This is a genomic window from Bacteroidota bacterium (genome assembly GCA_036522515.1).
Taxonomy (GTDB): Bacteria; Bacteroidota; Ignavibacteria; order UBA10030; family SZUA-254; genus VBOC01.
The window spans coordinates 1-57,671 of the sequence record DATDFQ010000054.1 but is presented as its reverse complement, the minus strand read 5'-3'; the positions used below and the strand labels follow the sequence as shown (position 1 = coordinate 57,671).

The window sequence follows — 57,671 nt, the reverse complement described above, 5'->3', positions numbered from 1 at the left end:
CCAGAATTCCACGACGCTCGGGTCGGTGGATGCGAGCGAGGTATCGGCGAGCGTCCTTACCTCGAGGCGCACCTTCAGGCTTCGCGTCTTCAGGTCGGCCTCGAGCGCGAAGATCCTGAAGTTCCGCAAGGTCTCCCCCACGGCGAGCGTGTCGTCATCAAGCTCCATGCCGCCGGGGGTATTCCGGAGGGTATCAAGGTCGATCCTCCGCTGGAATTTCTTGCCCGCCTCCTCCAGCACCCACATTTGTTTCCGCGTCACCTCCCGCGCCACCGTTTCGAGACGCGTCTGGAACTCCTGGCGCTGTGTCGTATCCCTGAGCCGCGTGATTTCCCGTTGCAGATGAAGGAACAGGGGCTTGAGGTTGAGGGATTCGTGAAAGTTCTCGGTCAGAAGCTCAAGGTTGAGGACCTGCGACTCGAGGGAGCCCGCCGACGTGCCGGCGGAAAGGAACGATCCGATGATGGAGTTGAACATGTCCTTCCGCAGCGCGCTTTCCGATTCCTCCCGCTTGCTCATCAGTTCGGAGTAGAGGCGCGAATTGGAATCGAGCGCCTGCCGGGACTCGATCACTCTCGAACCGTAGAACCCGAGCCCTGCCACCGCCAGGGCGGTCAGAAGGCCCCCGACCGGTTCGAGGATGACCTTCGCCTTTTCCCATCCGTCTTTTTTGCCGGGCTGGTCGTTCTCTCCGGATTCCGCCATCGTTATTTCCTCTTCAGCGTATAGACCGTGTCCTTCTTCTCGATGGTGAAGTCATAGCGGGTCGATTTCGGATACGAGAAGATCTGGATCGAGGGAGCTTTCTCTGCGAAGTGGACCGTCAGCGAACACTTCCCTTTTTCGGCGACGTACAACCGGTACGACCCGTACGCGTCGGTCTCCCCGCTATATGTTTTCGCCGAGGAGGTGATATCGACCTTCACTCCCTTGGGCAGGACTTTTCCGTCCGCCTTGATCGTACCGAACACCTCGCCCGCGAGAGCGGAGGAAACAGGGAGGAGAATCAAGAGGAGACAGAGAGCGGCCGCCGGCGCACCTTGGAACGAATATTTACTTTTCCGGATATTGATCATGCAGAGATTCCTTTTGGTGTTAAACCAAGTTATCCGAACCGTGAGAGAAAGTCAAGTCACCGCATTCCTGGGTTGTGTCTCGTTTTGTCATCCTGAGCGAAGCGAAGGATCTTGCCGGTCGGAAAGTCGAGATCCTTCGGTCGCTACGCTCCCTCAGGATGACATATTGGGGGAAATCGATACACAACCCATTCTTGTTTTCCTCCTGCGATCTTCTTAACTTGCCCTCCGTCGGGAGCGCTGCAACTGTAGCAACCACACGGCTGGAAGATTTGTTCCCCTGGGAGCGGGAATCCCCGCTTCGGCGGGTTTACTCAGAACCACCACTCAACGATGACAGACCAGGACAGGCTCGATCAGCTCTGCAGTAACACCCTGCGCACGCTCGCGATGGACGCGGTCCAGAAAGCCAATTCGGGACACCCCGGCATGCCGATGGGGATGGCGACTTCCGGATACGTTCTCTGGACACAATTCCTCCGCCACAATCCCTCAAATCCGGACTGGGAAAACCGCGACCGCTTCGTCCTCTCGGCGGGACACGGGTGCATGCTTCTCTATGGCCTCCTGCATCTCACCGGATACGATTTGAGCCTTGAAGACATCAAACAATTCCGGCAGCTCGGCAGCAAAACTCCGGGGCACCCCGAGTCGCATCTTGTCCCGGCGATCGAAACGACCACCGGACCGCTCGGCCAGGGGTTTGCCGTTGGAGTCGGCCTCGCGATCGGGGAGAAGTTCTTCGCGGCCCGGTACAACCGCCCCGGTTTCGACATCGTCGATTACCGCGTCTACGCGATCGTGAGCGACGGCGACCTGATGGAGGGAGTCGCCTCCGAGGCGGCCTCGCTCGCCGGCCATCTGCGACTGGGAAATCTGATCTATCTCTACGACGATAACCACATCTCGATCGAAGGAAACACCGATATCACTTTCACCGAAGACACGGCCCGGCGGTTCGAGGCCTACGGATGGCACGTGCAGGTGCTGCCCGACGGCAACGACGCGGGTGCGATCGCCGGAGCGATCCGGAAGGCCCGGGAAGTGACCGATCGCCCCTCCCTGATCAAGATCAGGACGCACATCGCCTACGGGAGCCCCAACAAGCAGGACAACGCCGAGGCGCATGGCGCGCCGCTCGGCGAGGACGAGGTGAGGCTCACGAAGAAAAACCTCGGATGGGATCCGGACAAACAATTCTATGTTCCGGAGGAGGCTCTGAACCGGTTCCGCGAGGCTATTCCGAACGGGAAGAAATCCGAGTCGGAATGGAACGAGATGTTCGACCGTTACAGCAAGGCATTCCCGGACCTTGCCCGGGAGTGGAAGCAGGGGAAGAGCCGGATGTACGGTGACGCGTGGAAGGAAGCCATCCCGTTGTTTTCGCCGGCGGACGGCGACATTGCGACACGCCAGGCCTCCGGAAAAGTGCTGAACGCGATCGCGCCGCACCTTCCGGCGCTGATCGGCGGGTCGGCGGATCTTGCTCCCTCCACCAACACTCTGACGAAGGGGGGCGGCGACTTCGAGCCGGCCAGCGAGACCGGGCGCAACTTTCATTTCGGGGTGAGGGAACATGCCATGGGCTCCGTCCTGAACGGTCTCGCACACACGAGAGGCATTATCCCCTATGGTGCGACCTTTCTGATATTCTCAGATTACATGCGTCCCGCCATCCGACTTGCGGCGTTGATGGGGATCAGGCCGATTTACGTCTTTACGCACGACAGCATCGGACTCGGCGAGGACGGCCCGACTCATCAGCCGATCGAGCAACTCGCCTCTCTCCGCTCCGTCATTAATCTCAAAGTGATCCGGCCGGCGGATCCGAATGAAACCGCCCAGGCCTGGAAAATAGCCATCGAACAGATGGACGGACCGGTGGCAATCGTCCTGACGCGGCAAAAAGTCCCGACCATCGACCAGGGCAAATACGCCCCCGCCCACAACCTCTCGCGCGGCGGGTACGTTCTTTCGGAAGCCCCCAACGGGGCTCCGGAAGCGATCCTGATCGGCACCGGCTCTGAGGTTCAACTCGCGCTCAAGGCCCAGGAACTTCTCGGGAAATCGGGAATCCAGGCACGCGTCGTCAGCATGCCCTGCACGGAGTTGTTCGACATGCAACCGGACGAATACAAGGAGTCTGTGCTTCCAACTTCGATCACCGCGCGCGTCGCGGTCGAGGCGGGAGTGAAGTTCGGCTGGGAGCGGTACATCGGCGCGCTCGGAGAATTTGTAGGGATGTCGGGCTACGGCGCTTCCGGGCCGGGCGCCGACGTCATGAAACACTTCGGGTTCACGGCGGAGCACGTTGTGGAACGGACAAAAGCCTCGCTCTCCCGGCAAGCTCCGATATCGCTCGTGCCGCAGAGAGAGAACTGATCCAACCCCCACTGGAGACCGCGTACAACTGAGATGGCCGCAGAAGCGCAACAATCGAATGAGTTCAAGCGGCTCGCGGCGGAACGCGCGGTCGAATTTGTCGCAAGCGGCATGGTCGTCGGACTGGGCCACGGCACGACGTCGGCGTTCGCCATCGCGCGTCTGGGCGAGCTCCTCCGGACGGGGAGCTTAAGCCGCATCACGGGGATCCCCTGCTCGAAACAAACGGAGGCCGGGGCCCGGCAGGCCGGTATTCCGGTCGGGACGCTCGACGACCACCCCTCCATCGACATCGTGATCGACGGCGCCGACGAAGTGGATCCGAAGCTGAACATGATCAAAGGCGGAGGCGGCGCCCTTCTCCGGGAGAAGGTCGTCGCCGAGGCGAGCAAGCGGCGGGTCTATATCGTCGATGAAACGAAACTTGTACCGGCTCTCGGCACCCTCCGGGCGGTCCCCGTAGAGGCGATCCCTTACGCGTCAAAATCTCTCTTCCCTTACCTCCAATCTCTCAAGACTCAGCCGGGCTTGCGCATGGCGAACGACGGCTCCCTCTTCCTGACCGATCAGGGAAACGTGATCATCGATTGCAAGACAGGCCCGCTTTCCCAGCCCGAGGATCTTGCGGCCGCCCTCCGCTCCCGCGCCGGAATCGTCGAGCACGGATTGTTCCTTCACCTCGCCACAGACGTGATCGTGGCGGGACCGAAGGGCATCAGGCACCTGAAGCCATGAGCACTTCCATCGTCATCTTCGGCGCGTCCGGAGACCTCACTTCACGAAAACTCATCCCGTCGCTGTATGGCAATTTCCGGAAGAAACGGTTGCCGGAGAAGACGACCATCACCGGTTTTTCCCGCACCCAATGGTCTGATGACGCCTTTCGCGCTGAGATGAAGGCGGCGCTGCAAAAGTTCGCTCCGGAGAGCTATGAAGAGGCTTCCTGGCGCGAATTTGCGAAGAGCATTTTCTATTGTGCGGGCGATATTGAAGACCCGCCGGCGTTCAAAGCTCTGGCGGCGAAGATCAATCTGACGGGAGACCCCTCCCAGAATTGCCTCTTTTATCTCGCGACGGCGCCGCGCTTCTTCCCCATCGCGATCGCTGCCCTCGGCAACGCGGGCCTGTTGCGGGAGACGGACGGGTCGGGGAGCCGTAGGATCATCGTTGAAAAGCCGTTCGGCCGCGACCTCGAGTCCGCTCTCGAGTTGAACAGGCAGCTTCACGCCGTCGCCCGGGAGAAGCAGATCTACCGGATCGACCATTACCTCGGAAAAGAGACCGTCCAGAACCTCCTCGTCTTCCGGTTCGGCAACGCTGTGTTCGAGCCGATCTGGAACAGGAATTACGTCGATCATGTCCAGATCACCGTGGCCGAGACCGTCGGCGTGGAGCACCGTGCGGCATACTATGACACTGCCGGCGTCCTCCGGGACATGTTCCAGAATCATCTGATGCAACTGCTCACGCTCGTCGGAATGGAGCCCCCCGCCATCGTCGAGGCCGATGCGCTGCGCGACGAGAAGGTAAAAGTCCTGCGGGCGATCAGGGAAATCTCCGAAGAATCGATCGCGCGCTATTCGGTGAGAGGACAGTACGAAGGATACACGTCCGAGGAAGGAGTGAACCCCTCCTCCACGACGCCGACTTTCGCCGTGCTCCAGCTCTTCATCGATAATTGGCGATGGCAGGGCGTTCCGTTCTACCTCCGGTCCGGCAAGATGCTGAAGGATAAACTGTCCGAGATCGTGATCAAGTTCCGCCGGCCTCCGCTTCAGATGTTCGACGTCCAATCGGGAATCACAGAGCTCTCGACGAACCATTTGAGCATTTGCATACAACCCGACGAAGGGTTTCACTTCCGGTTCCTCACAAAGGTGCCGGACGGCGGGATGGAAACCCGGCAGGCCGATATGAATTTTCACTTCCGGGAATCGTTCGGGGGACCGGCGATCCCCGAGGCCTACGAGCGCCTGCTGCTCGACGCCCTGAACGGCGACGCGTCGTTGTTCGCACGGAAAGACGAGATCGAGCTCGCATGGAAGATCACCGACTGCGTCCAGGCGGGCTGGGACACCTCGTATGCCCCTCCCCTCTCTATATATAAGCGCGGGTCGTGGGGTCCCGCGAGCTCGGACGATATGCTCTGGAGGGACGGCCGGTGGTGGACACAGCACTGCTCGTCGCATTCAGAGGCGCACCCGGCGGGGCCTTCGTAGGAGCCCGGGGATGGCGGTTTCTCCCATACTCCGGATCTTGAGCGGCCCTGCAGAACTGGCCGGGGCAGCGTGCGGGCGGATCGAAGAAATCATCGATCACTCGCTCGGCGAGAGGGGGGTCTGCTCGGTGGCGCTCTCCGGCGGAGAAACACCACGGGCGGTTTACCGCCTCCTTGCGGCAGACAAATACAAGGTGTCGATCAATTGGACGCGCGTCCACGTTTTTTTTGGCGACGAGCGGCTGGTCCCGCCCGACGATCCGGAAAGCAATTTTGGAATGGCGCAGAGCGCAATGCTCTCCCGCCTCCCCATCCCCCCCGGAAACATCAACCGCGTTCGGGGAGAGCTGCCCGCGGGCCAGGCGGTGGAAGAATATCGGCGGCGCGTGAAGGAGTTCTTCGGAGACGGACCGGTCCTGTTTGATCTTGTGCTGCTCGGCCTGGGGAAGGACGGGCACACCGCATCGCTTTTCCCCGGCTCGGACGCTCTCTCGGAATCGGAGGCGAGCGTTACAGCCGTTCTCGCCCCGGGTGTGAAAACCCAGCGCGCAACTCTGACACTGCCCGTCATCAATAACGCCCGGCACATCCTGTTCCTTGTTACGGGCCGGAGCAAAGCGACGATCGTCAGGGACGTCCTGGCGGCGGAACATCCCGCCCCCGCATTGCCCGCAACGATGGTACGTCCCGTCAACGGGGATGTTGAGTGGGTGATAGACTCCGATGCGGCGTCGCAGCTCACGGAGGATGTGCGAAGTCTCTTCAGATCACCAGAGCAGAGGACCGGCGGATGAAAAACGATTTTGGCATGCTCGGATTGGGCGTGATGGGGCAGAACTTTGCGCTCAACCTGGAGCGGAACGGTTTTTCGGTGTCGGTCTATGAGCGGGTTGCCGACGTGACCAGGACATATATGCAGGGTATGGCGGCGGGAAAGCGGATTACGCCCACCTACGCTGTGAAGGAATTTGTGGAATCTCTCTCCCTCCCGAGGCGCATTATGATGCTGGTGAAGGCGGGAGAGCCCGTCGACATCACCATCCAGCAACTCCTTCCGTTCCTCGAACAGGGCGATATTCTCATTGACGGCGGCAACTCCTTCTATCGCGACACCGAACGGCGGGCGAAGGACCTTGAGGCGAAGGGGCTCAATTATATCGGCATGGGAGTTTCCGGCGGGGAGGAGGGGGCGCTGCACGGACCGAGCCTGATGCCGGGGGGAACGCAGCGGGCGTATGCCACCCTCGAGCCGATCCTAAAGAAAGTCGCAGCCAGAGCGGTGGAGGACGGCGACCCGTGCGTCACGTACATCGGCCGTGGAGGGGCCGGGCATTACGTCAAGATGGTGCATAACGGGATTGAATACGGCGACATGCAGCTGATCGCCGAATCGTACGACCTTCTGAACCGGGCCCTGGGACTCAAGGCGAAGGAGTTCAGCCAACTTTTTTCCGAATGGAATCAGGGCAAGCTCGCCTCCTTCCTCATCGAATCGACAGCCCACGTTTTTCAGGTGATCGACCCCGACACCGGTACACCCCTCGTCGATATGATCCTCGACAAGGCGGGCCAAAAGGGTACGGGAAAATGGACGCTTCAGGATGCGGCCGACCTCGGCGCGGCGGTCCCGACCATCGCAGCGGCGGTCGACGCGAGAATTCTCTCCGGCCAGAAAGAGGAACGGGTCCGGGCCGCGGGCGTTCTGAAGGGCCCCTCTCCCGTCCGGAAAGCCAACGGGCAACGGAAACTGGTCGATGCGGTGCGCGACGCGCTGTACGCCTCGAAGATCTGTTCCTATGCGCAGGGGCTCTCCTTACTTCGTGCGGCTTCGCGGGAATACGGGTACGATCTCAATCTCTCCGCGATCGCAAGAATCTGGCGGGCAGGTTGCATCATCAGGGCGACCCTTCTCAACGACATCATGAACGCGTTCGCGGCCGATCCTGCGCTTCCAAATCTTCTTCTCGACGCTAAATTCGGGGGCGCGGTAGCAGAGGCACAGGACGGATGGCGATCCGCATTAATGACTGCGATCGAGCTCGGAGTCCCGATGCCTGCGATGAGCGCTTCGCTCGCGTACTACGATTCGTACCGGAGCGAACGGCTCCCGGCGAATCTCATCCAGGCCCAGCGCGACTTCTTCGGAGCCCACACGTTTGAGAGGATCGATAAGCCCGGTTCCTTCCACGCCGCATGGATCGTGAAGTGAGAAGGCGAGGATCGGTCAACAGGTTTCTGACGTTGTTTCTGCTGCTCCTGAGCGGTTCTTGTGTGCTGAAAGCGCAGACGGCGCCGGGCGGGATCGTCATCACCGTCACAGAGGGAGGGCCGGGCCGGGGAGGTTCGTCGAAGAACTATCTCAACGGATACCGGAAGAACGTCAGCGGCCAGACCATCACCTACCACTCTTCCCATCCCGATGCGGAGCTTGCCCTGATCGTGCGGGCGAACGCCGAGGTAGGATCGGCGTCGTGGGAAACGGATACGCTGGTCGATTCCGATCAGGATGATTTCTATAATTTCGTTTGGCTCGCAGGGTTGGACCGCGCAGGCTGGGGAGAGAACAAGATCGAGCATAAATTCAAGCTCTCGATCAACGGAGAACCCTGGTTCGCGTTCCGGAATTTCAAGGACTCGACCGCCCCGCACTGGCATGTCGCCGGAAAGTCCGGCTCGGAGCTCTCCTTCGAATCGCGGATGACCGACAAGTTCGGCGACCTCTTCGGGTACATGTTCCTCAGAATTCCCAAAAACCTCTTTCCCGCCGGCTCGCCGATCACCCTTCAGGTAAGCAGCGAGGATGACGCAAACCTCGAATGGTACATGGCATTCCAGTACCGGTTCAACTTCACCCCGAGGCTTCGGGTCGAACCCGCGCTGATGCGGACCGGAAACCGGACGACGCAATTCATCCGGCTAAGCCTCGATAACCTCGACGCCGGCAGGGGACTCGAGATCGACGCCCCCGGCGAAGAGCCCATCAAGAAACCGCTGAACGTCGGCGCCAACATTTTCGTGATTCCGGTACCTCCCGTCGCGGCGGAGACGACCGTTTCGGTCCGTTTCACAATCGGCGGCAGGCTGGTGGAGCAGGCAAAGGTACCCGTCCACCCGGTGATCAAGCGGGACATCTATCTGCTCTCCTACTCCCACAACGATATCGGTTACACCGACCTCCAGCCCGCTGTCGAACGCAAACAGTGGAATAATATAGAGGAGGGGCTGCGGCTGATCCGGCAAACACGCGATTATCCCTCCGGCGCCCGCTACAAATGGAACCTTGAGGGGCTCTTCCCGGTAGAAGGTTATATGCGGCAGGCATCGGAACAGAAACGCGAGGAGTTCCTCGCTGCCGTACGCGGCGGGAGCATAGGATTGAACGCTCTCTACGCGAACATGCTCACGGGGTTGGCCAACAGCGTCGAGATGAGCCACTTCACAGCGTACGCGCGCCGGTTCTCGAAAGAGTATGGCATCCCGATCACCACCGCATTGGAGTCGGATGTTCCGGGATTCAGCTGGGGGATGGTCTCCGCGCTTGCGCAGAGCGGGGTGAAATATTTCGCGAGCGCGCCGAACCCGTTCGACCGGATCGGCCATACGCTCGAGGCGTGGGGCGACAAGCCTTTTTACTGGACCTCGCAATCGGGTGAAGAGAGGATCCTCTTCTGGGTCGCCGGCGCGAGCTATGCGAGCTTCCATGAGGGGCAACTCACGAATCTCGGGGACGAGAAGATCCTGAAGCTCATGCGCAAGCTCGATGAAACCGGCTACCCCTACGATATCGTTCAGCTTCCCTACACGCTCGGGGACAACGGGCCTCCCGATTCACTCCTTCCGGCGTTCGTCAAGGCGTGGAACGAGCGATACGCCTCACCGAGGCTGATTATTTCAACTCATGAGGAGATGTTCAAGGAATTTGAACGGCGGCACGGATCGGGCCTTGCAGTTGTGCGCGGAGACTTCACGCCTTACTGGGAAGACGGCGCCGCATCGACGGCCTATGAGACTGCTCTGAGCCGACATGCCGTCGACCGACTGATCCAGGGAGAAGCGATGTGGTCGATGCTCGCCCCCGAAGGGTATCCCTCCCGCGAGTACGATTCGGCCTGGAGGGACGTGGTGCTCTATGACGAGCATACATGGGGAGCCTCGAACAGCATTTCCGAGCCGGACGATTCGGGCGTGACGGGCCAATGGAGGATCAAACAGCGCTTTGCGCTCGACGCGGACAGCCTTTCCCGGAGCCTCACCGACGGACTGATCAACGTGACCGGCGGAGCCGTGAGTCCGGAGCGGAAAAGCAATCCCCGTCAGAATTCGATCGACGTCTATAATACAAGCTCGAGGGCGCGAACTGATCTGGTGATACTCAAGCCCGGTGAAAGCAGCGGCGGGAACCTGGTGCTCGACGAACAGGGGCGGCATCTTCCCTCCCAGCGGCTTTCGACCGGCGAGCTCGCCCTCCTCGCGAGATACATTCCTCCGATGTCGGGTAAGCGGTTCATTGTGAAAAGAGGGAGGGAATCGGGCCGCGGAACGGTAAAGATCTCCGCGGATTCATTGAGTAACGAGCTGCTTTCTCTTCGCGTCAATCCAAAAACGGGAGCCATTGTCTCCCTCCGCTGGAAGAAATCAGGCCCGGAATTCGTCGATCTGAGCAAGGGAAACGGATTGAACGAGTATCTCTACGTCGCGGGGACAAACCCGGATAGCGCCCGGCGCCTCAGCAACGTCCGTGTCAGGGTGAAAGAGTCCGGCCCGCTCCTCGGATCCTACCTTGTGGAAGCGGACGCCCCCGGATGCGCGAGTTATGAGGCGGAGATCCGCCTCGTTTCCGGGAGTTCGCGGATCGAGATCATCGATAGGATCGACAAGCGGGCTGTCCGGGAGAAGGAAGGAGTCCACATCGCATTCCCCTTCAACTTCCCCGGCGCGCGCATCCGGTATGACGTCGCCAATGCGTTCGTGGAGCCTGAGGAGAATCAATTGCGTGGGTCGTGCAAGAATTTTTTCTCCGTTCAGGGATGCGCCGACATCTCCGGCGGTGAATACGGGCTCACCTGGGTGACGCCGGATGCTCCCCTGGTCGAACTCGGATCGATCACGGCGGAATCGCCGTGGCTCAGGACGATCAAGCCAGCGCCGCGCATCTATTCCTATGTCATGAACAATTACTGGCACACCAACTACAAGGCGGATCAATCGGGCCCGGTAGAGTTTCGCTATTTCATCTACCTGCACGGCGGGTTCAAACCCGCCGCCGCTGCCCGGGCCGTGGTGGAATGCAGGGAACCGCTGATCGCGGTCACCGCCCCGTCTTCAAAACGGCCCCCGGGGTCGCTCTTCCGGATCGAGCCAGCAGAAATTCTATCCCTCTCGGTAAAGCCGATCGAGGAGGGGCATGCGTGGCTCCTCTACCTTTACAATCCCTCGGACGAAAAACAAACCGCCTCCGTCCATTGGAACCCCTCGGTACCGGTCACGGTCCAGGCCAGCGACATTTCGGGGAAGACCCTGTCGGAAACCAATACCAATATCGAATTGCCGGCGCACGGGACGTCCTACGTGCGTGTCGAGAGGAAATAATCACGATGAAGAATTCCGGCAATGTCTCACTTTGTCATCCTGAGCGAAGCGAAGGATCTCACAGCTCGTCGTGTGGAGATCCTTCGCTCCACTCCGTTCCGCTCAGGATGACATTACTAGTGGAAGTGAGACGCTTCCAGAGTTTCTCCCTCCTTGCCGGTTTGGTGTTGATCGCGCTCATTGCCTTTCCGGCGATGGTGCACGGCGAAAACCTTACGATCATACCAAAACCTCTCTCCATCCGCCAGTCTGAAGGACATTTCACGATCAGCGAAAAGACCGTCATAGTCGTCCATCCGGGTTTGCCAGACTGGCGCATGGTTGCGAACTCGGTGCGCGAGAAGCTGCGCCGGGCGACCGGCCTTGAGCTCCCGGTCATGGCGGATGAAGAAGACCTTGCGAGCTGCATAGTGATAAACGGCAACACGGGCAAGAAGGAGCTGGGCGAGGAAGCTTACGAGCTTTCGGTCAGGGTTGACCGGGTGATGATTACCGCGCAGACCGCTCATGGCGCCTACTACGGGACTCAATCCTTGTATCAACTTCTGCCGCCCGAAGTCGAGCACCCGGCAGCCTCGACGGGCATTCCGTGGAAAATACCATGCGTGGAAATCTTGGATAAGCCCCGCTTTCCGTGGCGCGGCATGCATCTCGATGTCGGCCGGCATTTCTTCCCTCCGGCATTCGTGAAGAGATACCTCGATGTGATGGCCGCCTACAAGCTGAACACCTTCCACTGGCATCTTACCGAGGACCAGGGATGGCGGATCGAGATCAAGAAATATCCCCGGCTCACCGGGATAGGGTCACAGCGCAGGGAGACGATGGGCGATTGCGCTCCCTACGGGGGATATTACACTCAGGACGAGGTCCGGGAGGTTGTCGAATACGCCCGGCAGCGCTTCATTAGTGTCGTTCCCGAAATCGAGATGCCGGGCCACGCTCAGGCGGCGCTGGCTTCCTATCCCGAGTTTTCCTGCTCCGGCGGGCCGGTGACTGTCGCCACCGAATGGGGAGTGTTCAACGACGTCTATTGTGCGGGCCGGGAAGGGACGTTCGAATTCTTGAAGAACATCCTTGAGGAAGTCACGCAGCTGTTTCCGGGGCCGTTCGTGCACATCGGCGGGGACGAATGCCCGAAGCTCCGCTGGAGAAACTGCGTCCAGTGTCAAAAACGCATCAAGACCGAGGGCCTGAAGGACGAGAGCGAGCTTCAGAGTTATTTTATCAAGCGAGTCGAGAAAATCCTGAGCGCGAAAGGCAAGCGTCTCATCGGCTGGGATGAAATCCTTGAGGGGGGCCTCGCTCCGGGGGCCGCCGTCATGTCGTGGCGCGGGACCTCGGGAGGACGGGATGCGGCAAAAGCCGGCCATGATGTGGTCATGTCGCCCGGATCCAATTGTTATTTCGACCACTACCAGGGGAAGTTCGGAGAACCCGTGGCGATCGGAGGATACCTCCCGATCGACACGGTCTATTCCTACGAACCGGTTCCCGCCGATCTCACCGCCGAAGAGGCGAAACATATCCTGGGGGCGCAGGGGAACATGTGGACGGAATGGATGCCGGACTCGCGGCAGGTCGAGTATATGCTTCTCCCAAGGATGCTCGCTCTCAGCGAGGTCGTCTGGAGCCGGGAGCAGGACCGGGACTATCACGACTTCGCGCTCCGGCTGGAAGGGCACTACGACCGCCTCGCGGCGATGGGAATGAATTTCAGGGTTCCTCCCCCCTCCGGGGCCGGAGGGAGAAGCGTCATTTTTCATGACACGCTCGTCACCCTCTCATCGCCGGTTTCACAGGGAAAAGTGTACTATGCGCTGGGTGAGAACGATACGCTCCCTTCAAGCGTCTATTCACGTCCGATCATGGTCCGGGACGATGAAGTCCTGCGGTCGCAGACCGTCCTTGCAAACGGGCGGAAAAGCAATATTGTCACGACAGAGTTTGTCCGCGCCGATTCCAAAATCAACGGCCTGGATTATTCGTACTATGAGGGAGGGTGGGATAGCCTTCCCGATTTCAAGACCCTGACCCCCGTAAGATCGGGCCGGATGTACGATATCGGACTCGCAGAAATTCCGCACAGGGAGGATCAGTTCGGGGTGCGGATCTCGGGCTTCATCACGCCCGGGGAAGAGGGCGACTACCGGTTCTCCCTCGCTTCCGACGATGGAAGCAAGTTGTTCATCGACGGACGGGAGATTCTGAACAACGACGGGATGCATGCCGTGAAGGAGGTGAGCGCTCCAGTCAGGCTCGCGAAGGGGAAGCATGCGCTGCTGATCCTTTACTTCGAGCGGTGGGGAGACCAGTCGCTCAGCCTGTCGATCGAGGGCCCTCACTCCGGCAGGCGCCGTGTTCCGCCGCGGATTCTTTCACATTGAAAACCCAGAAACCAGGGCTTCATCTCAATCCACCATGAGTATTAAACGCCGGGATTTTATCAGGACTGCAGGCGGGATCGCGCTTGCGACGGTCGCTCAATCACTGCCCGCATGGTCCCTTCAGGGTCCGGCCGCATCAGACGCGCCCATCCGTGTCGCCGTCTTCTATGAGCCAACCTTTCCGTCCGGCGGGATCACTCTCGACCAGCCCTCGCTTCAGGAATCGTTGAAGGGGTTGAGCGCGGAATTTCTCGGTGCCGACGCTCTCGAGAAACGCCTCCGGAAATCCGACTTCGATCTTTTTATCAATCCGTACGGCTCCTGTTTCCCGAAACCGGCATTCCATGCGATCTCCCGGTTTCTGATCGAAGGAGGCAACTGGGTGAACATCGGGGGGATCCCATTCTCCATTCCCGTCGACAGGATCGACGGCGCCTGGAAGCAGCAGGCGGCCCAGACCGCATATCACAGGCAGCTCGGGATCACACAGGCGTTCGCAGTGAAGGGTTCGGGCGTCGCATCATACCAGCCAAATCCCGATCTTGAATGGTCGCGCTCGCTGACCGGTGAATTCAGCGCGGATGAAATTTACGAATTGTACGTCCGGTTCACATCGATCAAGGATTTCCCCTCGGAAGACGGCAGCGCGGGTCCCAGAGATGCGGTTCTGACGCCCATCATTCATGGAGTCGACAAAGACCATCGGCCGGTCGTGTCGCCGATCGTCGAGATCGAACGCTTTCAGGGTGAGTACGCCGGGGGTTGCTGGGTGTTCGCGGCGTTCAAAGGCACAGCAACAAGAAAAGCAATACGCACGCTTGTCGACCGGGCGGCACGGGGGTCGATGCAATTGAGAGTTCAACCCTCCTTCGCTTCCTACTTTCCGGGCGAGCTTCCCTCGTTCACCGTTCAGTTTCGCCGGGCGGAAGGAAAAGTGGAGAAGCTGATCGACGGTGATTGCCGCCTCGACATTCTCGACGAGCACGGCCGTTCAATGAAGCGGCTCAATGTCGCGCTGCAGGGAATCGGCACGATCGCCGGGGGATACTCCGGGGGGAACGGGCTTGAACATTTGAAACCCGGACTCTATCAGGTCCTCGCCTCGTTGCGAATTCATACGGAGCCTGCCTCTGTGGTCCAGTACCGGACCGGATTCTGGGTCTTCGACGAGTCGCTCCTCAAGGGGGGAAAGCCCCTGACCGCGGGAACGAGGTATCTTCTCCGTGGCGGTGAGCCCTTCCCTGTTACTGGCACGACATACATGGGCTCCGATGTCCACCGGAAGTTCCTGTTCGAGCCGAACCCCTCTCTCTGGAATAAGGATTTCACGGGAATGAAGGCGGCCGGCATCAATATGGTCCGGACCGGGATCTGGACCGGCTGGACGCACTACATGATGGACGTTGGCGCTCCGGCCGAAGGCCCTCTCCGCGCTCTGGATGCCTTCGTTCTGACTGCGCGCAAGTTCGACATCCCGGTCATTTTTACGCTCTTCGCATTCCTGCCGGAATCGTGGGGAGGCGCTAACCCTTATCTCGACCCGAGGTCGCTCAACGCGCAGAAGGAATTTGTCACCGCCATCGCCCGGCGCTACCGCGACGCGAGGGAAATCGTCTGGGACCTGATCAACGAGCCTTCATTTTGTAACCCTCAGTATCTCTGGCAGTGCAGGCCCAACTATGACCGGTATGAGGCTGAGGCCTGGCAAACATGGCTGAAAGAGCGGTACGCCGCTCCCTCCGACGAAGCGAGAGACGCCTTGATTCAGGAAGCGTACAGGACGACAACGGATGAGGCTCCCGCGCTTCCGGCAAAGGAGGATTTTGACGATGTTAATCTGTTCGGCGCGAGGCATCCGGTGAAGGTGATAGACTACAGGCTCTTCGCCCAGGATATGTTCGCGCGCTGGGTCCATGAAATGACCGGGGCGATTCGGAAGGCCCAGGGAACCGGAGATGGAGGCGAGCCCCGCCAGCTCATCACGGTCGGTCAGGACGAAGGCGGGACGTATGAGGCTCCCGGGAACCAGTTCTTCGGTGAGGCCGTCGACTTCACCTGCGTCCACAACTGGTGGTCGAACGACGACCTGTTGTGGGACCAGGTCGTCACGACGACCCCCGACCGGCCGAACCTGGTGGAGGAGACCGGAGTGATGTTCTATGAGAAAATGGACTCCAGCCCGTGGCGCAACGAGGAAGAGGTGCGAAATCTCCTCGAACGAAAAATGGCGATCGCGATCGGATCGGGGAGCGCCGGTTTCATCCAGTGGCTCTGGAATACCAATCCGTACATGACGCTGGACAACGAGTCGGGGATCGGTTTTCACCGCGTCGACGGTACGATGAAGCCCGAGCTTGCGCCGGTGATCGCGCTCTCGAGATTCGTCGCCGCGCACCGCTCGCTGATGCGCGGGCGGGTCGATGAAGCTGCCGTCATGATCATCCCTCATTCTCAAATGTTCTCGACCCGCAATTTCGCGACCGATGCTACGCGCCGTTGCGTGCGTGTCATGAGCTACGATCTGAACATGCCGGTCTCGGCCATCTCGGAATATCGTGCAGGAACGTTGAAAGCTGCTCCGAAACTCCTGATCATGCCTTCACCGCGAACGATCAATCAACATTGTTGGGACGCTCTGTTGAAGCTGGTCGATCAGGGCTCAACTCTGTTGATTACCGGGGTGATCGATACGGACGATCATTGGCTTCCCGCTCAACGGACTGCCGCGTTGAATCTCTCAGCGTCGGTCAAACCGATCGCCGAAGAGGAGTTTTTCACACTCGAAGGGACCGAGCATCGGTTGAGCTATCGGGGCGAAAAAATGCAACGGATCGAGAAGGCGGTCGACATGAGCGACCGCGAAACCGGTCTCGCCCCGATCCCGCATGGCGCCGGGAAGATTATCTGGTGTCCCCATCCGGTTGAACTCTCCGATTCTGTCGAGCCCACGGCGGCCCTCTATGGATATGCCGCGCGGCAGGCGGGGATATCCCCCCCGTTCAAGATCGAACCGAAGAAATCAGGCGTCCTTGTCCTCACGTCATTGTACGAAGATGCTGTGCTTTATACGCTCGTCTCAGAATCCGACAGAGACACACGGCTCCATCTGACGCACCTGGAAACCGGCACAGCTCTGAATGTAACCGTCCCCGCGCAGCGAACCGGGATGGTCCTTGTCGATCGCACGCAGGGCGAAATCCTGGGGCAACTATGAATTCGGCGAATAGGTCCGGATGATTGATGTAACTCAGGAGCAGAATATTATCTACGGTCTGCCGGAGACTGCCGATATCGAAGAGATGGCGGAGTTGTTGGCGGACGTCTTCAGCCGGTACGAGCCTCCGGCGGTCGCTGCCGGTTTGTCTATCACGACGGTGCGTGAGATAGTCAATTTGTACGGCCGACGGGCCGCAGGCGACGGGCTCACGATCGTAGCGAGGGATCGATCGACCGGCAAGCTCATCGGGGCGATGCTGACGGATGATTTCGCCGGCCCTCCCCCGGAGAACTCAGACACGCTGCCCGAGAGCTTTGCGCCGGTTGCGGCGCTGCTTGACGGGCTCGACCAGCAGTACCGGAGGATACATCCGGCAGATCCCGGACAGGTGCTTCACCTTTTCATGTTGGGCGTCGCCCCCGATTTCGGAGGCAGAGGAATCGCGAGAACGCTCGTTCGACTGACTCTCGCCAACGGCAAGAAGGAAGGCTACGAACGGGCGATCACAGAAGCTACCGGCAACGTATCTCAGCATGTTTTTCGAGCTCTCGGCTTCGTCGAGCGTTTCCATATCCCGTACAAGGAGTTCACTTTTCGCGGCAAGCGCCCCTTCGAATCGATCGTCGGGCACAAATCAATCATGCTCATGGAGCGGAGCCTCAACGCGCTTTAACCGGGTTACTCAAAAAGCAGGATATCTCGCTATGAAAATAGTCCCACTGGCCCTTTTCTTCACCCTTGCCGCAATTTCCCTCACCATCGCACAACCCGATCCGCCCGAGCTTGCTTCATGGCTGAGGAATACCACGGGGTTGACCGGTTACAACAATCTCCCGGCGAACGTCCAGCTCGTCCGGTATTCGGCAAACAGCGTCTACGTCAGCAGTTCCGATATCCCGGGATACTCGATCGGCCCCTGGCCGGGCGATCCCAATATTCCCGCCAACCAGAATTTTGTGTTCAAGATTCCGAGGAACCCGTCGGTCAATAACGGGACAAAAACGCCGACTCCCCTCGGAACCATCGCCGCGTGGGTCAACGGGGTTGCAACCTTTAACGCGCTCGACGCCATGTCGTACCAGAATCAGAATATCTGGCATCAGAACGCTGTCTTCGTCGAAGCGTCCAGTTTTGACGCCTGTCTGGGACACCCCGCGCCCGGAGGCGTCTACCATCATCACCAGAATCCCCGGTGTCTTTATGCGGCAGACTCGTCCCAACATTCGCCGTTGCTTGGTTACGCGTTCGATGGATATCCCATGTACGGCCCCTACGGCTTCGCGAACGCCGACGGTTCGGGCGGAATCAAACGGATGGAGAGCGGCTACCGGTTGAGGAGTATCACGCAACGAACCACTCTGCCCGACGGGACGGTTCTCTCACCCTCCCAGTACGGTCCGAATGTTTCGGGCGGCTTTCCCCTGGGTTATTATGTGGAAGACTTTGAATATGTGGAGGGGCTCGGCACGCTTGACCGCTATAACGGCCGGTGGACTGTCACACCGGAGTATCCCGACAGTATCTATGCCTATTTCGTGACGATCGATTCAAGCGGCAATTCGGCATATCCCTATGCCATCGGTCCGGGCTATTATGGCGTCGTCGAGATGGCGAATATCACATCACACGGACATGTCGCGGTCACGGAATCGGTCATGACCTATAATCCGGTCACGGCGGTAAGAGTAGGGGGGTCGGGTGTGCTGCCCAGCCGGATCGGACTGTACCAGAATTATCCGAATCCCTTCAATCCCTCGACTACGATCCGGTATGAGTTGGCCCGGGGCGGAGAAGTATCTTTGAGAGTCTATGACCTGTTTGGACGGGAGGTTGTTATATTGGTGGACGGCGTGAAACCGGCGGGGACGTACGAAGTCAATTTTGACGCGGGAGCCTGGCCGGGCGGAGTTTATTTCTACCGGCTTCAGGCCGGTCGATCCGGCCTGGTGAAGAAACTCGTGCTGTTGAAATAGCGCCAATCACAAAGGAGGTACGTATGAAGAATCTCATTCTTGGATCGGCTCTGCTTGCACTAACCGTCCTCGCGGGCGGCTGTTTTCCGGGGGGCGGATCGCACTCCCCCTTCGAGCCGGCTGGATTTTTCTCGGGGGTCTGGCATGGTTGGATCGCCCCGTTGTCACTGATCGTGGGTATTTTCAATCACGACATCAGAATCTACGAGCCGTTTAACACCGGCTGGTGGTACGACTTTGGATTCTACATGGCCGTGATTGCGGGTTTCGGCGGACTGGCGTTTTCGAGGAAGAAGAAAAAGAAGGATATGGGTTCATAGATCATGCTCACAGAAGGGAAAGCCCCGGTTCGAACCCTGAAAACAATCCAGGAGGAACGTTAACATGTCGCGTCTGAAATTTGGACTCATCGCCGGCGTTCTCTTCGGGCTCGTCGACATCCTTCCGATGCTCTTCATGGAATTCCCGGATAAGATTGTCGCGATCTCCGGAGCGTTCGCCAGCCGGTTTGCCATCGGATTCTTGATACCGCAGACCAGGCTTCCGGGCCCCGGGTGGATCAACGGACTGATTATCGGATTGTTGATCAGCATCCCGGATGCGCTCGTAACGGGGAAGTTCCTGCCGATACTCGGCTCCGGGGTTATAGGCGGAGTCTTCATCGGCTATCTGGCGGGCAAGAAAACTTCGTGAGCCGGTCTCTCTTGAAACACCGGAGAATCCTTCGGGGATTGCTCTTTCTTGGAATACTCTACCTCCTGTTACTGATACCGTCCCCTTCCCCGACCGTGCCGCCTGTCGAGCAGTCGGGATCCTCGCGCCAGTTTATCTGGAACCAGGACGCACGATGGGATTCGCTGGAGGCGAGCTATGCGGCGGCGCGAAAAGCGGGGTGCGCTGCCGAGCGACCTCTGCTCGAGACCAGCCGGCGGAGTCTCGAGACCCTCCTGACCCGGATCGAATCGGACTCCCTCACTCCCGACTCGCCACAACTCTCGCAGCTGGAAAGCGGGTTCTTTTCCCTCGCCCCGCTTGTGGGAGCCTGTCCCGAGAGCGTGCCGGCGTACCTCACGCTCGCTTCGCGCCTCCGCACGGTGCTCAAACACAAGTCGGAGCATTGGAATCTCGACGACAGGTCCACGCGCGAAACAATCTACCGCCTCCTCTACGGGGCGCGAAGCGCCGTGGAGGAGGTTATTCTGCAGACGCCGCCCGGAGATCACCCGCCCGCTCTTCTGGAGGGAACCGACGAACCGTCGGTGACTCCTTCCGCAACCCTGCTCGGGGTAACGATTCACAGCGGCGACATTCTTGTCTCGCGGGGTGGGGCCCCGACGTCCGCGCTCATCGCGCGCGGGAACGATTTCCCCGGCAATTTTTCCCACATCGCCCTCGTTCATATCGATTCCGGGTCGGGGAAAGTCTCGATCATCGAATCACACATCGAGAGAGGAGTGGTTATCTCCACACCGGAGGAGTACCTGCATGACACCAAACTGCGCGTGATGGTGCTGCGCCTCCGGTCGGACCTCCCGGCGACCATCAGCGATCCCCTCATTCCCCACCGCTCGTCCTCGTTCATGCTCCGGCGGGTGCTCGAGCGGCACATCGCATACGACTTCTCCATGGACTACGCCGACTCTACCCGCCTCTTCTGCTCAGAAGTCGCATCATCCGCGTATGCGGCCTTCGGCGTGCGTCTCTGGATGGGAATCTCACACCTCTCCACTCCCGGTGTCCGCTCCTGGCTGGGGGATTTCGGCGTGGACCATTTCGAGACGCAGGAACCGTCGGACCTCGAATACGATCCGCAGCTGCGTGTCGTGGCGGAGTGGCGCGACCCGGAGACTCTCCGGAAGGACCACATCGACAACGCAGTGACCGACGCCATGCTCGAAGGGGCCGAGCGGGGCGACCGGCTCGCGTACAATCCCTTTCTGCTTCCCCCTTCCCGCTTCATGAAGGCCTATAGCGCGATCCTCAATCTGTTTGGAATCGTCGCGCCGGTGCCGGAGGGAATGTCGGCGACGACGGTGTTATATCACAAGTTCTATTCGGAACGGCACGGTGCCGGCGTCGCAGCGGTCTCGAAGGACGCTGAACGGTTCCGGGCTGAGCGGGGATTCGAGCCTCCGTACTGGGAAATGCTGAAGATGGCGCGCCGTGCACTTGCGACCACACCGGGCTGAATGAGCCCATCGAACGATCAGATGGGTGCCGCCGGGATGCCGGCCGGCCTGTTCCGGAGCAGCCTGATGATCCCGCTCCTCATCGCCACGGCACAACTCGCCGGTCAGGTGATATTCCACAGCAATTACGGCTATTTCAGGGACGAGCTCTATTATATCGCCTGCAGCGATCACCTGGCGTTCGGGTACGTAGACCAACCCCCTTTGTCGATCGCAATTCTCAAAGTGAGCAGGTTCCTTTCAGGCGATTCCCTCCAGGCGATTCGTTTCCTTCCCTCTCTTGCAGGCGCGGGGGTTGTCGTCCTTGCCTCGCTGATGGCGCGCAGCCTCGGCGGAGGCAGATTCGCGCAGGGGTTCGCGGCTCTTGGCGTCGCGGCGGCTCACAGTCTCATGGGCACCGGCCGTTATTACTCGATGAACGCATTCGACGTCCTCTTCTGGGCGGCTGCCGGATATGTGGTGATCCGAATTCTCGCCGATGAGAGCCCGAAGTTATGGATCCTTTTCGGCGCCCTCGTCGGGCTCGGTCTTTTGAATAAGTATTCGATCGGATTCCTCTGCATCGGGCTCTTCGCGGGCCTCCTGCTGACCTCCCGGCGGAGACACCTCGCTTCGGGACGGTTCTGGCTGGGCGCGGGCGTCGCTGCGTTCATCTTCCTCCCGCACATTATTTGGGAAATCGCGCATGATTTTCCCTCGGTGGAGTTCATGCGCAATGCGAGCCAGGAAAAGAATGTCAGCCTGAGCGTCCTCGATTTTGTTTCGGGCCAGATCCGGGATATCAACTTGTTCAATTTGCCGGTCTGGTTGTGCGGGATATACTTCTTCTACGCCTATCGCGAGGGGCGTTTCCGCTCCCTGGCATGGATGTATGCGACCGTCTTCCTTGTGATGGTCCTGGCAAAGGCGAAGGTCTACTATCTCGCTCCAATCTACCCCATATTGCTTGCCGGGGGAGCCGTATTTCTCGAAAGCTTTTTCGAGAAGAGGGGATGGAAAAGGATCAAGCTTGTCTATCCCTTCTTACTGGTGGCATCGGCGATTGCTTTTTTACCCTTTGCGCTGCCGGTCCTTCCGGTGGATCAGTTCGTCAGGTATCAGCATGCGCTCGGTCTGACTCCCCATGCAGAAGAACGGTCTTCGGTCGGCGAACTTCCCCAACACTACGCCGACGAGTTCGGTTGGGAGGAGATGACGGCAACGGTCGCGGGGGTCTTCAAGAAATTAACCCCTGAAGAACAGTCGGCTTGTGTCATTTATGTCCGCAATTACGGGGAGGCGGGTGCGATCGACTTTTTCGGCGGGAAGTACGGCCTTCCCAACGCCCTCTGCGGCCACAACAATTATTGGCTGTGGGGGCCCGGCGAACGAACGGGAGATATTGCGATTATTGTCGGCGGCAGCAGGGACCTCCAGGAGAATTTCGCCGATTTGAATCGCGTGTACGAGCATGTGGAATTAGCAGGCACCACCAACGCGCGGTATGCGATGCCGTACGAGATCGGCAAGCAGATCTTTATTTGTAAGGGAATGAAAACGACGTTTCAGAAGATCTGGCCCGGGGAGCGGTTTTACATCTGATCCGGATTGGCGCGGGATCCGGGAAGGGTTTTTACTTTGAGGGATTGCCGCCGGAGCGGGGAAGACCGGCCGCCGAAAACAGCCCCCGAATCTGATCGCGGGCGGACTCACTCAGAGCCACCAACGGTGGCCGCACCCATCCCCCTTCGTATCCTGCGAGAGTCGCCGCGTACTTGAGTCCGGGCACGCCGTGCTCAACCGTCACAGCCTTGTTCAGAGCCAGTAATTGTTCATACAGGACTTTGGCTTTTTCGGTTTCGCCTGATTCATAATATTTCTGAACCGTCGCGCACTCTCCACCCGCGAAGTTTGCCAGCGCAAGAATCCCCGCGCGGACTCCGAGCTCCAGAGCCGGGTGCCACGCCGATGCGGTCCCCACAATGAGGTTGAACGTCTCCGGAACCGCGACCTTGAGGGCGGCAAGACGGGGGACATCCCCGGAACTGTCTTTCATCCCGGCGATATTGGGGTGCGCGCTCAAGGCGATTACCGCTTCGACCGAGATGCTGAGGTGGGTGCAGGCCGGCATGTTGTAGATCAGGACCGGAATCCGGGAGGAATCCGCAATCGTCCTGTAATGCTGGATGAACACCTCGTCCGTCATCCTGCTGCCATAAAAGAAGGGGGTGAGAATGAGCGCCGCATGCGCTCCGATCTCGGCCGCCTTGTTCGTCAGCCGGATCGTTTCCCGCGTCGATTCAAGCCCGGTCCCCGCGAAGATCGTCCTCCCGCGCGAGGCGTATTGCAGAGTGAGCTCGATGAGTTTCAGCTTCTCCGTTTCCTTCAGATAGGGCGTCTCGCTGTTCGATCCGAGGACGAGGTAGCCGGACAGGTCGATCTTGTTCCACCTGTCGATATTCCGCTTATGGGCATTGTAGTCCACATCTCCCGCCTCCGTGAAGGGGGTGAGCAGGGGCGGATAGACGCCATGGATGTCCGGAATTGCCATCACCTGAATGTACGAGAAAGCCGAGCGAAGTTCAAAGAACCGGGGCGTGGAGGTGGTGACTGAATCTCAACCGCCCAACCAAAAGACCGCAGCCTAAAGGCTGCGGCTACCGTAGGGGCGACGCATGCGTCGCCCGGAATGATCGTGATACCAGAAACGCCGGGCGGGGCATGCCCCCCGGCTCGTCATCCCGATATGTTTTAGGTCGGGATCTTATAAAAGAGTTGAAAGATGCTGACCAGGAGCATGTCAGCATGACGAGGTGGAGGGAATGATGACTATACATATGCACCACTAAAACGCGGGCGATGTTGCTCAGTTGATACTCGCACGGTTTTCTCCTATATTTGGCACCGGCCCAGAATGGATTTCAATGGAAGCCACCTCCAACCCGAGAGTCAAAATCTGTTGCATCTCAGATCTGCAGGAAGCATGGCTCGCGATCCGCTCCGGCGCATCTGCCCTGGGCCTGGTCTCCGACATGCCGAGCGGCCCGGGGATCATTTCCGAGCGAATGATAGCGGAGATCGCTGCCGCGGTCCCGCCCGGCGTCTCGTCGTTCCTCCTCACCAGCGAGCGCGATGCAGGCAGGATCATCGCTCAAGTAAAGCGCGCGCGGGTAAATACCGTTCAGATTTGCGACAGGCTTGACTCGGGTTCCTACGGCGACATACGCGAGGCGCTGCCCGGCGTTTCCATCGTGCAGGTCATCCATGTCGCGGGCGAGGGGTCGATCGCCGAGGCGGTCTCTCTGGGTTCGCAGGCAGACGCGGTTCTGCTCGATTCAGGAAACCCGGCTTTAAGGGTGAAGGAACTGGGCGGCACCGGCCGGACGCACGATTGGAGTGTCAGCAGGAAAATACGCGAGCAGCTCGAAATTCCGGTGTTCCTGGCGGGGGGCCTCACCCCCGAGAATGTTCATTCGGCCATCCGGGAAGTCGGCCCGTTCGGAGTCGATGTCTGCAGTGGAGTCAGGACCGGCGGACGCCTCGACGATATGAAACTGGGCGCATTTTTCAGCAACATCAGAAGAACATGAAACAACCTATGAAAAAACCGGCTGTCGCGGCGATGCTCACACTTATGACCCTGCTGCTCTGCCGGCCCGCCATTCCCGCGGAACGGAAACTCTTGCTTCGGCTGAGCCTGGGAAAGACGGAGTACCTTAGCGGCGAACCTGTTTTTGCAACGCTCTCGCTGATCAACACCCGCGCAACCCCTGTCAACATCCGCCGGCTTTATATGCCCTTTGGCTATCTCCGGCTCGTCTTGAAAGACTCAAAAGGAGCGACTCTTCCCCTCCTCTTTGAGAGCTCGACCGTGCGCGATTCGGCGCGATCGGTGCGGGTGGAACCCGAGGATAGCTCGTCTGTCGTCATCGACCTCCTCCCGCTCTACGGGAAGGGCGAGCGGAAGCTGAGGAAGCTCCACACGAAAACTTTTCTGAGCCCCGGGTCGTACACCGTGCGCGCGACCTTTCAGACCGGCCTGGGGAGGGCTGAATCCCGGACAGTCTCCTTCTCCGTCGGGAAGCCCCAGGGATCCGAAGCGACGGTCCATGAGCTCCTTGGGCGGGCCGCCACACTTGAGCTCGACCAGCAACAGGTCGCGGCCGCGGCCTCCCTGGATTCCATCATCAAAAATTATCCGATGAGCGCCTATCACGTCGCGGCTTTCCTTCAGAAGATTTATCTCTACGAGCTGGACGAGAAACCAGAGGGGCAGAAGGTTGCCTGCGGCACGGTTCTCGCTCTCATCGACGCCCACCCCGAAAGCGAGGCCACGATCCCCGCGCTGAGCTATTACATGATTCATTCGGATATCATCGGACAAACACCGGCGGATATCCGGGAAACTCTCAAGACGATCCTTCAGGAACATCCCGATACCAGGATCGCAAAGCAGGCGTACAAGGTCCTGAAACTCTATCACGCGGACGAGCGTTAGAGTGATAGAGCCGCCTCCAGGAGGCCGGTTATTTGACATTACTGAGGATATTCGGTAGATTTCGACCCGGAAAAAGGCCCTGTTTCACGCTAATTTACACAATCCAATCACACTCATAGAAGGAGGATCGTCATGATCAGACGAATCTCGGCAGTATTATTCGCGGTGCTCCTTGCGGTGGCATTCTCCACCCTCTCGTTCGCACAGGATACCACCAAGGCGGCTCCTGCAAAGGAAGAGCCGGCCAAGGTCGCCCCGATGAAGGAGGGCAAGTCGGAGATGATGAAATCCGACAAAGCGATGGCGGGAGCGATGTATACCGGTAATTGCGAGGCCACCTGTGGATTCATGGTCAAGAGCCACGACAAAAAGGAAGCGGCCGATATTATCATGCGGCATGCCATGAAGATGCACAAGAAGAAAGTCACCGAGAAGGAAGCAATGGACATGCTCAAGTCCGAAGAAGCCCCGCCTGCCAAGGAATAACGACCCTTCTTCAGCTCAATGAGGTTTGTACATCCCGACCGTGCAGTACCGGTCGGGATTTTTTTTAGCCGGAGATCCTTCGCTCCGCTCAGGATGACAAAGAGGAACTCCGGATGACATATGCTCTTCTCACTTGAAGGAACCACTATGATCCAGGCTCGTACGCTCAGCGTCATAATACTCCTCTCCCTTGCGCTCCATCAGGCAATCGCCCAGCCGGTACCCGCTGCGGCGAACATCGATAAGGCCGAACTTGCGCAGCAGGTCCGCACCGAATTCCTCGCCTGCTGGAACGCGTACAAAGAGTATGCGTGGGGACACGACGAGCTTAAACCGCTGAGCAAGGGGTTTTACGATTGGGATACGACCGTCTCCGTCTACATGACTCCCGTCGACGCGATGGACGCCCTGACCATACTCGGATTCACCGATGAAGCCGCGAAGGCGCGCGAGTTCGTCGCCCGGAACCTCTCCTTCGACCATGACATCTATGTCAAGAACTTTGAAATAACGATCCGGCTCCTCGGGGGCCTCCTCACCAATTACCAGCTCTCGGGAGACAAGCGCCTGCTGGATCTGGCAGGCGACCTGGGGGAGCGCCTGCTGCCCGTATTCAATTCGCAGACGGGGATGCCCTACACCTACGTAAATCTCAAGACTGGCGCAGTGCGCGGCCCCGAAACCAACCCGGCGGAAATCGGCACACTTCTCATCGAATTCGGCACGCTGAGCAAGCTGACGGGGAAGCCCGTCTACTACGACAAGGCGAAGCGGGCGCTCGTCGAACTCTATAAGCGCCGCTCGCCGATCGGCCTGGTCGGATCGGTGATCAACGTCGAAACGGGTGCCTGGATCGACTCGACAAGCCATATCAGCGGCGGGATCGACTCCTACTATGAATACCTGCTCAAGTGCTGGCGCCTCTTCGACGACAAGGAATGCGGCGAGATGTGGCAAACGAGCGTCGACGCGGTCAACAAGTACCTCGCGCACGACACCACGACCGGATTCTGGTATTCGCAGGCGAATATGTTCACCGGCCGGCGCACCGGAACCCATTACGGAGCCCTCGACGCGTTCCTCCCTGCGGTTCTCGCGCTCTCGGGCGACCTCGACCGCGCGCGGCGCCTGCAGGAATCTTCGTACAAGATGTGGAATGCGTTCGGGATCGAACCGGAGGAAATCGATTACACCACGATGAAGGTGACGCAGGGCGCCTATCCCCTGCGGCCCGAGATCATCGAGTCGGCATACTATCTCTATTATTATACGAACGATTCACGCTACCTCGAGATGGGCCGCACGTTCCTCGACAGCCTCAAGCACTATTGCAAGACCGACGCCGGGTACGCCGGGCTGACCGATGTCCGGACGAAGGAGAAAAAGGACAAGATGGAGAGTTTCTTTCTCGCGGAAACTCTGAAGTATCTCTATCTCCTCTTCGCTCCGCGCGAAACGCTCGACCTCAACGCATCGGTTTTCAACACCGAAGCCCACCCGGTGCGGAGAACCTGGTAGCGGCGCAGGAAAGGCGGGAGGCAACAAAACGTCCTGACCTGCGTACCATAGGCACACACTTCCCAGGTCCTTCATGCTCGAGATTCAGGGAGTTACCAAACGATTCCGGTCCGGCGTCGTCGCCGTCGCGGACCTCTCGCTGACGCTCCAACGGGGCGTTCTCGGCCTCCTCGGGCCGAATGGCGCCGGAAAGACCACCTTGATGCAGATGATCGCGACGATCACCCGGCCCACTTCGGGGTCGATCCTATACCGCTCCGAGGACATCACCCGCAAGCCCGACGCGATCCGTGCGCGTCTCGGATACCTGCCCCAGGATTTCGGAGTCTACGAGAACCTGACGGCAGTGGAGTTCCTCACCTATATCGCCGCTCTGAAAGGGGTCCACAGCCGGAAGCGGGTGATGGAAATGCTGGAACTCGTGAACCTTCACACCGAATCCCACCGGCTCGCGGGCACGTTCTCCGGCGGAATGCGGCAGCGCCTCGGGATCGCGCAGGCGCTTGTCAACGAACCCGAGATCGTGATCGTGGACGAGCCCACGGCCGGGCTCGACCCCGAAGAACGCGTCCGTTTCCGCAACATCCTTTCGGACATCGGCGTGGGGAAGCTGGTGCTCCTCTCCACGCACATCGTATCCGATGTCGAGGCGGTCGCGACCCACATCGCGGTGATGAACCACGGGCGGCTGGTGGCCTCGGCGACACCCGAAGAACTCCTCCGCTCCGCGGCCGGCAGGGTGTGGGAGGCAATCGTGCCGTCGGAAGAATTTGACGCGGTCCGGGCGCGGTTCAAGACCTCCCGCGCCGTGCGGCGCCCCGACGGCGTCCATGTGCGGATCGTTCACGGGGAACGCCCCGTTTCGGGCGCCGCCCCGGTCGAGCCCGATCTCGAAGAGTCCTTTATCTACGCGGTCAACGCGCCCGGAGGATCGGACCGGTGAACGGGCCCGCCCGGCAGGTCGGGGCGATCGTTCGCACCGACATCCTTTTCCGTTTTCGCCGCACCGCCGCGGTCGTCACGATGCTCGTCATCGCGGCCTCGGTCTATTTCATCGTTCCGGATACGGGCACCGGACGCACGCTGATGCAAATCAGCGGACGCCGGGTGTTATATAATTCGGCGGCGGTTGCGCTCGGCACCGGGATGTTCTGCGGCCTCATCCTGAGCATGCTCGGATACTACCTGATCGGCAACTCGTTCCGGAGAGACATCGTTTCCCGGACGGGGTTCGTCGTCGCTTCCACCCCCGTCACGAACGCGCGTTATCTCCTCGGGAAGTTTTGCGGAAACGTGTTGTATCTTGCCTCCGTCATGACGGCCTGCATGCTCAGCGCGATGGTCATGTTCCTCATCCGGGGGGAGGGCTGGCTTCAGCCCTTCGTATTCCTGGGGACCTACGCATGGATCGCCCTCCCGGGAATCGCCTTTTGTTCGGCTGTTTCCCTCGCATTCGAGTCGCTCCCCTTTCTCTCGGGCAGAGCCGGCGACGTGCTCTACTTTTTCCTCTGGGCAGCGTTCCTCGGTTTTCCGGCGGCGATGTTCGAGAGCAACGGGGGCGCGCAATGGCTCGCCGCTTTCGATATCACGGGTATCGTTCCGGTCATCGGCCAGATGCAGGACCAGTTCCACACGACCTCGATGTCCATCGGTTCGTCCACGTTCGACGCGTCGCTGCCCCCCGTCCTCTATCCGGGTTTGAACTGGGGGTGGGGGATGATCGGGATGAGGTGTTCCACGCTCATCCTTCCGGGCGCGCTCGTCGGCCTGGCGAGCCTCTGGTTCCACCGATTCGACCCTGCGAGGATCAAGTTGTCGATCCGCCACTCCCGCAGAAACGTCCTGGCGAGAATCAACGCCCTGTTGAAGCCTGTGACGCGATCCCTGCAACCTCTCGCGTCGCTCCTCCAGAGAAGGGGAAACGGAACGTCGTTCCTGAACGCGGTCGGGGCGGACGTTCTGGCCACGCTGCTCCTCTCGCCCCTCACAGCCGTGGGGATCGCGGTCTTCTCAGTTCTCTCGCTCGCGCTGGACGCATCCTCGATGCAAGGCGGGCTGCTTCCTGCGTTGATCGTCGTTCTCATACTCGCGCTCGCCGACCTTACCCCCCGGGACGGGGCATCGGGGATGCTGAGCCTCCTCTATACGGCGCCCGGATTGAGGACCCGCTATGTCCTCTGGAAATTTGTCTCGGCGCTCATCATCACCCTGCTGTTCGCCCTGATTCCCATCCTGAGGCTCTCCTTCTCCAACCCCTCCGCCGCGCTATCGCTCGCGGTCGGCTCCGGTTTTATCGCCGGAGGGGCGGTGGGGCTCGGAGTCCTGGCAAGGAGTCAAAAACCCTTCATCGCATTTTTTCTGATGCTCCTCTATATATCTCTCAACGCCCCGGAAGCTCCGGTGTTCAATTTTGCGGGCTTTTCCGGGCACACCGATCCGGGGGTTCAGCTCGGGTACGCGCTCGCTACGGCCCTACTCCTGTTTGCCGGTTATGCGAGGCATAAGGCAGCCCTCAAAAAGCTCTAGCGGCCGCCGCCTCATACAATCTTTTCGCCCGATGCTGTGTCTAATGTTTGCAGATGTCTGATTTTAGCACAATATTAGGAAGGAGATTTGTATGGTGTACCGCAATCGCGGCCGGCATGCGGCCGCTCTGATCCTGCTGCTATTCTGTACGATTGTCGCCGCCGGAGGTTCGGCGTACGCCCAGCGGGGCCAGGGGGGAATGCCGGCTCCGAAGGATCGCGCGGCCGACCTCAAGGAACGCCTGAGTCTGACGGATAGTCAGACGACGCTCATTACGAAGATTTTCACGGAGTCCCAGGAGGCGATGAGGAAGGCAATCGACTCGGTGAAGGACGACAGGCAGGCGATGAGAGGTTTGAGGACGGAGATGATGAAAAAGTCGGACGAGAGGATCGACTCCGTCCTGACGGCCGATCAGAAGAAAAAGTATGATGAGCTGGTAAAGGAACGCCGGAGCCGGATGCGCGGCCGCACGAGGGGCGAGTAGACTTCCGCAGCACCTGTGGTGCGGATGGCCTGCTCTGATCCGACTGCAGCCGGTTCACCCTGCGGCCGTTCGCACCACTACCATTACAAGAACATCCTCACCGGAACGACACGATGAATCTGCCCGCAAGGACCCTGGCGTTCTGCACGCTGCTCGCTCTCTCGGGGTGCCGGGATGAATCGGTGCAAAGCGGCAGCACCGATACTCCCCCGCGCATCGACGGGGATCTCACAGAATGGCAGCATGTGCCCGTTAAAGTTTTCCAGGAACGGAACATCGCAATCGGGGCCCTCCAGGATGGCCGCTACCTTTATGTCGCCGCACGCTCCGCCGATCAGGAAACCAACCGGCTCATTGGGCGAAGCGGGCTGACCATGTGGATCGATCCCGACGGGGGTGATCGAAAAGACCTCGAACTTCACTATCCCGCATCCGGGTACGCCATGCCGGATCCCACGCGCGGCGGCTTCTGGGATGTCCTGACTTCTTCGGAACGAGAACGGGCCTACAAGAAACTCGAGGGAGTGCGCAATGGAGTCCTTGTCATCGACAAGCGCGGCATCGACTCCCGGATATTTCTCCCCGACAGCTCACAGGGCTTCGCCGCGGCGAGCGTCGATTCGAAGGGGATCCTCACCATTGAAGTCCGGATTCCGCTCCACCCCGAGGAGTATTTTCCGAAGTATCAGGCCCTTGCCGGTCAGGAAAAGGTGCGGATCGGGATCGGCCTCGGCGGACCGCAGGGGACGGGATTCTCGAACGGCTCCGAGAACGTGGGCCCGACCGGATACCCGGGGGCGCGGACCGGGTTCGGGTCCCGGGGTATGCTCCCGAGGCGGCGAACCTCTCCGGCCGAAACAGACCTCTGGGTCGACATCGTGCTCGCGAGGTGAGAGGATGAAAAGAGAGTCGAACGCCCGTCAACTGATTGCGATTTCCGCACTTCTTTTTTGCGGGGGATGCATGACCACCCTCGGCAACCGGCCGGCAGTGGGGCTGGGTTCTCCCTCCTACGCGTCCCCTTACTTCGGTTCGTTCGACAGGCTCTGGTCGAGGCGAACGATCCTTCTGGCGCAATTGCGCGACGGACCGGGCGGCGGGGCGGGCTCGCCCGGCGAGGAGGCCGCATTCTTCCCGTTGATCGCCAGGGCGACCTATATGGACTCGGCGCTGATCGAGGCCGGCTTCCAGACGTTTGGAGATCTCGCGTCCATGAGCGATGTCGAGAGTTCGGGTTTCCGGTCGGCGTACAAGAGCGCCCGCGCATCCGGCGACACGCTGTTCATCTGGCTCGAGATGCGGACCTCTTCGACCGAAGATTTCCTTGACCTCGGCCGCTGGACGATCTTCCTTCAGGATGAGACGGGCAGGCAGATCGAACCGTCCAGATTCGTGGAACATCCGGTCGAGCGCCAGGGAGGACAGAGCGCGGAGCAGGAGGAGTTGCGGCCCGGAGGCAGAGAGAGATCCGCCTTCGCCGCGACCGTGAAGAAAGGGGTGGAACTCTATTTCCGTCCGCCACCCGCAGCCGCCGGATCCGCGGGCGAGCCAAATTCACGGACCCTCCGGCTGATCATGCTCGAAACAAAGAATCCGCTCGTCAGGGCGGAAGGCGCGTGGCTGATCGCCGCCGATAGTGTCTCCAGGGGACCAAGGTGACCCCGATATGATTCCGAGGGCGACCCCGACCCTGCCTCTCCTTCTTCTCCTCTTTCTGGCCGGCTCCGCCAGAACCCAGGACGACCCCTCAAAGAGTCTCGCCCTGAAAAATGCCTCTCCCCCGCAAACCGCGTACGGCTTCAAGTACGACAACTCGGCGGCGAGATACTGGGATGAATTCATGCTGGTGAGAAACGCGAACGCGGGCGATCCGCTCGCTCAGCATGAGCTGGGCCTCCGGTATCTCACAAGGAACGGGTTTCCCGCCGATACCCCCAAGGCCGCATACTGGATTCAAAAAGCCGCCGCACAGAAACTGACGACGGCGCGCTACAACTACGGATTGTTGCTGAACAACGGCTGGGGGGTGCCCTGGAACCCGTTCGAGGCGTACAGGCAATTTCGTGCGGCCGCGATCGACGGGATGGCCGAAGCCGAATATGTGACCGGCCTTCTGCTCACCGACAATCTTACGGTTCCGAGAGATTACCGGGAGGCGTACCGGTGGGAATCGATGGCGGCGGATTCGGGATTTGAACCGGCGAAGGAAGTTCTCCGGGAGTTTAAGCGAAGGGGGATCGACGCAAAGCGCGGCGCCGCCCGTCCCGATTCCGCGAACCGCGCGGAAAAAAAACGGCCCCCGCACCTCTCGTCAGCTCCGCAGTCTGGTTCGGGCCTCCAGCCGATCTTTCTCGATACGGACGTCGATTCGATGACCGTGCCGGACGATACGACGCTCACCCATGAGGTACTCCTCGCGGCCGGGACCCAGCTCAAGAAAATCTCGGGCAACAAGACGGAGGAAGCTCCCGATTCCGAGATCGTCCGCAGGGTCTTCGATGCGGCCGAGGCGGGGAGCCCGGAAGCGCTGACATTGATCGGGCGCTGGTACGAGCAGGGGACGGTCATGAAGCAGGATATCGTCCTGTCGAGCCTTTATTACCTGCGTGCGATGCGGCTCGATGCCCCGTGGGCTCCTCCGCTCCTCTGGAAAATGATCCAGGAGAAAGACTACTTCCGGAAGCTGAAGGCGGGCGCGGACCGGAACGACCCGGCGGCGCAATTTTCATGGGCCCAACTCTTCGCTTCCGATCTCGACCACCAGCTCACGCAAGCCGAAGCCCTCGCCCTTCTCGAGCGCGCCGCACAGAAGAACTTCGCACCGGCGGTCGTCGAACTCGGGATGCGGTACATCGGCGGTTCCTGGCTCAAGCAGGACCGGGAGAAGGGGATCGGGTTGTTGCGCCGCGCAGCGCAGTTGAAGAGCCGCGAAGCGAAAGTGCGGCTCGCGATGATCGAGCTTCAGGGATCGAAAAATCCTGCGCGCGACAGCACGCTGGTGAAGACGCTCCGGAAAGCGGCCGGAGACGGATCGGTGCTCGCCCAGACCATGCTCGGGTATTGCTACCGCTCCGGGCTCGGCGTGGCCCAGAATACCGCGAGGGCCGTCCAGCTCCTTCGCTCCGCCGCCCAACGCGGCTCCAACCCGGCCTACACCGCCCTCAAAGACCTCTACGGAGAGATCAGGCCGTCCGATCCGGAATTCCGGATCGACGAATAGGACCGCGGAGCGGCGGAACCAGGTTAACGAACGCAGCCTAAAGGCCGCGGCTACCAAGCCCGAGGCGTCGGTAGGCGCGACCTTCAGGTCGCGTAACGCGATGGCAACGAAACTCAGACAGTTCATGACACTCGTGTGGTTAGGTTTTTACCGGAAAATTCGGTATATTTGACCGTTCATCGCATCCGTCTCCTCGAGTACTCCTCTTGTTCGAATCCGATGGCTTAATTGACCCTTCTTTCATTTCAAGGCACATTTCATGGTAACGTTTGAATCGCTCCACATTAGCAAATCCACAGTCGCCCTTCTCACCAAGCACGGAATCACCGTCCCGACCCCGGTCCAACAGGCGATGATGCCGTTGATCGCGCAGGGACATGACGTCATCGCGCAATCCGAAACAGGGTCCGGCAAAACGCTGAGCTTCGCGCTCCCCCTGATCGACAAGATCGAGAAGCGCGACGGCCTTTCGGCCCTCATCCTGGCTCCGACACGGGAACTCGCCCACCAGATTGCGGGAGAGTTCATCAAGTTCTCTGCCGGCAACCAGCTCGTCGTCACGCCTGTCTACGGCGGCGTTTCGATCGGCGAGCAAACAAAGAAACTACGGCAGACGAACATCATCGTCGGCACGCCGGGCAGGCTCCTGGACCTGATCCAGCGGGGCACCGTGCATCTCGAAGGAATCAAGTACCTCGTGTTCGACGAGGCCGACCGGATGCTCGACATGGGATTTCTCCCCGACATCGAGAGAATCCTCCGCCACGTCCCCAAGAAGCGCCAGACGCTCGTGCTCAGCGCGACGCTTCCCAAAGAGATCATCCAGATCAGCCACAAGTACCTGATCACCCCGATGCGAATCGAATTCGCGCCGGCGGTCAAACCAGAGTTGCTGCGCCAGACCTATTATCAGACGAGCCCCGATCAGAAGGCTCCGCTGCTGGTTCACCTCCTTCAGCAGGAACGCGACCTCGCGCTTGTCTTCTGCAACCGGAAACACATCACTTCCAAGCTCGCGAGAAAGCTGACCCAGAACGGGGTCGACGCGCGTTGCCTGAACGGCGACATGGCCCAGAATCAGCGGGAGCGTGTGACCTCCGATTTCCGTCAGAAAAAATTCAACGTGCTCGTCGCGACGGACGTCGCGGCGCGCGGGCTGCACATCGACGATGTGACCCACGTGTATAACTATGAGATTCCGCGTGACGTCGACTCCTACACCCACCGTGTCGGCCGCACCGCCCGGGCAGGCAAGCTGGGCGAGGCGATTTCCCTCGTAGCAACGGACGAGGAACGGAAATTCTTCAAGCAGATCCTCTTCACCTATGGCGGCAGCATCTCGCTCAAATCGGTGGACGGAGCGGATCTCAAGCGGCTGATCGAAGCGCCGAAGCGTCCCTCCTCGGGCCATTCTTCGCATTCCCGCACGTCGGGAGCCTGGACGAACCAGCCGAGGTCTCGCGGGCGCCGGCGGCGCAACGTCTGACCGCGGGGGATTAAACCACGGCTCCGCCCGCGGCGTCTAACACGCGGTGAAGCATCTTCGTTCGGTCCGAATAGCTCTTTTCTCACTCCTTCTTCCGGTCCTGATGGGGTCCCGGGCGCCGGCTCAGACCGCCGGCCTCAGCGGGCGGATCGTGGACCGCAAGACAGGGCAGCCCATTCCGGGCGCGCACATCAAGCTCACCAACGAGAGCGATACATCGCAGACGTACCTGGCTACGAGCGGTGCGGACGGCACATTCCTGCTGACCGGTCTCCCCGCGCGCGCCTACAAGCTCGAAGCGACCTTCGTCGGCTACGCGCCGTTTCTTAAAACGTACACGCTCGACAAGCGGAGCATCGACGCGGGAGATCTCGCGTTATCGCAGATCGCCATCCCGCAGCCGGAGGTCGTCGTCGAAGGGAAAGTCCCCCCCGCCGTCCAGAAAACCGATACGACGGAATACAATGCGGGGGCGTTCAAGACACATCCCGACGCCACCGCCGAGGAGCTCGTGGCAAAGATGCCTGGCATTACGGTCGACAACGGAAGCGTGAAGGCCCAGGGGGAGGATGTCGGACAGGTCCTGGTGGACGGAAAGCCCTTCTTCGGCAGCGACCCGACGCTCGCCCTCCGCAATCTCCCCGCCGACGCGATCGAAAAAATTCAGGTGTTCGACAAGCTGAGCGACCAGGCCGAATTCACCGGCTTCGACGACGGCCAGTCGGTGAAAACGATCAACATGATCACGCGGCGCGACAAACGGAATCAGCAGTTCGGGAAGTCGTACGCCGGATACGGGGATGCGGGCAAGTATCTGACTGGAGGCGGGTTCAACTTTTTCCATAACGACACCCGTCTCTCTCTCATCGGCATTTCCAACAATGTGAACCAACAGAACTTTTCCCAGCAGGACCTCCTGGGAGTGCTGGGCAACAGCAACCAGAGAGGGTTCTCCGCAGGAGGCGGTTTTTCGGGAAGAAGGACGAGGGGCGGAGGAGGAGGCGGGGGCGGAGGGTTCGGAGGAGGGGGCGGTGGCGGGGGACAATTTCAGGGCGGATCCGGAAACGCGTCGAACTTCCTCGTGGGCCAGCAGAACGGCATCACCACCACCAACTCGATAGGCACGAACTACACCGACTCCTGGGGGAGCCAGCTCGCCGTCAGCCAGAGTTACTTCTTCAATCTCGCGGACGGCCGGAACGATCAGGCGCTCCGGAGGCAGTATTTCGGCACACCCGATTCAACCATCCTCTACAACGAGCACACGAACGGCGAGACCCGGAATTCCAACCACCGGATCGATTCACGGGTCGAGTATACGGTGGACTCTTCCAATTCCCTGGTCGTCCAGCCGCGGCTCTATTTTCAAAATAATCACTCCTCGAACCTCCTGACGGGGGTGAACACGCTCGCCACGGAAGCGCTCGTCAACGAGACCGAAACGAGCAGCGAGACGGGAACGTCCGGTTACAACCTTTCGAACCATGTCGTGTTCCGTCACAAGTTCGCTTCGCCCGGGCGCACTGTCTCGCTCGATGTGGGGATGGGACTCAACAGGAAGGAAGGGACGGGGACCCTCCGCTCCACCTCGGGGTTTTTCCTCGATTCGTCGGCTGTCAGGGATACCCTCGATCAGCAGACCCCGCTGCTGACAGACGGCTGGTCGATCACTCCGAGACTCGCGTACACCGAGCCGGCCGGTGGAAACGGACTGCTGCAGTTTACCTACAATCCCTCGTATTCGAAAAACAGCTCGGATAACCGGAGCTTTCTCTACGACATCCGGACCGGCGGATACACAATTCCGGATATCCAGCTCTCGAATCTCTTCTCCAACGAGTATTCGACGCAGAACGCGGGCGTGGGGTACCGGCTGAGGGCGACAGGGCTTAACCTCATGGGAGGGGTTTCCTATCAGGTGGCATCTCTCCGGGGTGAGCGGGAGTTTCCCACTTCCACCCGGGTGGACCGCACATTCTATAACGTGCTGCCGAACGCGATGCTCACCTACAATTTCGGCGAGCACACCAATCTCCGCTTGTTTTACCGGACATCGACGAAACCGCCGGACATCAGCCAGCTCCAGGATGTCGTGGACAATTCAAACACTCTCCTGCTGAAAACGGGCAACCCGGAACTGAAGCAATCGTTCAGCCAGACGTTCGTCTCGCGCTTCGGCCTGACGAGTCTCGAAAAAGGAAACAGTTTCTTCGTCCTCTTCTCGGTGACCCGCACATCCGATTTTATCGGCAACTCGACGATCACGGCCGCCCGCGACACGATGGTGACCGGCGGGATCGCGCTCAACAGGGGAACACAACTGACGCTTCCGGTCAACCTCGACGGCGACTGGAACGTCAATTCCTTTCTGACCTACGGGCTCCCGGTCAATCTCATCAAGTCCAATCTGAATTTCACCTCGGGCTTCACCTATACCAGGACTCCCGGGCTGATCGGCGGAAGCCTGAACCTGGCCGGCGTCTCCACCGTCAGCGCCGGGACCGTGATCAGCAGCAACATCAATGAGGATGTCGATTTCACCCTTTCCTATACGGGCAACTACAGCGTTTCCCGGAACACGCTCGTCGCGGACCAGAACAGCAACTACTTTTATCATACGGCCGGCGTGAGACTCAACCTGATCTTCTGGGAGGGGCTTGTGTTCCGGAATGAGACGACCAACATGCTCTATAACGGGTTGAGCGGGGGGTTCAACCAGAACTACGTCCTGTGGAACCTGAGCCTGGCCAAGAAGTTATTCGAAAATCAGAGGGGAGAGCTGCGCGGGAGCGTGACCGACCTGTTGAACCAGAACACGAGCGTGAGCCGCACCGTGACGGAGACGTATCTGGAAGACAGGCAAAACCAGGCGCTTGGACGGTACCTGATGCTGAGCTTTACCTATACATTGCGGTAAACTTCACGCGACCTGAAGGTCGCGCCTACCCTGACTTTTTCTCGTTCCCACGCTCTGCGTGGGAACGCATACCCGCGGCGCTCTGCGCCGCGACCCATTTGTCATCCTGAGCGCAGCGAAGGATCTCCTCCTTCGTGGACCGGGATCCTTCGGTCGCTCCGCTCCCTCAGGATGACAATCTGGCTAACTATGCCTGATCTCCATCAGGTCTCCGTCTCTCACGACATATTCCTTCCCCTCGAGTTTCCAGAGGCCCGCTTCCTTGACTTTCGCGAAGGATCCTCCGTGGGAAATAAAATCCTCGTAATGCACGACCTCCGCGCGGATGAACTTGTTGACGAAATCCGTGTGGATCGCGCCCGACGCCTCCTGCGCGGTCATTCCCTTCCGGATGGTCCATGCGCGGCACTCGTCCTCGCCGACGGTAAAGAAGGACTGAAGCCCGAGGAGAGCGTACGCCTGGCTGATCAGGGTGTTGAGGGCGGACTCTTTAATCCCGTACTCCTCCATGAAGACCCTCGCCTCTTCGTCGGGGAGCTCTGACATTTCCATCTCGATCTTTCCGAAGAACGAAACCACCCTCGTGTCCTTGTTTCCCTTCGAGCCGGATATCTGCCCGAGAGCCGCCTCATACCCGGCCCGCTGTGACTCGTCGAAGTTCAGCGCAATCAGCATCGGCTTCATCGAAAGAAACTGGTAGGTTTTCAGGATGTGCATTTCGTCGCGGGTGAATTCGACTTCGCGCAACGGTTTCTCGGCGTTCAGAGCCTGGACACACTTCTCGAGGACGGGGAGCTCCTTTTTCCCCTGGTCGTCTCCGGATTTTTGCAGTTGCTTTTTGATCCGGTCGATCCGGGTTTCGATGATCGAGAGGTCGGAAATGATGAACTCGGTTTCGAACGACGCGACGTCCCTCAGGGGATCGAGGCTTCCGTCCGGATGGGGGACGGCGTCGTTCCCGAAGACCCTGACGACCTGCACCAGGGCGTCGTTGGTCTTGACGTTCGCCAGAAAATTGGTGGTGAACTGCGTGGACCCCGACTCTCCTTTTTTCAATCCGACCACGTCCACGAACTCCACCGTGGCGTATACCGTGTTCCGCGGAGAGAATATCGAGGAGAGCTTGTCGAGCCGCCCGTCGGGGACCTTCACGATCGCATGGTGGGTTTCCGCCTTCGTGAGCGCGGCCGGATCAAGATGCGTTTTGGTGATAGTTTGAAAGAGAGTCGACTTTCCGGAAAAAGGCAACCCGACAATGCCGATTTGCATGGTAAAATCCTCTGGAATGCGTTGCGTGAACCGAAGAAGGCACCTGAATATAGCATTTGGGGGCGATGTTCGCAACGAACATCTTTCGGGATAAATTGCTATCTTGGCAATGCCCGCCTGCGGGCTCCCCGGAATGAATTCGAGCTGGTATGTGTTCTATCACAATCATCACCTCACAAGGAGAACGGTTCCATGAGTAGATCGGTATTTGTTTCCTGTTGCGTTGCGTTTGCAGCGGTCCTGCTTCTTGCCTTCACGCTTGCAGGGCGATCCACAGTCCGTGCCCAGGCCAAGGCTGCCAAACCGGAAGAAAAGACCGCGGAGCAGGTGAAGAAAAATATCCAGGCCCTGAAAGGCCTGCCCGCATCCCAGTTCAATCCGGTCATGGATTATTTCGCCTCTTCCCTCGGCGTCCGGTGCGACCACTGCCACTCGCTCGATTCCAACGGGCAGGGATTCGAGAAGGACGACTTGAAGCCGAAGGGCACGGCTCGCAAGATGATCCAGATGGTCATGGACATTAACTCGAAAAACTTCGGCGGCAGAACCGAAGTATCCTGCTACACCTGCCACCGCGGAAGCGTGGAACCCACGAAACTGATCCCCGTCCCACAGCCCTTTGCCAAGCCGGACCGCGAGGAGGCGTCGGAATCGGCGAACCTCCCCTCGGCGGACAACGTGATCGCAATGTACGAGAAGGCGCTCGGCGGGGCGGATGCCATGAAAAAGATCACGTCGCGTGTCACCAAAGGCGTCTCGATAGACGCGCGGGGATCGCAGCTTCCCATGGAGATCGCACAGCAGGCGCCCGACAAGTACTCCCTCTCCGTTACGATGAAGGAAGGAATGCAAAGCAGCCGCGCGTTCAACGGGACCGCCGGATGGATGGTTTCTCCAAGAGGCACCCGCGCCATGCCCCCGGACCAGGCGGAAGAGATGAAGCACGAGGCGGCGCTCTTCCCGATCGCGACTCTCCGGGAGCTCGCGGCGAAGCTCCATGTGCGCGAGACCGATACGGTGAACGGTTCGACCGCGTACGTCCTGTCGGCGCCCGCGGGAGAGCACGGGACGCAGCGCTTCTACATCGACTCGGCGAGCGGCCTGCTGGTTCGCAAGGTCACGATCACCGAAACGATGATCGCCAACATCCCCGAGCAGGTCGATTACAGCGATTTCCACACCGTGGACGGAGTTCAGATCCCTTTTACCACCAGGACCGCTGGCGTCGATCCGAGAGATTCCTACACACGCCGCGTCACTTCCGTCGAACAGAACGTTCCGATCGACGAGAAGAAATTTGTCATGCCGGAGATCAAACCGAGAGGCCGGTAGGATTCGGCGCACCCCTCTTCGTAACCCGAAAACCCCGCCCGAAAGGCGGGGTTTTCGTTTCCCGATGCCGGAAGAACCCCGGAGGAGGCGATTGCACTCCTTTCGCGGAATTTTCGTACACTGGAAGGTGTTAGAGAGGGTGAAAGGAGCAATTACAGCATGAAAGGACTTGTCTTCGGAATCGGGGCAATCGGGGTACTTGCGGTTCTCATTCTGATGGGAAGCGGGACCCACGGAAAGCAAACAGTGAAAGCTCAGGGGGATAAAAAGCCAATGTCATCAGCAGCGCTCGACACGGCTACGCTGGCGGCCGGATGTTTCTGGTGCGTCGAGGCCGTGTATCAGAACTTGAAGGGAGTTCAGTCGGTCGTCTCCGGATATTCCGGCGGAACGGTAAAAGACCCCTCGTATGAAGAGGTCTGTTCCGGATCGACCGGCCATGCGGAGGCGTGTCAGATCGCCTACGATCCCAAGGTGATTTCGTATTCGGATATCCTGGAGGCCTTCTGGAAGGCGCACGACCCGACGACGCTGAACCGTCAGGGTAACGACGCCGGCACCCAATACAGGTCGGCCATTTTCTACCACAACGCGGAGCAAAAGCGGCTCGCCGAGCATTACAAGAAAGAGCTCGACTCCGCCCACGCGTTCGACGCGCCGATTGTGACCGAGATTACGCCGTTCAAGAACTTCTATAAGGCGGAAGACTACCACCAGAACTATTACAACGAGCACGGGAACGCGCCGTACTGCATGTTCGTCATTCGGCCGAAAGTGGAAAAATTCAAGAAGGCCTTCAAAGACAAATTGAAGGAGCAGTGACCCTCAGGCGCCCGGTCCATGGCAAGGTTTAGGGTCTACCTCGAGTACGAGGGGACCCGCTATAGCGGCTGGCAGATTCAGAAGAACGCGCGCACGGTCCAGGGAGAGTTGATGGAATCGGCGCAGCGGATCTTCCGCACACCGAAGCTCGAATTCTACGGATCCGGACGCACCGACGCCGGCGTCCACGCCCTCCGGCAAGTAGCCCACCTCGATGTTGACACCGTCCTCGGTCCGGAAATCATCAGGATGAAGCTGAACGACGAGCTCCCGGCGGACATCAATATCCTTGAAATCGAAAAGGCTCCCCGGAATTTTCACGCGCGGCATGACGCCGTCGGGAGAAGCTATCTCTACCAGATCTCCCGGAGAAGAACCGCACTCGGCAAGCGGTACGTCTGGTGGATCAAGGACGCCCTCGATCTCCGGGGAATGGAACGGGCGGCCGCGCTGTTTATAGGAATGAAGGACCTGGGTTCGTTCTCCGCCGACGATGCGGAGGAAAAATCGACGAAGGTCCTCATCGAGGAGCTGACGCTGAAGGAAACGGGGGACCTGATCCTGGTGCGGTTCGTCGGTTCGCATTTCCTCTGGAAGCTGGTTCGCCGGGTCGTCGGGGTCCTCGTCGAAGTCGGGCGGGGAAAGCTTGCGGTCCGGGAAGTCGAGCACTTCCTGAAGGTAAAGTCGGACAAGCCGGCAAAATGGACGGCGCCTCCCTCGGGATTGTTTCTCGAAAGGGTCTATTATCAGGGTGACGCACGGAACGACAGGATCGAGCCGGTTATGGCCATCGGAAGTGGTCATCCTGAGCGCAGCGAAGGATCTCCTCCCTTTCGGGGGCCTAAACGCTAGATCCTTCGGTCGCTACGCTCCCTCAGGATGACAATGGGGGTACTTGCTTTCCGGCGCCCTTTTCCTATCTTAATGGTTCGCAGTAGATACGTTTTCAACCATCTCCCATCAGGAGAAAGCTATGGAAGCAGTGACTGTTCTGAACGACGTGGCTTCTCCGGGAAAGGTCTCGAACCATCCAGAGACCGCTGACGCACTGGGCATACGCGAACTGCGTATCACGTTAATCCGGGCAACGAACTACACCGACGACGGGTACCCGATCAAAACGAGGATCGGCGTCATCCGCAGCAACACCCTGACGCAAATGGGCACGCTGACGCGTCATCTTTCCGACTACCCCTTCTTCCGGGGGATTCCTCTCACCGTACGGTTGATCGACGAGGCCATCGAGCGGGTCCCGGCCAGGGAGATCATTGCGCAGGCGGCGCTTCCCGGCGTCCGCTCGATCGTCATGCTTGTCGGCGTCCAATCGAATCAGTACCCGCGCGCTCTCGATATCGCATCGTGGTTCCTTCCGCACAAGATCCCCGTCCTCATCGGGGGCTTCCATGTGAGCGGAATGCTCTCGATGATCGGACTCACATCCGACCTGAGGGACGCGATGGAGAAGGGGATCGTTCTCGTGGCGGGCGAAGTGGAAGGAAACCGGCTTCCGGACATCATCGAGGACGTGATCTGCGGCAGCGCCGAGCCGCTCTACAATTTCCTGAAGGAAACCCCCGACCTCTCCGACCTCCCGATTCCCCGTCTGACAAAGTCCGACCTGAAGGGATTTGCCTCTCCGTTCAGCACGATCGATACGGGGCGCGGCTGCGTCTTCACGTGCGAGTTTTGCACGATCATCAACGTGCAGGGAAGGACGATGCGGTGCCGGGACCCCTTGCAGGTCGTCGAGTTTGTCCGGGAGAGCTACCGCGAAGCCGGGATCGCGCATTGTTTCTTTACGGACGACAACATCGCCCGGAACCCGCGCTGGCGCGAGCTGTTTGCGGGGCTGATCCGGCTGCGGGAGGAGGAGAAAATCCCCTTCACCTTCATGATGCAGAGCGATCTGGCCGCCCGGAAAATTCCCGGGGGCGATTTCTTTGTGCTCGCGAGCCGGGCCGGCTGCAATCAGGTCTTTTTCGGCGTCGAGAGCGTGAATCGCGAAAACCTCCGCTCGCAGGAGAAGTTCCAGAACCAGGTGTCGGAGTATCAGGCTCTCGTAGCGCACTGCCATGAGCAGGGTATCGCCTGCCACGCCGGGTATATCCTCGGGCTGCCCTACGACACTCCGGCGCACATTTCCGAGAATATCGCGGAGCTGCAGCAGATCGGCTTCGACTCCGCCTCCTTCTATATTCTTACCCCCCTTCCGGGTTCCAGGGATCATCAGCGGTGGTGGCAGGAACGGAGATGGATGGATCCGGATTTCAACACGTATGACTCCGCCCACGTTTCCGTCAACCCGGAACGGATGACGGGGGAGGAACTCATGGCGGCGTACCGCCGGACGTGGGACCAGTTCTATTCGACCGAGCATATGGTCAACGTGCTCAAGACGTGGCGTCACGACTGGAACTACTACTGGGACAGGCTCTTTTTCTTCGCCTGGTATCTCTATGCCTCGAGAATTGAGCGCTTGCATCCGATGAACTGCGGCTTCTGGACGGTCCGCCACCGGAACGACCGGCGGGCGGGGCTTCCCGTCGAGGGTCTCATCCCCTTCTGGTGGGGGCGGTTCGTATCAGCCGGCAGGCGCTTCAAGGGAATTCTTCGGCTCTTCTTCCAGCTTGAGGAAGTGTGGCTCAGGAGCAGGCCAAAGAGCGCGATCGAGGAAGCCCTTCACGAACGCGTCCGCAAAGCCAAGAAGGATATCGCCGACTGGCGCGACCTCAAGGCGAAGGAGCTTGTGACGATTTATGAAAAACTACATGTCGAGATGCCGGAGGTGAAAGTTCCTTCCGTGCTCTCCTTGTGGTTCCGCAAAAGAAATCCGTTCGCCGCCGCCTATACCCGGGCCTACGTCCAGAGGATCTGGCGCCGCTGGTACATGCATCTCTGGAACCCGTTGAAATGGGCCGAGGTGTGGGTCTTTGAAGGTGTGAACGGTCTCCGTTTCCTAACCTACTTGTTCCTTGTGGGGAGATAAGCAAGAGGGAATTCCACGGCGGGGCAGCCGGACGCCCCGCCCGCCCGGACCGGGCGAGACAGGCGGATCGTAGGCATGCCGGCCGAACCGAAAAGATCCTCTGAATCGGCACTGAAGGGTCTCAGGCTCATCTTCCGCACGCTGGCCTACCGGAATTACCGCCTCTTTTTCGGCGGACAGATCATTTCGCTCACCGGAACCTGGATGCAGCAGGTGGCGCTGATCTGGCTCGTCTACCGGATGACAAATTCCCCCTTCCTCCTGGGACTGGTGGGATTCTCGGGACAGATGCCCTCCTTCCTCCTGAGCCCGTTCGCCGGCGTCATCGCGGACCGGTTCAACAAGCACCGCATCCTCGTCATCACGCAATCGCTCTCCATGCTCCAGGCGTCCGTCCTCGCCGCGCTCACGCTCACCGGCAGCCTGGCCGTCTGGCATATCCTTGCGCTGAGCATCTTCCTCGGCGTCATCAATGCATTTGACGTGCCGACCCGGCAGTCGTTCCTTCTCGACATGATCGAAAACCGGGACGATATTTCGAACGCGATCGCGCTGAACTCCTCGATGTTCAATGCCGCCCGGCTTGTGGGACCGTCGATCGCCGGAATCATCATCGCCACGCTCGGGGAGGGCCTCTGTTTTCTGCTCAATGCGGTGAGTTATCTTGCGGTGATCGGCGCCCTGCTTGCGATGAAGATCACCCGCCGGCCGCCGGTGAAGAAACCGGAAGGGGTCCTGTCCGGATTCGCGGAAGGGTTCCGGTACGTGTTTCGGTTTAAGCCGATCAGGAGCATTCTGCTCCTCCTCGCTCTCATCAGCCTCATGGGGATGCCCTACTCCACGCTCATGCCGATCTTTGCGAGGGACATCCTTCACGGAGGCGCGCATACGCTCGGGTTTCTCATGGGAGCAACCGGCGTCGGCGCCCTGACCGGCGCGCTGATACTCGCTTCCCGGAAGAACGCCGTCGGACTGACCCGGTGGATCCCCGCCGCCGCGGGACTCTTTGGCGCCGGCCTCGTCGCTTTTTCGCTCTCTGCCACGACGTGGCTGTCGGTCGGCCTCCTGTTCATCGTCGGGCTGGGCCTGATGGTGCAAATGGCGTCGAGCAACACGATCCTTCAGACGATCGCAGAGGACGACAAGAGGGGGCGTGTGATGAGCTTCTACGCCGTGTCGTTCATGGGCATGGCGCCGTTCGGGAGCCTGCTCGCCGGAAGTCTCGCCGGAACGATCGGAGCCCCGGGCACCCTCCTGATCAGCGGGTGCGCCTGCCTCGCCGGGACCATCGTCTTCACCGCGAAGCTTCCCGCGATCCGGAAGCAGATTCGACCCATCTACGTCAAACTGGGCCTCGTCCCGGAATTCAAGGGAGGCGCGATAAGGATGACGGAAGTGGCGATTCCGCCCGAGCAGTGAGTTTGCTATCGAGGGGAATTAATGCTACCTTCCAAGGTTCAATTGAACGATCGCACCGAGCGGTTTTTCCGTGCTTCCCGCCGTAGGACTCTCAGCATAGCAGATGACAGGTCCTCCTCTGGTTCCCCGCTGCGGGCTTAGTCCACAGTTGTACACTCACCCACTCAGGAGGTTCACATGAGACTCTACGTCGGAAATTTGTCGAGAGATGTCACAGAAGAGGATTTGAAGGAAGCGTTTCAGGCTTTCGGTCAGATCGCCGAGGCGACGATCGTGAAGGATCGTTTCAACAGCGTCTCAAAAGGGTTTGCCTTTGTCGAAATGCCGGTCGAAGCGGAAGCGAAGGCCGCCATCGAGGCGCTGCACGGTAAAGAATTGAAAGGGCGGTCGCTCGATGTCAACGAAGCGAGACCCCGTCCCGAGCGTTCATCGCGCGGCGGCTACGGCGGCGACAACCGCGGCGGCGGCGGGCGTAGAGGCGGCGGCGGACGAAGGTCCTGGTAACCGGATCCGGGGGTTTGTAACGGCAACGCTCTCCGGGCCGGCTCCCTGATGGGAGGCCGGTTCTGCGGCGGGCGGGGGTTTGACGACGGTGGATGAGTGTTGTGAACATGGGGGTGGAGCGCCTTCGCCGCTGGCAGGGCAGAGCTCCCGTCCCACGAATGATCACTGGAGGAAACCATGAATATTCATGTCGGCAATCTGCCCCTCGATGTCACCGAGCAGGAATTACGGACACTCTTCGAACCGTCCGGCACGATTGAATCGATCGATATCATCTCGAACCTCCGCACGCACGAACCGCTCGGGTACGGCTTTGTGGTCATGCAAACCGATGAGGGGGGAAAGCACGCGATCGAAACGCTGAACGGAACCAACCTGAGGGGGAAGGCGATCACGGTCGCCCCGGCGAACAGGCCGGGAGGACGAAGAAAGTCTTCGTTCAGGAAGCCCCGCCCTCAGTGAACGTATGGCCGCGGGTCATCCACCAGAACTGATCCCACCCGTAAAGCACACCTCTTCGACGGCGAACGCGCCAGGCCCCATGCGGTTGAACACCTTCCGGACCCCGGCGACACTCCTCATCTTTTTCCTGGCCTTCTTCGCGATTACCACCCTTGCGGGATGCGCGAAGAGCGAACCGCAAAAAAACCGGACCGCTCATCTGGGGGGAAATACGCTCGCCGAGACGATCGCCGACAACCGGGCGCGCCTCCTCGCCATCCAGGGCGTCTTGAAAGTGGAGGCGGCTGATTGCGGCATCGATTCGTGCATCAAAGTCACAGTCGATCATAAGACCGCAATCCTCAACGCCCAGATCCCCATGATGCTTGAAACCTACCAGGTAAACGTCGTCGAAGCGGCGAGGTAGCCGCAGCCTTCAGGCTGCGGTCCGCGACCTGATTGTCGCGTCCAGCGTGCGGCGTAAACCTCAGACGAAGCTCCTCCTTATGTGACATCGAAGTCCCACCCGCCCATCCGGTCTCCCAACCGGTGAGGCGGAGATTCCACAACACCTCCCGTATATCCCCTCTCACGCCCAAATTCTCACCCGCGGAATTGTGGTACAACTCTTGCCTCTCTGTTCAGCTGGTAGGGTTCGCCCAACCAAACGAGAATACATCGATCACAAATCGATCCGGTACGGAAGTATCGGACGAGGGGGAGATATGAAGCGAACAGCAGTGTTGTACATGTTCATCGCCCTGGCGAGTATCGTCTCCGGGCTCGCCGGATGCAAGGGGGATTCTCCGTCGGACGGGTCCGGCGGCACACCCCCGGGAACCCCGCCGGCGAACACATTCGTCATGCAGCCGATGAGTTTCAGTCCGAGCAGCATGACGGTCGCGATAGGGACTGTCGTCACGTGGAAGAACAGCGACGGCATCGCGCACACTTCGACGAGCGACACTCCGGGGTTGTGGGACACGGGGAACATGAATCCGGGGACGAGCAAGACGACGACCTTCAACACCGCGGGGACGTTCGGGTTCCACTGCACGTATCATGCCGCCATGGGAATGACCGGAACGATCACGGTGCACTAAAGCGGGCGGCGCGCCCCGCTCGCGCCGCCGGTATCCGTTTACATGTAGCGTGAGGAGTTCCACATATGCGAGCAGTGTTATCCCTTGTCGCCCTCCTGGCTCTCTCCGCCCAGGCGATTTCTCAGACGACGCACACCGTCGTGGCCTCGGGATTCACGTTTTCTCCCGATAGCATCTTCATCGCGCCCGGCGATAGCGTCCAGTTTAGTCTCGGATCGACCATCCACAATGCCGCGCAGGTGGACAAGCCGGTATGGGATGCCAACGGCACCACCTCAAACGGCGGGTTCATGGTCCCCTTCGGCGGAGGCACGATCGGCCTGGCCGACACCGGGATCTACTATTACGTCTGTCAGAACCACGCCCCGATGGGAATGAAAGGGATCATTCGCGTCGGCGTCCTCGCCGCGCCGAATTCGATCACGGTCGAGAGCATGGCCGACCAGGACGGAAGCCTTGCGACAACCGGCGACCGTATGCTGAAAAACTGGCGCCTGAAGCTCTACAAGGACTCCGTCGGCTCGGGGATTGTCGTCGATTCCGCGGGCTCGGAGAGCTCGATCACTGCGACGAACCTTCCGGCGGGAACGTACGTAGCGGTCGAAGCGGACAGCCTTCCGTGGAGCCACATCTCGGTAAGCGTCGACGGGGTCTCCCAGGGCCCGACCTCCCTTCATCAATGGCCGGTGACCGTGAGCTCCGGGGAGGACCGCACGATCGACTTCATCAATTTCGCGCCTCATACGATCATCAATTCCGGATTCACGTTCGTTCCGGACAGTTTCACCATTCCGGCGGGAGATACCATCCATTTTGTTCTGGAAATGATGCACACGGCCAGGGAGGTGAGCCAGTCGACGTGGCTTGCCAACGATACGGTCTCCAATGGAGGGTTCGATCTCCGCTTCGGGGGCGGTAGCGCGGTTCTCAACACGCTCGGCATGCACTACTATATCTGTATTCCCCACGCCCCGATCGGGATGAAGGGAAGAATTCTCGTCGCATCCCCGGGATCGTTTTTCACCGTTCACCGGAATGTCGCGGCCGGATGGAACATGGTCTCGCTCCCGGTCGACGCGACCGACCGGCACGTGACGGCGCTCTACCCCAACGCCGTTTCGCGCGCGTTCGCGTACCAGGGGTCCTACACTCCCGAGACAATTCTTTCGGCCGGCGCCGGCTATTGGCTGAAGTTCAACACCGGTCAAACGGTTTCCGTGACCGGATTCCCTGTCGTGCGCGATACCATCGACGCCTTGAAGGGATGGAACATGGTCGGCTCTATCGCGTTCCCGCGGGCGAGCGCGTCGGTTGTTTCGAACCCGTCCGGAATTATCAATTCGCCCTTCTTCGGGTTCAGCGGCTCCTATTTTGTCGCCGACACGATTCTGCCCGGGTTCGGCTACTGGGTGCGTCTGAGCGAGCAGGGGAAACTGATTATAGATACTTCATCCGCCGCCGCGACCCCGCGCACGCTGAGCGAGGGCAACTTCCTCGGTGGTGCGAGCCGTCTGGTCATTCGCGACGCCGCGGACCATGAGCGAACGCTCTATGTCGTGGAAGAAGGCCCGGATACCGATCCGCCCCCCTCGTTCGCCGAGCTCCCGCCCCTCCCGCCGCAGGGTGCGTTCGACGTACGGTTCGCGTCGGGCCAATCGTTGAAGATCCTGCGCGCGCACGAATCGGGTGAATTTCCGGTGTTGCTCTCGTCTGTCTCCTACCCGATCGATCTCAGCTGGGCGATGAATTCGCCGGGAAGGGGAATCCTTCTTAGGCTGGACGGGAAGTCGATCGGGCTCACCGGGACGGGCTCAATCCGGATCACGGCGGCGGTCGGCAGGATGTCCCTCGCCGTGGTGAACGCTCCGTCCTTGCCCGTGGAGTACGCTCTCTCGGATGCTTACCCCAACCCGTTCAATCCGGCGACGGTCATCGGGTACAGCCTCCCGGCTCAAAGCCGGGTGCTTGTCCGGGTTTATAATATCCTGGGACAGCTCATTACAACCCTCGTCGATGCCACCGAGGGGGCGGGGCAAAAGTTTGTATCGTGGGATGCGGGCGAAAAGGCGAGCGGGCTCTACTTCGTCAGGCTCGACGCGACCGCCGCAACCGGGCCCGTTCGCTCCTTCACGCGGGCGATCAAGGTGGTCCTGCAGAAATGATGGCAGGTCGCGCCTACCGATGCCTTGGCCTTGGTAGCCGCAGCCTTTAGGCTGCGGTCCGCGACCTGAAGGTCGCGCCTGCAGAAATGATAGCCAGATCGGTAGCCGCAGCCTTTAGGCTGCGGTCCGCGACCTGAAGGTCGCGGACTACCGGATGATAAACGAGATGTATTATTTTGCGATCTGTTTGGATGGAAACGACAAAGATTAAAATCAGGATGGAGATTTTCGGGATCCTCCTCTTCGCCGCGGTGGCCGGGTCCGTCTTTACAGGCGCGGGGTTCGGAGGCGATAACAAGAGAGTTCAATCTCCGGACAGGGAGCGTGCCCTCCCCCCGGTCTCGTTCAAACGGGATGTCATGCCGGTGTTCCGGCGATACTGCCTCTCCTGCCACAACGAGGAAGCGGGTAATCCGAGCGAGTTCGTCCCGGATAGTTACGAGAGCGTCATGAAGAATGCAAAACATGGCCCTGTGGTGGTGGCCGGACAACCCGATTCGAGTCATCTGTTGCAGAAGATGAGTCCGAGCCCCCCATTCGGCGATCCGATGCCGCTCAAGGCAAAGAGACCGTTTCCGAAGGACACGCTCCAACTGCTGTGGCGCTGGATCAAGGAAGGGGCAAAAAATAACTAGAGACGATGGAACCACTGCGCGGTCCCGGATCGTCTCAGGGGTGCTGTGGGTTAGCTGGATGGTGAGTGAGAGAGCGAATGCCCGTTGAATCTCAAAGGGGAAAAGAGTACATTCTCCTAAATTGAGACCCGGGCATTGCGACGCTTCCCACAGCACCTTCTTTTGATTTCTCCGCGCAGGCGAAGCGACTTCCTCTCCGGCTGCCTTCTCGGAGCGCTCGGGTCCTTTTTTTTCTTCGCGGTCTCCCGCACGGACGCTCAACCGGTGACGGGTTCGATTCGCGGAACAATTCTGCTCCCGGAGACGAACGAATTCATGGAGGAGTTGCTGCGGGAGCGGTCGCTTACCCGGTACGAGATGCACCTCCACGGTTCAAACGAGCCTGTCGAGCCGTACCGTCCGTCGGAGACGGCGGTCGTCTATCTTGAAGCGGTTCCCGCACCGGCCGGCGGTTACGATCCCCCCGCCGCTCACCCGCAGCTGAACCAGTCGCAGATGCTCTTCCGCCCTCTGGTGTTGCCCGTTCTTGTCGGATCGACTGTGGACTTCCCCAACAACGACAACCTGTTCCACAACGTCTTCTCGTATTCGCAGCCGAGGGAATTCGACCTTGGGCGCTACCCCCGCGGACAACTGAGATCGGTGCGTTTCGACCGGACAGGCGTGGTGAACGTCTACTGCGATATTCATTCCTACATGTACGCGACGATTCTCGTCCTCGAGAATCCCTATTACGCCGTCCCCGATGAGGACGGCTCCTATACCATTGAAAACGTCCCGGCCGGCTCCTACAAGCTCGTCTTCTGGTACGGAAGGAAGAAAGTCAGCGCGAAATCCGTGACGGTCGAGGAGAAGAAAACGACGGTGGTGAACCTTGGATTCTAAGACGATCCTCCGCGCTCTGGTCCTACTGACCGGAACTCTTGCCGCGTTCGTCCATTCCCCCGGCCAGCTCCGCCTGAGCGGCCAGGCCTCCGCGGCGTATGTCAAGTCCGACGCCGGGTACTCTCAATACATCATCGATCAGGGGAGGCCGACGTTCGCCTGGCGCTTCGATCTGTTCGCCGACGCGGCGATCAGCGAACATATCTTCTTTTACAGCAACGTACGGATGCTTCAGGACCAGGTCGTCCATGTCGATCTCTTCTCGCTGAAATTTGCCGACCTGACCCCGGCTGAGATCAATATCGAAGCGGGAGAAATCGACCTTCCGTTCGGCAACCTGGGGGAACGGCGGTTCCCGAGGACGAACCCCTTTTACAACCTTCCCCTCCTCCACGAGCATCTGACATCCTTGCGCAGCTCGAATTACGCCCTCTGGCCTTTCGATTCCAGGTACACCGCCGGAGGCGATGGGATCCCGATACTCGACCAGGGTCTCTACGATCTCGGCGTGAAGCTCTACGGCGGTCTCGGGATGTTCGACTACTGGGTCGCGCTCACGAACGGGATGCTGAGCGCCACAAGCACATACTCATCGAGCTATGGTTCATCGGGCTTGAACACCAAACGCGGGCTCGGAACAATTGCCAGGCTGGCCGCGACGCCTGTCACCGCGCTCACGATCGGGAGCTCGTATGCGACCGGTCCCTTCATCAGAGAGTACGGCGCATATTTCTACGGGGTACAGTCGTCCGATATTCAACAGCATGCAGTCGAGGGCGACATCGATTTCACACTCGAACATTTCTCCCTCTATGCGGAAGTGGTCCGCAACATCTGGACGTTTTATGACGCGCTCGGATATGACCTTACCGCCACCGGCTATTCGGTCGAGGGGCGGTATACGCTTGTCCCGAGGTTGACGCTCGCGGCCAGGGCGGGCGAGATTTTCTTTGACCAGATACGCGTGAATTCTCAGCTGGTCCCGAACGAGTCCTATCTGGTCAAGTGGGACCGGGATATTCTCCGCATCGAGGGCGCCCTGGGGTACCGCCTGGACCGCTCGGCTCTCGTGAAACTCATCTACGTGTCGAACACCGAGATCGGCGTCACCGAAGACCCCCCGGACAATAGTCTGATCATCCAGGCGGTTGTGAGTTTCTAGCGGGTGCCCGATGAAAATCCGCAGCAAAATCCTCCTCGCGATCTGGGGCTCGGTCCTCGTTCTGCTGCTGATCACCTATTTCATCGTGAAGTACTGGACTCAGGTCCAGGTGGAGGCCCGTTCGACCGAAGCCCTCCGCAGCAACTATACCACACTGCGCGAGCTGACCTCCCTGAGATCCGAAGAGATTGCAAAATCGTGCGAGATTGTCGCCGAAACCCCCCGCCTCAAGGCGGTCGTCGAGATACGGGATCCCAACACCGCCACGCAGCTTTCGGAGGAACTGAACAAGAGCCTGATGAGCGATCTCCTCCTGGTGAAGGACGCACGGGGGAAGTTGCTGGTCCGGATTGTCGACGGAAAGCCCGACATCGCGCGCACGCCCGTCCGCGATGACGCCGGATTGCCGGCCGGAACCGTAGCGTCGCCGCAGGACGTGCGATTCCTGAACGGAGCCATCTACCGTTGCGCGACAGCCCCGATCACCGTCGGGCCGGATACGCTCGGCTCTCTCACGCTCGGTTTTCGCATCGAGAGATCGGACCTCGATGCGATCAAGGCGATGACCAACAGCGATGTTGTTCTGCTCCACGGCGACTCGATCGTGAGTTCGACCCTGCCCGGTGATGCGGAAGCGGCATTCTCGGAGTGGATCCGGGCCGCGGGCGCTTCCGGGGCTCGCGCCGTTCTGGATGCTCCGCAGCCGGACGAGACGACCGTCGCGTCCATCGCGACGGCGAACGATCAATACCTCGGCAAATCATTTCTGATCGGAGGCAACCGGTTGGAATCACGCGTTCCGATCGTGATCGTCGTCCTCAGGCCTGTCGCGCGGGAGGTTCAGGCCGCGCTGAAACCCGTCTTCAACGCGTTTTTTGTCCTTTCGATACTTGTGTTGCTTGTGACGGCGGCGCTCGGCTTCGTGATCTCGCAGGGCATCACACACCCGATCGCCGCGCTCGTGCGCGGAACCGGCGAGATCAGCCGGGGCAACTACGACTATGCGATCGCGGTCGGAAGCGACAAGGAAATACGGTTTCTCGCCGAGAAGTTCACCGAGATGAGCCTCGCCTTGAAGGACAAGATGAACCAGCTCGCGGTCCGCAATTCGGAAATGGAGGAAGCCCTCCGCCAGCTGAAGGAGATGCAGACCGAACTGGTAAAATCGGAACGCCTCGCGGCGACCGGAAAGCTCACGGCACAGCTTTCCCACGAGATCAACAACCCGGTTCACAACATACAGAGCTGTCTTCAGACGCTCCTGAAGAGGTTCAACGAGCCCGGAACGGACGCCCGGGGGCGGGAGCTGCTGGACACCGCGCTCGAAGAAGTCACGCGGCTCGCACGGTTGACGCGTCAAATGCTCGACGTCTACCGCACCTCGATGGTGGAAATCGAACGCGAACCCCTTTCCCTTAACGACGTGATCCAGGACGTCGTCTCGACCTCCGCCGAGGTCTTCCGGAAGCAACGGATCGGCGTCAATCTCTCGCTCGACCCGTCTCTCCCGCCGGTCCAGGGTTCGAGGGATAAACTCAAGCAGGTCTTTCTCAATCTCTTTCTCAACGCCAAGGACGCGATGCCGGGGGGCGGAACGCTGACGGTCCAGACCTGCGCCCGGAACGGCGCCGTAATCGCCCAGGTGGAAGACACCGGCGTCGGTATCCCGCCCGAGAACATCAACCGGGTCTTCGACGCGTTTTTCACCACCAAGAGCAAGGTCAGCGGCGTGGGCCTCGGACTTTCGGTCACCTACGGCATTATCAGGCAACATGCGGGAAGCATCTCTGTCAAGAGCAGCGCGGGAAAAGGGGCCGCCTTCAGCGTGACGCTCCCCGCCATCCAATAACCGGAACGAACCATGGAACGGAAAAAGGCTCAGATACTGATCGTCGACGACGACAAGGCATTCCGCGTCGCCACCGTCGCGCTCCTTCAGGACGAGGGGTACGGGGTCACGGCCGCGACGAACGGAGACGAAGCGACGAAGCAGATAAGCGAAAGGAAATTCGATCTCATCCTTTCGGATCTCGTCATGGAGGGAATGAACGGCATCGAGCTCCTCCGGCACATCAAGCAGGAAACCCCCGACGCCACCGTCATGATGGTAACCGGGTTCGGGTCCGTCCAAACGGCCGTCGAGGCGATGCGGCACGGCGCCTACGACTATCTCCTCAAGCCGTGCAATAACGATGAACTATTGATCAAGGTGCGCCGGGCGCTCGGTGAGAGGGAAAAGACGGAAGAGCTGGAGCGGCTCCGCAGCCTGCTGGAATCCACGGCAAACTTTTCGAATATCATCAGCCAGAATTCGAAAATGAAGGAGGTCTTCAAGCTGGTGCGCCAGGTCGCCGGCACGGATGTGACGGTGCTTGTCCTGGGAGATACCGGCACCGGAAAGGAGCTCATCGCGAAGGCGATCCATCTGAACAGCCAGAGGAAGGAGAAACCGTTCGTGGTCGTCCAGTGCTCGGCGATTCCAGAGACCCTCCTGGAGAGCGAGCTCTTCGGTTACGAACGGGGCGCCTTCACCGGCGCTGCCCGGCCCCGGATGGGCAAGTTTGAGGAGGCGAACGGCGGCACGATCTTCCTCGACGAGATTTCCGACGTTCCGCTTGATCTCCAGACAAAACTCCTCCGCATCCTGCAGGACAAGCAGGTCGTGCGGCTCGGCAGCAACACGACGATGACCGCCGATGTGAGAATCATAGCCGCCACCAACCGGGACCTCGACGTGATGGTCTCCCAGGGAAAGTTCCGCGACGACCTCCTCTACCGGCTGAACGTCTTTCCGATCGCGCTTCCCCCGCTCCGCGAGCGCCTCGACGATATTCCCCTCCTGGCGGAGTTCTTTCTGCAGAAGCATCAGTCGCTCGCCCGGCAGCCCATCACCGGTTTCGCTCCGGCGGTGATTCATGCGATGATGAACGACGCCTGGAAGGGCAACATCCGGGAAATGGAGAACCTCATCAAGCGCGCAATTATTAAAACCGACGGGAACCTCATCACCTCGATCGAGCTTCCGTCGATGATGAAGGGTTCCGGGGGCAGGGACGACGGCACGGCGATCCCCTCGTCCGCCGCCATTCCGTACAAGGAGTACCTCGAGCACGTGACCCGCGACGCCGAGCAGAAATATCTGGTGCGGGTTCTCAGGGAGTGCAAAGGGAACCTCAACCAGGTCGCGAGGATGATGGGAGTCGACCGCAAGACAGTCTACCGCAAGATCGAAGAGAATCAAATCGACGTTTCCAGGTTCAAGGACCAGCACGGTGTTGAAAAAACCTAGTCCGCCCTGAGTCCGGCAGCCCCCGGGCGGGTAAACCGCGCACCGGAAGTCCCACCTTTTCCCCAGTCAGTCCAACCCCTTCCCGCGCCCTGTGGCATGCGCGCCACACGGATCGATCCGTGAAAAAGAATTGTTCCAGATTCCGTACTCCGTTCACCTCTTTTCCATGACATCCCCGATGGCATGGAGTTTGTACCTTCAGTGAACGTTCTTCCTCCCGGCACTTCGGCAGGAATATTTCACTTCACACAAACGATTTGAAAGGAGTTTTCCCATGCATCCCACGCAGAGATTGATCAGGATTGCAGCGGGAGCGCTGGTGGCCGCGCTCTCTCTCCTCTCCGTGCTCGTATCCGGTTGCAGGAGCGATGCAAACACCTCTCCGATTGACGCGTCACTGCTGAGCAAGCAGGCCGCAGCCATGTCCCTGAGAGGGGTCCACCCGGCGCAACAGGTCAACCTTGTCGCAAACAGCGCGAGTTATAATCCGCAGAGGGTCGACGCAGGGCTATTGAACCCCTGGGGGATCGCCATGACACCCACGGGCATCATCTGGATATCCGTAAATCATTCGAGCTCCTCGGTGATCTATGATACCAACGGGATTGAAAAGCGCCCGCTCGTCACCATCCCCACCCACGGCGACAGTATCAACGGTGGCGCGCCGACCGGGGTGGTGTTCAACCCGACGAGCGACTTCGCCATCCCCTCGACCGGCGGGGCGAGCAGATTCATCTTCGCAGGCGAGGACGGAATCATTTCCGCCTGGGGTTCCGGCAATCACGCGATCATCGCGGCCGACCGTTCCGAAGCCGAAGCGGTGTACAAAGGTCTGGCACTGGCCAGCAACGGGGGTCACAACTTCCTCTACGCCACCAACTTCAAGGGCGGCGCCGTCGAGGTCTTCGACGCGCACTTCCAGATGGTCTCCAACCCCGGGTTTCAGGATCCCTCCATCCCTGCGGGATTTGCGCCGTTCGGCATCCAGAACGTCGGAGGAAAACTCTTCGTCACCTATGCAAAGCTGAAGGGGCCCGATAACGAAGACGACGAATCGGGGCCCGGGAACGGATACATCGATATCTACAATCCCGACGGAACGCTTGTCAGCCGTTTTGCGTCCCAGGGAACTCTTAATTCTCCCTGGGCCATCGCGCGTATCCCCGGGGAGGGATTCCGCGGCCTGGAAGACGCCATCCTCGTGGGTAATTTCGGCGACGGGCGGATCAATATCTTCGGCAGCCACGGTAATTTCAGGGGGCAGCTCACGGACAGCGCCCGCCATCCCATCACGATCGCCGGGTTGTGGGCTCTCGCGTTCCGGGCCACGCCGGGATCTCTCGGAGAGGATTCCGGCCAGCCGTCCGGCCGCCTCTTCTTCACCGCAGGGCCTAACGACGAGAACGACGGCATCTTCGGATACCTCGCGAACTTCAATCGGGCCGGCGATCTGGGAGACAACGATCATGACGGTCAGGGAGACGACGATCAGGGAGATGACAATCAGGGTGGGG

Annotated in this window: 46 protein-coding genes (1 of these 46 running past the window's edge); 42 read left to right on the top strand and 4 right to left on the bottom strand. The window is 59.8% G+C overall.

The window, feature by feature from the left end:
- Together VI215_10190 and VI215_10185 are read right to left on the bottom strand one after the other, a co-directional pair.
- Positions 1-705: the 5' portion of a hypothetical protein gene (locus tag VI215_10190; protein HEY6192677.1), read on the bottom strand. The gene continues 198 nt to the left of window position 1, outside the view; the window shows 705 of its 903 coding nt (coding positions 1-705); its start codon is at positions 703-705; its stop codon lies beyond the left edge, outside the window.
- Positions 706-707: 2 nt separating this feature from the next.
- Complete coding sequence (locus VI215_10185) at positions 708-1,076, bottom strand: hypothetical protein (protein ID HEY6192676.1); 369 nt, start codon at positions 1,074-1,076, stop codon at positions 708-710.
- Positions 1,077-1,409: 333 nt separating this feature from the next.
- Between VI215_10185 and tkt the strand changes: the two genes are divergently transcribed.
- The 14 genes from tkt (at position 1,410) to VI215_10115 (ending at position 22,612) form a co-directional block, all read left to right on the top strand.
- Complete coding sequence (gene tkt / locus VI215_10180) at positions 1,410-3,458, top strand: transketolase (protein ID HEY6192675.1); 2,049 nt, start codon at positions 1,410-1,412, stop codon at positions 3,456-3,458.
- Positions 3,459-3,491: 33 nt separating this feature from the next.
- Positions 3,492-4,193: a ribose-5-phosphate isomerase RpiA gene (gene rpiA, locus VI215_10175; GenBank protein ID HEY6192674.1), complete on the top strand. Its 702-nt coding sequence runs from the start codon at positions 3,492-3,494 to the stop codon at positions 4,191-4,193.
- Positions 4,190-5,677, top strand: coding sequence for a glucose-6-phosphate dehydrogenase (gene zwf / locus VI215_10170; GenBank protein ID HEY6192673.1), 1,488 nt, complete (start codon positions 4,190-4,192; stop codon positions 5,675-5,677). Before rpiA ends, zwf begins: the two co-directional genes overlap by 4 nt.
- A gap of 10 nt (positions 5,678-5,687) precedes the next feature.
- Positions 5,688-6,470, top strand: coding sequence for a 6-phosphogluconolactonase (pgl, locus tag VI215_10165; GenBank protein ID HEY6192672.1), 783 nt, complete (start codon positions 5,688-5,690; stop codon positions 6,468-6,470).
- On the top strand, positions 6,467-7,885 hold the full coding sequence (gndA, locus tag VI215_10160) for an NADP-dependent phosphogluconate dehydrogenase (protein HEY6192671.1): 1,419 nt from the start codon (positions 6,467-6,469) through the stop codon (positions 7,883-7,885). The genes pgl and gndA overlap by 4 nt, the downstream gene beginning before the upstream one ends.
- Entirely contained in the window at positions 7,882-11,265 is a 3,384-nt protein-coding gene (locus tag VI215_10155; protein HEY6192670.1) for a hypothetical protein, read from the top strand. The genes gndA and VI215_10155 overlap by 4 nt, the downstream gene beginning before the upstream one ends.
- Positions 11,266-11,384: 119 nt before the next feature.
- The gene (locus VI215_10150; protein HEY6192669.1) at positions 11,385-13,652 is read left to right on the top strand and encodes a family 20 glycosylhydrolase; all 2,268 of its coding nucleotides are present in this window, start codon (positions 11,385-11,387) and stop codon (positions 13,650-13,652) included.
- A gap of 34 nt (positions 13,653-13,686) precedes the next feature.
- Positions 13,687-16,866: a cellulase family glycosylhydrolase gene (locus VI215_10145; protein ID HEY6192668.1), complete on the top strand. Its 3,180-nt coding sequence runs from the start codon at positions 13,687-13,689 to the stop codon at positions 16,864-16,866.
- Positions 16,867-16,885: 19 nt separating this feature from the next.
- Positions 16,886-17,542 carry a GNAT family N-acetyltransferase gene (locus tag VI215_10140; GenBank protein HEY6192667.1) on the top strand — a complete coding sequence of 219 codons (657 nt, stop codon included), beginning with the start codon at positions 16,886-16,888 and terminating at the stop codon, positions 17,540-17,542.
- Positions 17,543-17,573: 31 nt separating this feature from the next.
- Positions 17,574-18,842 carry a YHYH protein gene (locus VI215_10135; protein ID HEY6192666.1) on the top strand — a complete coding sequence of 423 codons (1,269 nt, stop codon included), beginning with the start codon at positions 17,574-17,576 and terminating at the stop codon, positions 18,840-18,842.
- A 23-nt stretch (positions 18,843-18,865) separates the two neighbouring features.
- Entirely contained in the window at positions 18,866-19,162 is a 297-nt protein-coding gene (locus tag VI215_10130; protein ID HEY6192665.1) for a hypothetical protein, read from the top strand.
- Between the two features lie 64 nt (positions 19,163-19,226).
- On the top strand, positions 19,227-19,535 hold the full coding sequence (locus VI215_10125) for a hypothetical protein (GenBank protein ID HEY6192664.1): 309 nt from the start codon (positions 19,227-19,229) through the stop codon (positions 19,533-19,535).
- Positions 19,532-21,031, top strand: coding sequence for a YiiX/YebB-like N1pC/P60 family cysteine hydrolase (locus VI215_10120; protein HEY6192663.1), 1,500 nt, complete (start codon positions 19,532-19,534; stop codon positions 21,029-21,031). The genes VI215_10125 and VI215_10120 overlap by 4 nt, the downstream gene beginning before the upstream one ends.
- Positions 21,032-22,612, top strand: a complete 1,581-nt coding sequence (locus tag VI215_10115; GenBank protein ID HEY6192662.1) for a glycosyltransferase family 39 protein — start codon at positions 21,032-21,034, stop codon at positions 22,610-22,612.
- Positions 22,613-22,643: 31 nt separating this feature from the next.
- Here VI215_10115 and VI215_10110 read toward each other — a convergent pair whose 3' ends face one another.
- Complete coding sequence (locus VI215_10110; GenBank protein ID HEY6192661.1) at positions 22,644-23,561, bottom strand: dihydrodipicolinate synthase family protein; 918 nt, start codon at positions 23,559-23,561, stop codon at positions 22,644-22,646.
- A 373-nt stretch (positions 23,562-23,934) separates the two neighbouring features.
- Between VI215_10110 and VI215_10105 the strand changes: the two genes are divergently transcribed.
- The 12 genes from VI215_10105 to VI215_10050 all read left to right on the top strand — a co-directional run bounded on the left by VI215_10105 (position 23,935) and on the right by VI215_10050 (position 38,148).
- The gene (locus tag VI215_10105; GenBank protein ID HEY6192660.1) at positions 23,935-24,600 is read left to right on the top strand and encodes a phosphoribosylanthranilate isomerase; all 666 of its coding nucleotides are present in this window, start codon (positions 23,935-23,937) and stop codon (positions 24,598-24,600) included.
- Between the two features lie 8 nt (positions 24,601-24,608).
- Positions 24,609-25,508, top strand: a complete 900-nt coding sequence (locus VI215_10100) for a hypothetical protein (protein HEY6192659.1) — start codon at positions 24,609-24,611, stop codon at positions 25,506-25,508.
- Positions 25,509-25,640: 132 nt separating this feature from the next.
- Complete coding sequence (locus VI215_10095; protein HEY6192658.1) at positions 25,641-25,994, top strand: hypothetical protein; 354 nt, start codon at positions 25,641-25,643, stop codon at positions 25,992-25,994.
- A gap of 147 nt (positions 25,995-26,141) precedes the next feature.
- Positions 26,142-27,512, top strand: a complete 1,371-nt coding sequence (locus VI215_10090) for a glycoside hydrolase family 47 protein (protein ID HEY6192657.1) — start codon at positions 26,142-26,144, stop codon at positions 27,510-27,512.
- 73 nt (positions 27,513-27,585) lie between these two features.
- The gene (locus VI215_10085) at positions 27,586-28,455 is read left to right on the top strand and encodes an ABC transporter ATP-binding protein (protein HEY6192656.1); all 870 of its coding nucleotides are present in this window, start codon (positions 27,586-27,588) and stop codon (positions 28,453-28,455) included.
- The gene (locus VI215_10080) at positions 28,452-30,038 is read left to right on the top strand and encodes a hypothetical protein (GenBank protein ID HEY6192655.1); all 1,587 of its coding nucleotides are present in this window, start codon (positions 28,452-28,454) and stop codon (positions 30,036-30,038) included. Before VI215_10085 ends, VI215_10080 begins: the two co-directional genes overlap by 4 nt.
- A gap of 91 nt (positions 30,039-30,129) precedes the next feature.
- The gene (locus VI215_10075) at positions 30,130-30,525 is read left to right on the top strand and encodes a hypothetical protein (GenBank protein HEY6192654.1); all 396 of its coding nucleotides are present in this window, start codon (positions 30,130-30,132) and stop codon (positions 30,523-30,525) included.
- 113 nt (positions 30,526-30,638) lie between these two features.
- Complete coding sequence (locus VI215_10070) at positions 30,639-31,418, top strand: hypothetical protein (GenBank protein HEY6192653.1); 780 nt, start codon at positions 30,639-30,641, stop codon at positions 31,416-31,418.
- 70 nt (positions 31,419-31,488) lie between these two features.
- Positions 31,489-32,184: a hypothetical protein gene (locus VI215_10065; GenBank protein HEY6192652.1), complete on the top strand. Its 696-nt coding sequence runs from the start codon at positions 31,489-31,491 to the stop codon at positions 32,182-32,184.
- A gap of 7 nt (positions 32,185-32,191) precedes the next feature.
- On the top strand, positions 32,192-33,745 hold the full coding sequence (locus tag VI215_10060) for a tetratricopeptide repeat protein (GenBank protein ID HEY6192651.1): 1,554 nt from the start codon (positions 32,192-32,194) through the stop codon (positions 33,743-33,745).
- Positions 33,746-34,004: 259 nt separating this feature from the next.
- Positions 34,005-35,231, top strand: coding sequence for a DEAD/DEAH box helicase (locus tag VI215_10055; GenBank protein HEY6192650.1), 1,227 nt, complete (start codon positions 34,005-34,007; stop codon positions 35,229-35,231).
- A 46-nt stretch (positions 35,232-35,277) separates the two neighbouring features.
- Complete coding sequence (locus VI215_10050; GenBank protein HEY6192649.1) at positions 35,278-38,148, top strand: TonB-dependent receptor; 2,871 nt, start codon at positions 35,278-35,280, stop codon at positions 38,146-38,148.
- A gap of 183 nt (positions 38,149-38,331) precedes the next feature.
- Here VI215_10050 and ychF read toward each other — a convergent pair whose 3' ends face one another.
- Positions 38,332-39,417 carry a redox-regulated ATPase YchF gene (gene ychF / locus VI215_10045; GenBank protein HEY6192648.1) on the bottom strand — a complete coding sequence of 362 codons (1,086 nt, stop codon included), beginning with the start codon at positions 39,415-39,417 and terminating at the stop codon, positions 38,332-38,334.
- A 192-nt stretch (positions 39,418-39,609) separates the two neighbouring features.
- On the opposite strand from ychF, the gene VI215_10040 reads away from it, so the two are divergent.
- From VI215_10040 to VI215_09965, 16 genes are all read left to right on the top strand, one after another.
- A complete protein-coding gene (locus VI215_10040) occupies positions 39,610-40,749 on the top strand; it encodes a c-type cytochrome (GenBank protein HEY6192647.1) in 1,140 nt (379 codons plus the stop codon).
- A 273-nt stretch (positions 40,750-41,022) separates the two neighbouring features.
- A complete protein-coding gene (gene msrA / locus VI215_10035; protein ID HEY6192646.1) occupies positions 41,023-41,571 on the top strand; it encodes a peptide-methionine (S)-S-oxide reductase MsrA in 549 nt (182 codons plus the stop codon).
- An 18-nt stretch (positions 41,572-41,589) separates the two neighbouring features.
- The gene (gene truA / locus VI215_10030) at positions 41,590-42,423 is read left to right on the top strand and encodes a tRNA pseudouridine(38-40) synthase TruA (protein ID HEY6192645.1); all 834 of its coding nucleotides are present in this window, start codon (positions 41,590-41,592) and stop codon (positions 42,421-42,423) included.
- A 121-nt stretch (positions 42,424-42,544) separates the two neighbouring features.
- Positions 42,545-44,557, top strand: coding sequence for a radical SAM protein (locus VI215_10025; protein ID HEY6192644.1), 2,013 nt, complete (start codon positions 42,545-42,547; stop codon positions 44,555-44,557).
- A 75-nt stretch (positions 44,558-44,632) separates the two neighbouring features.
- Complete coding sequence (locus tag VI215_10020) at positions 44,633-45,976, top strand: MFS transporter (GenBank protein ID HEY6192643.1); 1,344 nt, start codon at positions 44,633-44,635, stop codon at positions 45,974-45,976.
- A gap of 177 nt (positions 45,977-46,153) precedes the next feature.
- Entirely contained in the window at positions 46,154-46,480 is a 327-nt protein-coding gene (locus tag VI215_10015) for an RNA-binding protein (GenBank protein HEY6192642.1), read from the top strand.
- A gap of 177 nt (positions 46,481-46,657) precedes the next feature.
- On the top strand, positions 46,658-46,942 hold the full coding sequence (locus tag VI215_10010; protein HEY6192641.1) for an RNA-binding protein: 285 nt from the start codon (positions 46,658-46,660) through the stop codon (positions 46,940-46,942).
- Positions 46,943-47,021: 79 nt separating this feature from the next.
- On the top strand, positions 47,022-47,348 hold the full coding sequence (locus VI215_10005; protein ID HEY6192640.1) for a hypothetical protein: 327 nt from the start codon (positions 47,022-47,024) through the stop codon (positions 47,346-47,348).
- A 298-nt stretch (positions 47,349-47,646) separates the two neighbouring features.
- Positions 47,647-48,024 carry a plastocyanin/azurin family copper-binding protein gene (locus VI215_10000; GenBank protein ID HEY6192639.1) on the top strand — a complete coding sequence of 126 codons (378 nt, stop codon included), beginning with the start codon at positions 47,647-47,649 and terminating at the stop codon, positions 48,022-48,024.
- A gap of 65 nt (positions 48,025-48,089) precedes the next feature.
- Positions 48,090-50,186 carry a plastocyanin/azurin family copper-binding protein gene (locus VI215_09995; GenBank protein ID HEY6192638.1) on the top strand — a complete coding sequence of 699 codons (2,097 nt, stop codon included), beginning with the start codon at positions 48,090-48,092 and terminating at the stop codon, positions 50,184-50,186.
- A 191-nt stretch (positions 50,187-50,377) separates the two neighbouring features.
- Complete coding sequence (locus tag VI215_09990) at positions 50,378-50,821, top strand: c-type cytochrome domain-containing protein (GenBank protein HEY6192637.1); 444 nt, start codon at positions 50,378-50,380, stop codon at positions 50,819-50,821.
- A 135-nt stretch (positions 50,822-50,956) separates the two neighbouring features.
- The gene (locus VI215_09985) at positions 50,957-51,706 is read left to right on the top strand and encodes a carboxypeptidase regulatory-like domain-containing protein (protein HEY6192636.1); all 750 of its coding nucleotides are present in this window, start codon (positions 50,957-50,959) and stop codon (positions 51,704-51,706) included.
- The gene (locus VI215_09980; protein HEY6192635.1) at positions 51,696-52,868 is read left to right on the top strand and encodes a hypothetical protein; all 1,173 of its coding nucleotides are present in this window, start codon (positions 51,696-51,698) and stop codon (positions 52,866-52,868) included. Before VI215_09985 ends, VI215_09980 begins: the two co-directional genes overlap by 11 nt.
- 10 nt (positions 52,869-52,878) lie before the next feature.
- Positions 52,879-54,717 (top strand): ATP-binding protein, encoded by a 1,839-nt coding sequence (locus VI215_09975; GenBank protein ID HEY6192634.1) that lies wholly within the window; start codon positions 52,879-52,881, stop codon positions 54,715-54,717.
- A gap of 12 nt (positions 54,718-54,729) precedes the next feature.
- Positions 54,730-56,157 (top strand): sigma-54 dependent transcriptional regulator, encoded by a 1,428-nt coding sequence (locus VI215_09970; GenBank protein HEY6192633.1) that lies wholly within the window; start codon positions 54,730-54,732, stop codon positions 56,155-56,157.
- Positions 56,158-56,431: 274 nt separating this feature from the next.
- A partial coding sequence (locus VI215_09965) for a TIGR03118 family protein (GenBank protein HEY6192632.1) occupies positions 56,432-57,671 on the top strand: 1,240 nt, incomplete at its 3' end.

What these genes read in the sequence shown, in the direction of transcription:
- VI215_09970 (HEY6192633.1), top strand. Translation starts at nt 54,730, where the DNA reads ATGGAACGGAAAAAGGCTCAGATACTGATCGTCGACGACGACAAGGCA.
- tkt (HEY6192675.1), top strand. Translation starts at nt 1,410, where the DNA reads ATGACAGACCAGGACAGGCTCGATCAGCTCTGCAGTAACACCCTGCGC.
- ychF (HEY6192648.1), bottom strand. Translation starts at nt 39,417, where the DNA reads ATGCAAATCGGCATTGTCGGGTTGCCTTTTTCCGGAAAGTCGACTCTC.
- VI215_10135 (HEY6192666.1), top strand. Translation starts at nt 17,574, where the DNA reads ATGAAAATAGTCCCACTGGCCCTTTTCTTCACCCTTGCCGCAATTTCC.
- VI215_10185 (HEY6192676.1), bottom strand. Translation starts at nt 1,076, where the DNA reads ATGATCAATATCCGGAAAAGTAAATATTCGTTCCAAGGTGCGCCGGCG.
- VI215_09995 (HEY6192638.1), top strand. Translation starts at nt 48,090, where the DNA reads ATGCGAGCAGTGTTATCCCTTGTCGCCCTCCTGGCTCTCTCCGCCCAG.
- VI215_10115 (HEY6192662.1), top strand. Translation starts at nt 21,032, where the DNA reads ATGAGCCCATCGAACGATCAGATGGGTGCCGCCGGGATGCCGGCCGGC.
- VI215_10105 (HEY6192660.1), top strand. Translation starts at nt 23,935, where the DNA reads ATGGAAGCCACCTCCAACCCGAGAGTCAAAATCTGTTGCATCTCAGAT.
- VI215_09990 (HEY6192637.1), top strand. Translation starts at nt 50,378, where the DNA reads ATGGAAACGACAAAGATTAAAATCAGGATGGAGATTTTCGGGATCCTC.
- VI215_10060 (HEY6192651.1), top strand. Translation starts at nt 32,192, where the DNA reads ATGATTCCGAGGGCGACCCCGACCCTGCCTCTCCTTCTTCTCCTCTTT.
- gndA (HEY6192671.1), top strand. Translation starts at nt 6,467, where the DNA reads ATGAAAAACGATTTTGGCATGCTCGGATTGGGCGTGATGGGGCAGAAC.
- zwf (HEY6192673.1), top strand. Translation starts at nt 4,190, where the DNA reads ATGAGCACTTCCATCGTCATCTTCGGCGCGTCCGGAGACCTCACTTCA.
- VI215_10075 (HEY6192654.1), top strand. Translation starts at nt 30,130, where the DNA reads ATGGTGTACCGCAATCGCGGCCGGCATGCGGCCGCTCTGATCCTGCTG.
- VI215_10040 (HEY6192647.1), top strand. Translation starts at nt 39,610, where the DNA reads ATGAGTAGATCGGTATTTGTTTCCTGTTGCGTTGCGTTTGCAGCGGTC.
- VI215_10100 (HEY6192659.1), top strand. Translation starts at nt 24,609, where the DNA reads ATGAAAAAACCGGCTGTCGCGGCGATGCTCACACTTATGACCCTGCTG.
- VI215_10140 (HEY6192667.1), top strand. Translation starts at nt 16,886, where the DNA reads ATGATTGATGTAACTCAGGAGCAGAATATTATCTACGGTCTGCCGGAG.
- VI215_10010 (HEY6192641.1), top strand. Translation starts at nt 46,658, where the DNA reads ATGAATATTCATGTCGGCAATCTGCCCCTCGATGTCACCGAGCAGGAA.
- truA (HEY6192645.1), top strand. Translation starts at nt 41,590, where the DNA reads ATGGCAAGGTTTAGGGTCTACCTCGAGTACGAGGGGACCCGCTATAGC.
- VI215_10005 (HEY6192640.1), top strand. Translation starts at nt 47,022, where the DNA reads ATGCGGTTGAACACCTTCCGGACCCCGGCGACACTCCTCATCTTTTTC.
- VI215_09975 (HEY6192634.1), top strand. Translation starts at nt 52,879, where the DNA reads ATGAAAATCCGCAGCAAAATCCTCCTCGCGATCTGGGGCTCGGTCCTC.
- VI215_10145 (HEY6192668.1), top strand. Translation starts at nt 13,687, where the DNA reads ATGAGTATTAAACGCCGGGATTTTATCAGGACTGCAGGCGGGATCGCG.
- VI215_10000 (HEY6192639.1), top strand. Translation starts at nt 47,647, where the DNA reads ATGAAGCGAACAGCAGTGTTGTACATGTTCATCGCCCTGGCGAGTATC.
- VI215_10085 (HEY6192656.1), top strand. Translation starts at nt 27,586, where the DNA reads ATGCTCGAGATTCAGGGAGTTACCAAACGATTCCGGTCCGGCGTCGTC.
- VI215_10015 (HEY6192642.1), top strand. Translation starts at nt 46,154, where the DNA reads ATGAGACTCTACGTCGGAAATTTGTCGAGAGATGTCACAGAAGAGGAT.
- VI215_10020 (HEY6192643.1), top strand. Translation starts at nt 44,633, where the DNA reads ATGCCGGCCGAACCGAAAAGATCCTCTGAATCGGCACTGAAGGGTCTC.
- VI215_10095 (HEY6192658.1), top strand. Translation starts at nt 25,641, where the DNA reads ATGATCAGACGAATCTCGGCAGTATTATTCGCGGTGCTCCTTGCGGTG.
- pgl (HEY6192672.1), top strand. Translation starts at nt 5,688, where the DNA reads ATGGCGGTTTCTCCCATACTCCGGATCTTGAGCGGCCCTGCAGAACTG.
- VI215_10130 (HEY6192665.1), top strand. Translation starts at nt 18,866, where the DNA reads ATGAAGAATCTCATTCTTGGATCGGCTCTGCTTGCACTAACCGTCCTC.
- VI215_10055 (HEY6192650.1), top strand. Translation starts at nt 34,005, where the DNA reads ATGGTAACGTTTGAATCGCTCCACATTAGCAAATCCACAGTCGCCCTT.
- VI215_10090 (HEY6192657.1), top strand. Translation starts at nt 26,142, where the DNA reads ATGATCCAGGCTCGTACGCTCAGCGTCATAATACTCCTCTCCCTTGCG.
- VI215_10125 (HEY6192664.1), top strand. Translation starts at nt 19,227, where the DNA reads ATGTCGCGTCTGAAATTTGGACTCATCGCCGGCGTTCTCTTCGGGCTC.
- rpiA (HEY6192674.1), top strand. Translation starts at nt 3,492, where the DNA reads ATGGCCGCAGAAGCGCAACAATCGAATGAGTTCAAGCGGCTCGCGGCG.
- VI215_10065 (HEY6192652.1), top strand. Translation starts at nt 31,489, where the DNA reads ATGACCACCCTCGGCAACCGGCCGGCAGTGGGGCTGGGTTCTCCCTCC.
- VI215_10070 (HEY6192653.1), top strand. Translation starts at nt 30,639, where the DNA reads ATGAATCTGCCCGCAAGGACCCTGGCGTTCTGCACGCTGCTCGCTCTC.
- msrA (HEY6192646.1), top strand. Translation starts at nt 41,023, where the DNA reads ATGTCATCAGCAGCGCTCGACACGGCTACGCTGGCGGCCGGATGTTTC.
- VI215_10110 (HEY6192661.1), bottom strand. Translation starts at nt 23,561, where the DNA reads ATGGCAATTCCGGACATCCATGGCGTCTATCCGCCCCTGCTCACCCCC.
- VI215_10025 (HEY6192644.1), top strand. Translation starts at nt 42,545, where the DNA reads ATGGAAGCAGTGACTGTTCTGAACGACGTGGCTTCTCCGGGAAAGGTC.